Genomic DNA, 57,671 nt, shown 5'->3' on the forward strand with positions numbered 1-57,671 from the left:
ATTTGAAGCAACTCACTCAGGTAAAATGCACCTTTGTGGAAACGAGTCATTTTCCCATCTACTGATCTATGGCTTTCTGGGAAAACCAAAATGGAATACCCATCTGCAACTAATTCTTTTAATTTTTCTAAGCTATTTTCAATGGGAAGAAATGCTGGTATATAATCTGCAAAGCGGATGAACTTGCCGAAAATAGGGGAGTTGTACACCCATGGTCCCACTAAAAATGTGATTTTCGGATGTTGCATGGCTATAAATAAAATGTCCAAAAATGAGCTGTGATTTGCTATGATTACCGATGGTCGGCTGAAGTCCAGCAACTCATAATCGTAGTATCGCTTCTTGAGAAATACCATACATTTCAGCAGAGCCCAAGTGAAAAACTGGATAAGACGATGTACGAATAGCTTTTTGCTCTTCAGCTTCCAAAAAGGCGTAATCATCACGATAACCGTTAAGATGGTACTGATCAAGCAGCCCAGGAAAAAGAATGAGAAAGCGAAAGTGCTTATAGCCAACTCCAGTAAGGTGTAAGGAGGTTTGCCTTGATCTGTGCGCCTAGTGATGAGCATTTTGTACAAAAATGGCTGAACCACAAAACTTAAGACAACGATCGTGCTGATGCCAATCACACTGATGGCTGCTATGGATCGGATCGCAGGATGCTGGCCAAAAAACAAGACCCCTGTCCCGATAATCGTACTGATGGAGGAAAGTAGAATTCCTGCTTTATTGGTCGCTAAGGCGTTCTTTCCATACTTGTATTTGGTCTGCAATCCATCGGTGATGAATATGGAGAAATCATCTCCCAGGCCGAAAATGATCGTAGCGATCATGATATTGATAAAGTTGAACTTGATCCCGAAAAGTGCTGCCAAACCCAAAATCCAGATCCAACTCAGCACCATCGGAAGGAAGGAGATCAGCGTCAATTCAAGTCTGCCATATACAAGCAGCATTGATACAAAAACCAGAACACTCGCTATGATCAGTAGCAAGTTGAAATCAGCCTTCACCGAATTGACAAGAGATTCTGCTACACTTTCTCCATCGACTATAAATGTGCCGGGCACCGCTGAGATAGTTGCTTTCAATTGTTCGTAATCCGCTTTTTCGAAGACTACCGTAGTGAGGATGCTGGTGTTTTGATCCTGGATGATAAGCTTTTGGAGGCTTTCAAATTGATTAGCAAATTCAACAGTATTGACCTGCTCGGGAGCATCCTGAATGTTTCGTATAAAGGGGGAAAACGCTCTGGAACTGTAGCCCAGCGAATCAGCTACTGAGGAAAAGTGAGACAGGAATTTGTCTTCATTTTCTTCCCAATATCCTTCCCAAGCCTGGGACTTTTGTTTGATTTCTTCCGCTGGCAGAACAAAGGATGCTATGGAGTTTACTTGCTGATTGTGGGCAGTCGAGTTTTCTGTTAATGCAGCAAAAAGAGCCCTGTTATTCGCTGCAGCCTCATTTTCAGTTTCTCCATGAGCTACTATAGTAATTCGCTTTTCTAAGTCAGGATTGATGTTTTGGTGCGCGATTTCCTTCTTTTTGAGATAATCCGGGTAATAATTGAGCTTGTTGAGATCATTTTCGAAAGCCACATCATTTGCAAAAAAGGCCAGAAAACCTGTCGTCAAAAGGATGATGAGTAATAACCATTTAGGTTGCTTGATCTTATCAGAGCTAAATTTTGCTATCAGGAAATCCAGTTTGCTACTTCCTTCCTGAACGGTCTTTTTGCCCAAAAGCTGGATCAAATGAGGCAAGAGAAATAGGATAAAGAGTAAGGTGAAAAGCAAACTCAAACCTGTGAACATACCGAAATCACGCAGAGCTTCCGAGTTGGCGAAGGTCAAAGAGAAAAAAGCAATGATAGTCGTGAAACTGCTGACAATAAGTGGAAATGCGATGCTGTTCCGGGTTTTGATGGCATCCTTATCCTGACTCAAGTGAGAGAAGAAATGGAAAGAATAATCGACTACAATTCCCATGATCACTGCACTTGCACTTAGTGCCAAGGCAGAAATCCCCCCTTTAAATAGATAGACTAAAATAATCGAACATGCAATTCCAAAGGTGCCGGGAAGCACAAAAAACAGAATGGTAGAGAGTTTTCGGTAATAGAAATAAAGCAGCCCGACTATGAAAATTAGAGCGAGGTTAACCGTGAGAATGATGTCTTTTTTGATCTGTTTGGCATTAGCAGCTACTATGGCAAATGAGCCAAAGTAATCCAGCTCAGGATTGGAGGAGTTTTGATTCCAATTGTCTTTGAACTCGCTTAACTGCTCATCAAATAGCTGGACAATACTTACTTCCTTTGGATCAAAAAGAACTGTGCCATTGATCATCAAACTAGCTCCATCTGTGGAGATAAATAAACCTTCGGTAGCGAGCATGTTTTGAAGAGAAAGTCCCTTCGAAAGTCTTTTATATGCAAATTGATTGAAATGAAGCGGATCATGAGTGATAGACTCTGCCATTCCAAAACCCTGCGCACTGCTAAGAAGCTTCTTATCCTCTACCAAGGCTTTCACTACATTTTCATTTTCCAGCAGACTATCAATAGCATCGTAATCGCTTTTCTCGAGAAATAAATAAAGATGCTCCTGAACGAATGAATTGAATACATCGGGATCAATGTCTGTGCGATACTGAAGTGTCCCTAGTTGTGAAGAAAACTGGTGATTTAGAGCTGTGATTAGCGCATTCCCGGCGCTGTCTATTTTGTAATTGTCGCCATTGAAATCCTCAATATTCAATGAAAAAAAGACTGCTTTTTCACCTTTTTCGATTACTGGCTTGAGCGTATCCATATCCAGATTGCTCGGAATGGATCTGTTGAGATTTTCGTGTATATCCAAATTTGAAGCGCTGTATGCACCCGCCAAAAGAACCAGGACAAAAAGAATAATAGGAAGTAGCTTGTTCAGTGCGGGCATAAAATTGCAACAACGAAAACCGTGTAGTAACAATGCAATATTAACATTCTACCTGCGGAAAGTCTTTACAACGAATTCAAATATTAGGTTAAAATAGAAGTCTAAGGTTCTCGGTAAGGCTAAAAAGTATAGTTTTGTACTTAACAATTATTGAGTAATATGACAGGGAATCTGCCGGGTGATTATCTGCAGTTGAAGGATATTCAGGGTTATTTAACAGGTGATAAGAAGTATAAATTAGCCGACGCTCAACTGCAAAGGTCTATTCGTTCTTATGAGTTTTTAAAAGAATTCTCCAAAAATAAAGTCATTTACGGGATTAACACGGGCTTTGGTCCTATGGCTCAGTATCGTGTGGGAGATGAGAATCTAAAAGAACTTCAATACAATTTGATCCGAAGTCATGCCAATGGAACTGGGGATTTCCTTTCGCCTGCCGCTACAAAGATCATCATGATATGCAGGTTGAATACGTTGGCACTTGGGTTTTCCGGAACTAGTCTAGGAGTATTGAAGACTTTGGAAAGCTATATCGCTCATGAGATTTATCCTCTGATTCCGCAGCATGGTGGAGTAGGAGCAAGTGGAGATTTGGTGCAATTGGCACATTTAGCCCTGGGCTTGATCGGAGAAGGAAAGGCTTATTTCAGAAATGAAATTGTAGCTACCGAATATGCTCTTCAAGCTGCAAATATAAAACCGGCCGATTTAGAACTCCGGGATGGGCTGTCTCTGATCAATGGGACTTCCTGCATGAGTGGTTTGGCGACGATTAATTTGATTCAGACTTCTACACTTTTGCATTACAGTGTGCTGGCTTCGTCTGTGATGAATGAGTTGACGGCTTCCTATACTGATTCTTTTAGCGAGGAACTGAATGGGACAAAACTTCATCCAGGTCAGCAATTTATCGCCCAGAAGATGCGGGAGAATTTAGCTGATGGGAATGTTCTTAAAAACAGAAAAGACCATTTGTTCAATGAAGAATACATTGACGGTCAGGAGTTTTTCTCAGAAAAAGTGCAGGAATATTATTCCTTGAGATGCGTTCCCCAAATCATCGGTCCGATTTACGATACTTATTTGAATGCAAAAAAGATAGTGGAAGAGGAGATCAATTCGGCAAATGATAATCCTATCGTATGTGCTGATACGGAGAATGTATATCATGGAGGGAATTTTCATGGAGACTATATTTCCTTCGAAATGGATAAACTTAAGATCGGTGTGACGAAGATGAGCATGCTGATGGAACGGCAGATCAATTACCTGATGAATAACCGGTTGAACAATAAATTTCCGGCTTTCTTAAATATGGGCAAGTTGGGCTTCAACTTCGGCTTGCAGGGAATGCAGTTTACCGCAGTGAGTACTACTGCCGAGAATCAGACTTTGAGCAATCCTGTTTATGTGCATTCTATTCCGAACAACGGGGATAATCAGGATATCGTAAGTATGGGTACGAATTCGGCCCTAATGGCGGAGCGTGTGATCAATAATACCTTTGAGGTGCTTTCTGTCCAGTTAGCTGCTATCTCCCAGGCCATAGATATAGACCAGAGTTATGAGAAGCTATCTACAGCTTCGAAGGCATTGTATGATTTTGTGAGAAAATCTATAGATGTTATTAAAGAAGATACGCCTCAGTACGAAGGCTTAGCCTTATTAAAGGCTAACTTATTACAAAGTAAAGAAGGATTATAAAATGAGAGATTGTTGTTTGATCACGGGAGCTTCCAGAGGAATAGGAAAAACGATCGCCATCACCTTGGCTCAGGATTACGGATTCCATATTTTGATTAATTACGCCAGCAATGAAGCTGCGGCTCTGGAGACCGTATCCGAGATCGAAGCGCATGGAGGATCAGCGGAGTTGCTTCAATTCAAAGTTCAGGATTATGAAGAAACTACAGCAGCGATAGATTCCTGGATCAAATCGAACCCGGAGGATCAAATCAAAGTGTTGGTGAATAATGCCGGAGTCACCAAAGACAATCTCTTGGTTTTCATGGAAAAGGACGATTTCAATAATGTGATAGACATCAATCTTCGGGGCACTTATAACGTGACCAAAGCTGTGATCAATCATATGGTGAGGAAGCGATATGGTCGAATCATCAACGTAGCCTCGCTTGCAGGGGTAAAAGGCGTTCCTGGTCAGACGAATTATTCTGCTTCAAAAGGTGGAATGATAGCTTTTACAAAGTCTTTGGCACAGGAAGTTGCGAAGCGAAAAATCACTGTGAATGCTGTTGCTCCTGGCTTTATTAGTACCGATATGACCAAGGATTTGCCAGCCGATGAATTGAAAAAACTGATCCCAATGAATAGATTTGGTACACCGGAAGAAGTTGCTGGGACGGTTTCATTTCTTGTTTCCGAAAAAGCCGCTTACATCACTGGCGAGGTAATCAATATTAACGGAGGGATTTCATGAGTAGGGTAGTCATCACGGGCATGGGGATTTATTCCTGTATCGGGAAAAATCTGGAAGAAGTTTTACACTCATTGCAAAATGGATTGAGTGGAATTTCTATTGACTCCAGCAGGGAAGAAATGGGCTTTCGTTCGAGACTTGCAGGCTTGGTAGAAGAGCCGGATTTGAAGGAAGTACTCAACAGAAAGCAAAGAAACACCCTAAGTGAAGAAGCTAAATATGCAGTGGTTGCAACTGAGGAAGCGTTGAAAGTGGCAGCTTTGGATCTTTCATATTTTGAAGAGAATGAAGTAGGAGTAATTTATGGAAATGATTCCTCCGCCAAAGCTGTAATAGAAGCAGTGGATACCATACGTGAAAAGAAGGATACCACCTTGGTGGGCTCAGGATCTATTTTCCAATCTATGAACAGCACCGTGACCATGAATTTGGCGACGATTTACAAACTACGTGGAATTAATTATACGGTGAGTGCAGCTTGTGCCTCTGGTTCGCATGCGATTGGAATGGGCTATATGATGATCAAATCTGGTATGCAGGATATGATCGTAGTAGGAGGAGCACAGGAAGTGAATCCATTGGCTTTTGGGAGTTTTGATGGCTTGGGTGTGTTTTCTACACGCGAGGACGATCCCAAAGCTTCATGCCGACCATTTGATAGAGATCGTGATGGATTGGTGGCAAGTGGTGGAGCGGCAACTTTGATAATAGAAAGCTATGAGTCTGCGGTGGCCCGTGGAGCTACTATTTTAGCGGAAGTGGTAGGCTATGGCTTTTCTTCCAATGGAGAGCATATTTCCAATCCAAACATGGATGGGCAAGTACGGTCAATCCGAATGGCGCTGAATGGCGCGGGATTGAAAGCAGAAGAAATTGATTATGTAAATGCGCACGCTACATCGACACCAGTTGGGGATAAATTTGAGGCAATGGCGCTCCGTGAGGTCTTTGGGTTCAAAACGCCAATCAGCTCAACTAAGTCTATGACAGGTCACGAATGCTGGATGGCTGGTGCCAGTGAAGTTGTTTATTGCCTACTGATGATGCAGAATAGTTTCATAGCACCGAACATAAATTTCGAAAATCCAGACGAAGTTTCTGCGGAACTTAATATTATTGCAAATTCAAAGAAGGCTGAATTAAGCCATGTTTTGTCGAATTCATTTGGATTTGGCGGTACTAATTCAACTTTAATTATAAAGAAAGTATGACGAAGGATATCGTAATTGAGAAGATAAATGAATTCCTTGTGGAAGAGTTTGAGGTGGATAAAAGCGTCATAGAACCTACCGCCAGCTTGCAGGATACCTTGGAATTGGATAGCCTTGACTATGTGGATTTGGTAGTGGTGATAGAAAATAATTTTGGATTCAAAGTGACAGGAGAAGACTTTAAGTCAATTACTACCTATCAGGATTTTTACGATCTGATTTTTGAAAAAGTGAGTGCGAAGTAATGGCCTCATGGACAGGTAGAAGTAAAGGAGGAGTTCTAGGTTATAAAATAGTAGTTGGATCCCTCCGCATTTTTGGTTTATCAAACACCTACTTTCTACTAAAAATTATATCCTTTTATTATTACTTATTTGCGGGAGAACCAAAGAAGCACATCCTGGATTTTTACCAAAATCGTCTGGGACTTTCACCTCTGGAGGCAAAGAAACTCTGTAAATCCAATTTTTACCTACTGGCCCAAAGTATTCTGGATAAGATTGCATTAGCCATGGGCTTAGGTTCTGACATATTTTACCAACAAAAGGGAGAAGATGAATTGATCCGTATGGCTAAATCCGGCAGGGGTGGATTTGTGTTTTCAGCCCATGTGGGGAATTGGGATATTGCAGGGAATCTTCTCCAAAATCTGGATGTGCCATTGAATGTGCTGATGTATGAAAATGAGGAAGAGAAGCTTAATGAATACCTTGATAGGATAGGTTCTAAGCCTAATTTCAATATTATTCCGATCAAAGAAGATATGTCTCATCTGGTGAAAATATATAAGCACTACAAGCAAAATGAACTGATCTGCATAAATGCTGATCGGTTTTTGCCAGGAGCCAAAACTATTACTGCGGATTTTCTGAACTCAAAAGCACACTTTCCAGAAGGACCATTTTCTATTGTAAATAAGCTAAAGGCTGACTACACCTTTATATTTGCAGTTAAGAGCAGTAGATTTGGGTATGAATTCAGTGCTACCAAGCCTCGAAAAGCAGAAGGGAATATCACTGAAATTTTAGAGAACTATGTGGAATGCTTGGAGGAAAAAGTGAAGCATCATCCGGAACAATGGTTTAATTATTACGATTTCTACCAAGCACCACCTAAATGAATTCATCTGAAGATTTGCAAAATATCCCTGTTACCTCATTGATTCCTCAACGTACGCCAATGGTGATGATCAGTCGGGTTATGGCTTATTCCAAAGAAGGAATTCAGACTGAACTTGACATAACTTCTGAAAATATCTTTGTGAGTAAAGACCAATTCACTGTGTCAGGAATGCTTGAAAACATCGCTCAAACAGCCGCTGCTTTGGTAGGGGTAGAGGCAAGAGAGCAAGGAGAAGAAGTGCCTTTAGGATTTATCGGTGGCATAAATAAAGTAAAAGTATTCGGCTTTGCTGCTGCTACAGAAACGATAGTGACTAAAGTAGAAATTCTACAGGAAGTATTTAATATTACGTTGATCAGAGGCAAATGCTTTAACTTGGATAAGTTACTTCTGGAATGCGAAATGAAAATTGTCATCAATCCGTGAAATTGATAACCTGAAAATAATCATGACTCAAAAGTCACAGAGAGGATGATTATAATTTCGGTGAGTGTCAAAACAGAAATAAATAGATGAAATATATAGAAGATGTAATCCTTGTTAATATTCGATTTTCTGAAGTTGATTCTTTAGGGATTGTGTGGCATGGGAATTACCTTAAGTTTTTTGAAGATGGACGTGAAAATCTGGGATTGAAATACGGCATGTCCTACCATGATCTGTATGACAACAAATTGATCCTCCCTATAGTGGAGACCAATTTGAAGTTTAAATCGGTGCTCAAATTTGGACATGTGGCTAGGTTGGTGACCCAACTGCAATTCAGCCCAGCCGCGAAGGTTATTTACAAATACACGGTGTACAACGAGACTACAGGAAAGTTGGCGGCAGTTGGTGAGACTACTCAGGTCTTTGTGAATGAAGAAATGGAGCTTCAGTTAATTACTCCGCCTGTTTTTGAAGATTGGAAGGCAAAGCAGGTATGGCTGGAGAAATAAATGTTTTTTTGGGTGGGGAGAATGTGATTTCCCCTCTCGGTTGGGGGATTCAAGAGACTTTTTCCAATGCCAAGAATGGCAAAACTGGACTCAAGCAATTGGAGGAGCCATTTCCTGGAATTTCAAATCTATTTGCTGCGAAGTTTGATGATTCTTCTTTTTCTACAGACTCTCCGATCGAAGAATTTGCAGCAGAAAGTTGCAGAGGAAGTTTGGAGGAGTTGCACTTCGAGCATCAGTTGGATGAGCGCTGGTTGTTTGTGTTTAGCACTACAAAGGGCGATATCAATCATCTGAAAAGTGGGGATTCATATCGCTCAAATCCACATTATTTGATGCAGCAACTTCAGAAGGAGTTACCTTTTGAAAGTCAGGGGAAAGTGATTTCATGTGCTTGTATTTCAGGATTAGCAGCGCTGATTTATGCTGCTGATAAAATAGCAGCGGATCAAGTAGATCATGCTTTGATCGTGGGAGCAGATGTACTTAGTGAGTTCACTAGTCAGGGGTTTGAGTCTTTTTTCGCTTTGGATTCTGAGCTATGCAAGCCTTTTGATAAGGACCGAAAAGGCCTGAATCTAGGTGAAGCGGCAGCAAGTTTAGTGCTTTCAAAGGATCAAACTATTTTTAAAACTAGCCCTTTGCGATTTTTAGGCGGAGCGACTAGCAACGATGCAAATCATATTTCGGGCCCTTCCCGGACAGGAGAGGGACTTTATAGAGCGATCCAAAATGCATTGAATTACAGCAGCAAAACTCCTGATCAAATCCAATTTGTATCTTCCCATGGAACAGGGACTTTGTTCAATGATGAAATGGAGGCTAAAGCTTTTGCCAGACATGGTTTACTAAATACTCCACTCAATAGTATGAAAGGGTATTTTGGACATACACTTGGTGCAAGTAGCTTGGTTGAGGTAGCGATGACTATGCAAAGCATGAGGGAGAATTTGCTGCTGAAGACAATGGGATGTACCGCTTCTGGGACGGAAACATTACTGAATGTGCTGACTGAAAATCTCGAAACTGAAGTAGATTTGGTCTTAAAAACAGCTTCTGGTTTTGGTGGATGTAATGCTGCAGTGCTAATTGAAAATCAATAATATATGGCAATCCAAGTGATCTCTTCATGTACTATTGAAAACGATGAAATAATAGTTAATGGGGACCTTTTGTTTTCAATTGAAGATGAGGTTTTGTCGGAATTTCTAAAGTTAGCTTACAGACATTTGAATCTTTCCTACCCGAAGTTTTTCAAGATGGATAAGCTTTGCCAATTGGCATTTCTAGGCACAGAATACCTTTTGAAGGATAATGATATCACTTTCACGGACGATGATGTAGCACTCTGTTTTTTCAATGGGCAGTCCAGTTTAGATACCGATGCTAAGCATCAGCACTTGATCAACGAAGGGACAAAAGTCAGCCCAGCGGTCTTTGTATATACTTTGCCAAACATTATGATGGGGGAAATTGCCATCAAAAATAAATGGTATGGCGAAAATCTACTTATTTTGAGGCCAGACTTCAATTTTGAAGAATGGGCATTAGAAGCCGATTTATTGATTTCTAGCGGAAAAGCAAAGTATTGTCTTGGCGGATGGGTAGATGTCTTTCAGGATAATTATCAGGTTCAGCTTTACTTGGTGGAAGCAGCAGGAATAAAAATGAAATTAACATCAATATAAAATGAGTTTACAGGAAGAAATAAAGAAGCATTTGATAGATCAATTGAATTTGGAAGATTTGACTCCTGAGGATATTGCAGATGACCAGCCACTTTTTGGCGATGCAGGCATAGGATTAGATTCTATAGATGCATTGGAGATCATAGTTATGCTCGATAATAATTTTGGTGTGGTATTGCAGAATCCTGAGCAGGGAAGAGAGGTGTTCAAATCAGTGAATACACTTGCAGATTACATAGTAAAAAGTCGGTCTTGACAAAAGTAAATGTAACCGGACTTGGAGTGGTGTCCGCATTGGGGATCAGTGCAAAGCATCATTTTAATCAGCTCAGGTCTGGGGTGAGTGGCATTGGCCAATTCCAGCGAGATGGACATTTGTTGTATGCCGGGAAAGTACATTTTACCAATCAGCAACTTTCAAAGTTATGTGAAGTTGACTATTCAGATTACACTTCCAGAACAGCATTACTTGGACTTTTGGCTGCAAAGGAGGCCTTTGGAAGAATAAGTTTTGATTCCAGATTTCCAGCTGCTTTTTTAAATGGAACTACAGTAGGAGGGATGGATTTGAGTGAGCAGTATTTTGAGGGAAAAAGTAAAGGAAACCCAGCAGATGCAGCTCTTTTTACGATGCATGATTTGGGAGCAAACACAGACTTTATTGCCAAAAACCTAGGTGAATTCCAGTATATAAATACAATTTCTACCGCATGTTCTTCCTCCGCAAATGCAATTATGCTTGGAGCTCAACTGATCCAATCGGGAGAATACCATCGTGTATTGGTGGGCGGTACAGATGCTTTGTGCAAGTTTACACTCGAGGGATTTAAGTCTCTGATGATCTATGATTCCGAATTGTGTCAGCCTTTTGATGCAAATCGGCGAGGATTGAATCTCGGTGAGGGTGCGGGTTATTTGCTTTTAGAAAGTGAGGATAGCATTAAAGAAAGTGGAAATCAATGTTTGGCGAAAGTCACCGGCTGGGCAAATCGCAACGATGCCTTTCATAATACTGGTACTTCTCCGGAGGGAATAGGTGCTCAGAAAGCGATGCAGGCTGCGCTCGAGATTGCAAACTTAAAACCTTCTGAAATCGACTATATCAATGCTCACGGCACTGGAACACAGAATAACGATTCATCGGAATTGGCTGCGATGGAGGCTGTCTTTGGAAGTGAACTTCCAGATTTCAGCTCTACCAAAGGTGCTACAGGCCATACGCTGGCAGCTTCGGGAGCTATAGAAGCTGTGTTTTCAGTGGAGAGTTTGCTTCAGGGTTGTGCTTACGGAAACTTCAATGTTTCCGAGCCTGCGACAGCTTCAAAGGCACTCTTGAGAAAAGCAGTTTCCAAAGATATTCGGCATGTGATGTCCAATTCATTCGGTTTCGGAGGTAATTCCACCTCTTTGATTTTTTCCAAATCCTCATGAAAAAGCTTTACATAAATCAAGCAATTTCTATTTCTGCTCAAGGCTTTTGGGAAGGTTTCGACCTGCCAGATTTGAAAGAGGATTTTCAGGGTTTCAAGGCAGTTGATCCGGAATACAAAACTGTAATTCCGGTTATGTCTCTGCGGAGAATGTCCAAAATCACGAAAATGGCCTTAATGTGTGGTTTGACGATTTCTAAAAATACAGAAGTTGTTTGGGATGGGATAATCTTAGGTACAGGCTTAGGGAATTTGGCGGATACCGAAAAATTCTTGACACTTATTTCAGCAAATGATGATGGTTTGAATTCGCCGACTGCTTTCACGCAATCTAGCCACAATACCTTGTCAGGACAAATTGCGCTTCAGCTCAAAAATCACGGCTATAACATGACGCATGTGCAGCGGACTTTTTCTTTTGAAAATGCGCTTCTGGATGCTAGCCTTCAGGCATGTTGTGGCATGAAAAATATACTTCTCGGTGCCGCTGATGAGCATATTCCGATATTGAATACGCTGGCCAGGGAGATGAAATTTGAAGAAAAGGTTATTTCCAATTTTGGCGAGGGAGCTTCGTTTTTTCAGTTAAGTGCCGATGTGTCCTCTGGAATTTATGTACAGGATGCTTTGGTCAAAATGAAATCAGAGAATCATCTTCAGGAAATCGATTCCTTTTTGCTGAAAAACCAGGTGGAAAAGAAATCTTATTTGCTAATCGCTACCTCTGATTTGAAAAGTGATAGTGGAATGCACCAACTCTCGGTAGAAAGCCTAGTTGGGAATTACATGACGAATTCAGGGATAGCTATGCATCTGGCCTGTTCGTATGTGAAGAAAAAAGAATACAGCCATGTCTTGATCCTGAATGCTAACTCAGCGACTGGTATGGGGTTAATCTTGCTCGGCCATGACTAAGCCTCAAGTAGTTTTTGGAGTAGCGATTTTAGCTGCCGTAACCATTTTGTTGACTTCGGTTTCAAACTACTACCTGATTGCATTGATGGTGTGCGTTTCCCTCTTTTTGTTTGGGATGTCCATGTTCCTTCGGGCTCAGTTTTTTGTGAAATCCATTTTTCGAAGCAGTGAAAATAATGTCCTACTGAGTTTTGATGATGGTCCTGATCCTTTGAATACACCTATAGTTTTGGATATTTTGAAAAAAAATGGTGCTACTGCAATGTTTTTCCTGATTGGGAAAAAGCTGAAAGGGAATGAAGCACTCATCCGTAGAATTCATGAAGAAGGGCATTTGTTGGGAAGCCATTCCTTTAGTCATGATCCTAAAATGGGTCTTTGGGATAAAGCTAGAACTGCTGCTGATATTGAAAAAGGGCATGAGGAACTTCTCAAGATCGTTCCTGGCGCCGGAGATTGGTATAGACCTCCCTTTGGTCTGACCAATCCGAATATTGCCGCAGCGCTTATGAAATGTGGTTTAAAGTCAATCGGTTGGTCCGTGAGAAGTTTTGATACGGTCAAAAAAGATCCGACGAAACTGCTAGATAAATTAACCCAAGAAATAAAAGGATCAGATATTGTACTCTTGCATGATACCCAAGATATCACGGTTTCATTGCTGGAAACCTTGATTCTTGAGCTGAAAAGTAGAAACCTTACCTTAAAAGCTGAATTGAATTAAATGCCGTTTATAGTCAATCTTATATTATTTACAATATTTTCTCTTCCAGGTTTCATCCAGGATCAGGATGCTGTTTTTGCAAAAAAACTTCAGGATCATTATAAGACGGTGAACTCCATTTCTGCGGACTTCATGCAGCGAAAGCAGAGTTTGCTTTTTGATGAGCCATTAGTGTCAAAAGGGCTTTTTTACTACGAAAATCCGGATAAAATCCGCTGGGAACAGCTGACTCCTTCTGCGAACTATTTTATCCTGAATAAGGAAGAAGTCATCCAATTTGATGGGAAATCAGTGAAGAAATCTGCAGGCTTGAACATGCAGATGAGTATTTTCCGGCAGTTTATCGTGAGTACCGTGGACGGTTCTATATTAAATGATCCATCATTTGAAAAGAGCTTTCAAAGCAAAAATGGGAAGATGCGCATCAGCTTAGTACCTTTGGATAAGCGGATGGCGAAGCGATTGGTGAAAATCGAATTGACCTTTGATGAGCAAACCTTACTACTCGATCAGCTCAAAATGTACGAGAGTCAGGAGGATTTCACTGAAATCAGCTTTACAAATCAGAAAATAAATACATCTATCCCAGAATCAATTTTTCAATAATATGCAGCAGGAAATTCTGGCTCAAACACTTGATATTTCTATACTTGCTCAAGCAGAAACAGAAGTTTTATTCGAAGTCAAAGTGTTGGGTTCAAGTTCGGTTTTCGAAGGGCACTTTCCAGGAAATCCTGTTTTACCTGGAGTAATTATGGTAGAGGCAGTGCGAAGTGCTTTGAGTGAGCTTTTTCAAAAAGAATATCACCTCAAGTCAGCTTTTAATATTAAATTTTTGGCAGTGCTAAATCCGAATGAATATGGCGATGTACAATTGAGAATTACCTATTCTTCGGTAGAAGAGGGGTTGAAAATTGATGCAAGCATATTCAGTGAAGAGAAGATTTTCTTTAAAATGAAAGGCGTTTACAACGCAGTTTGATGGAGAATCGAGTTTGCATTATCATTCCAACTTACAATAATGAAGGAACCCTGCGCAGGGTGATTAGCGAGGTCTTAAGGATTTGTCCTGATCTGCTGGTGATCAATGACGGGTCGACAGATAGTACTGAAACTATATTGGAGAGCTTTTCAGGGCTTGATTATATAAGTTATCCTGAAAATAAAGGGAAAGGTTATGCTCTTCGAAAAGGCTTTGCAAGAGCCTCCGAATTGGGTTTTGAATATGCTGTAACGCTGGATTCGGATGGGCAGCATGAGCCGGAAAATATTAGGGATTTGTTGGAGCAGATTCATCTTCTGGAATCGGATACGGTGCTGATGGGCTCACGCAATATGGCCCAGGATGGCATTCCAAAGAAGAGTAATTTTGGAAACAAATTCAGCAATTTCTGGGTGTGGTTTAATACCGGAATTAAGCTTTCAGATACACAGACAGGATTTAGAGCTTATCCTTTGACACCAATTTCTAAACTGAAATGGTTTTCAAACAAATTTGAATTTGAAGTAGAAGTTCTGGTGCGACTCGCCTGGGAAGGCGTGGAGATCAAGGAAGTGCCCGTGCATGTGAATTACCCAGAGGATCGTGTGAGTCACTTTAGACCATTTCATGATTTTGCCAGAATCAGTGTATTGAATACTGTTTTCTTTTTCCTGACTCTGGGATATTTTGCGCCTAAGAGGCTGTTTTTTGTAAAAGGAGACAGCAATATTTTCACACAGATTAGAAGAGAATTCCAGAGACATCTGGACGATCCTATGCATATGGCAAGTTCGGTGGGTTTAGGGTTGTTTTTCGGTGTGTTTCCAATTTGGGGTTTTCAGATGATAGTAGCGTTTTTTGTTGCCAGTTTGCTAAAACTGAACCGTGTGATAGTCCTTACATTTTCAAATATCAGTTTGCCTCCGCTGATCCCTTTGATCATTGTATCCAGTTACTTTTTCGGAAGTTTTTTCGTGAAAGAGAAGGTGTTGGTTCCAGACTTTTCGGAAATAACAGTCGATACGATATACTTGCAGCTCTATCAATACTTAGTCGGAGCCGTGATTTTATCCTGTGTGCTAGGTGTGCTTGGATTTGGATTTACCTACATTCTGATGAAAATTAAGGAGAAGTAGATCTTATCTAAAATATGAATACTGTGTCGTGTAGAATATTGAAAATCTGATAATTGATTTTTTGAATCAGAAAAATTGGTTGGACTTGGCCACCGATGGATTCGAACCGGTAAAAAGAATCCCGCAGTTTTTGCATTTATATCACTGTTTGCCGCCTTGCCTTCCCCACTTGATTGAGTCCAGAATGCCGCATGCCCAACACCTTTTTTTTGACTTTTCCATAAAACAACCTAATTGAAACCACTTTCAATAAGATTGTTGTAAATAACAGTAAATCAACAGTTTAAATGGAGTCCGCCAACTATTTTTGACCATTAAATCAGAACTAAAGGCAAAAAAAAGAAAAGCCTGTAAATCTACTGATTTACAGGCTTTTGATTTCCCTTGAAACAGGTTTCGTCGGGGTGGCAGGATTGGAGCCTAAGTTCATAGTATATTGAAAAGCAGTTTGTGAGCTTCTTATTTTTTGGATAGGTTCAACAAAAAGCTAGTTTGGCTTTTAGAAAATCAGGTAAATCGTTTCTTGTCCACGCGTATAGAACGCTTATTATTGACGTTGCTTTTTTGATTAGTTCTTAGATCATTTTGTTCCTAGTTTAGGCAACAAAACCAGTCCAGTTATTTAAGCGGTTAGGAACACAAGGAGTGTATCCTGTTGAGGAAATTCTTGAAGAGTTCTGAAAATTTACGATTTGGTAGGAAGTATAAATAATAAGGATCGAATGACATAAATAAGCTTCTTATTACAATGACCGAAGACTCCCGCACTGTGGGGACGGGCTGAAGTGGCCTCAATGTCTTAAGTTTATCATTTCTTACATTGCTTTTGCCAATTTTCTGGTAGAAAAGTGAATACATGTTTTTTATTCAAATATTTGAAGCAATCCGAAAGGATTTGGTTTACAGAAAATTCTATTTCCTAAATATTTAAATGCATTTTTTTTCTCAATTTTCCATACTATGAAGTCTGTACAGTTTTTTTCCTACAACTATTTAATTCAGAATAATTTTGGCTTTTAATTTTTTTTTTCTGAATTTTCCAGTGGAGAGTTCGGACAGAGTGTTCGGAATATTTTTAAGTAGATGGAATTTATTAAACTATCATTTTAGAAAAGTTCATTTTCTCAATAGTGAAGATAAATTTTCGATCCTTGGCATTTATTAGATGTGAATTCACTCAATTTGAGGTTTTTTGTATGATGTACAGTTAAAAAAGAAGGGTTTAATCAATTTAAATTTCCCTCTTATTCGATGTTTATTCATGTGGTTGCAGATAGTATTATCTAACAAAAACAAATTAAGAAGATAAATTTCAACTAAAATTATTTAGAGTAATCCTTTCTTTTCGATTCTAAATTTCAACTTAAAATAAATTATTTTTCATTTAAACTTTTAATTAGTATGGAACCATTTATTGGACAAATTATGATGTTTGGGGGTAATTTTGCCCCAAGAGGTTGGATGTTTTGTGAAGGACAATTATTGTCCATTTCACAGAACACAGCCTTGTTTTCTATTTTAGGAACTACTTATGGAGGAGATGGGCGAACAACCTTTGCCCTACCTGATCTGAGGGGACGAACCCCAATAGGAACAGGCCATGGACCTGGTCTTTCCTTGAGAACTCTTGGTGAAGAAAGTGGATCTGAGACTACCACATTATTAGTTAGTAATTTACCTTCTCATGAGCATTCAGTACCTCCGGCTCCAGTGAAAGCAAGTAGCCAGCCTGCAACTGAGCAGGTGCCAGGAACAAACGGTGCCACTACGCTAGCATCTCCTTCTGCGAATGGGAGATCTTCGGAAGCTTATAATAGCCAACAACCGGATGTGACGCTCAATACTGGGCAGGCTGGAGTGCTAAACTCAGGATTTACAGGCGGTAATATACCTGTGAATAATATGCAGCCCTATATAGCCATGAATTATATCATTGCTATAGTAGGGATTTTCCCTTCCAGAGGTTAAGACATATATTTAAAATTAATTGGCCTTCTATGATTTGTCTACCGAAGTAATCGGAGATAAGCGTAGGAGGCTAGTTATCAAATCAAAAAAAATCGAAATAGCTATTCTTCCATCTTTTTTATCCTTTGAGCTAAACTCCCATGAAAAACCTTTACAACTTCTCCAATTTAAAATGGGTACCTACTTTTTTATTTTTTTTATTTACAGTTCAAGTTGCCTTTAGCCAAACAGTTGTAGAAAATTATGATGATGATTCAGGCTATTCTATTTCCAGTAAAGATTTTACCAATGATGGGATCAGGTATCAAATTTCTGGTTCTAGTTCAACTTATAGCCATGCAACGTCTAATAGTACCTTCTCTTTATCAGAGGGGGGGGCTTCCGATTATGCACTGCAATTTGACATTGGTTCAGACTACGGAATCAATAGTATAACCGTAAGTCTAAGTTCGGGAGAGAGTTTTAACTTAAACTCTTTATCATTTGATATTTTAGCTGATGCGAACATTAATTTTTCTACCAATGCTGGAGGGAATGTATCCATCAGTTCTAACAACTTCTATATAGATCGCCAAAATTACAACTTCTCTTCTCAGGCAGGTTTTAGCAATATTACAAGCTTTACAATTTCAGGAGGAAACATAGTGGTAGATTTAGATGATTTATCCTACACAATAGCTTCAGCAAACACCCCACCCACCGCATCCAGCTTTACACCTTCAAATGGGCCATTTGAAAATCTTACCCATACTTTTTCAACTGCCAATTTTGGATATTCCGACGGTGATGGGAATCCACTCAGCCATATCCTGATCGAATCTGTTCCGGGAGCAGGTACCCTTTATCTAGATGCAAATAATAGTGATTCTTTTAATCCTGGTGAAGCAGTGGGCGTTGGGGCACAGATAAGTAAAGCGAATCTGGATGCAGGAAACCTCCAATACATTCAAAACGGCTCTGTCAACACTTCCTTTCAATTCGAAGTGAATGATGGGACAGTAAACAGTTCTGGAAATTATATAGCGACCTTAAATGTCAGTCCTGTACCTACAGTTACCCTTTCTGTTACACCACTTTCCAAAATTGAATCTGTAGCCACAAATACTGAAATAAGAGCTACTCTTTCCAATACTTATGGAGCACCGGTAGTGGTGAATTTAGGTTTCAGCGGTACCGCGACTGGGTCTGGACTGGATTATTCGGTGACTGGAACTTCGATTACAATTAATCCAGTAAATACTACTGGTACCGTAAATCTTACCAATATTCCAGATGCCTTGTATGAAGGGAATGAAACTGTAGTCATTGATATTACTTCTGTGACAAATGGGGTTGAGAGTGGGACCCAACAGCAGACTTTTACAATTATTGACGATGATTCCGCGCCAACAGTTAGCCTCGAAGTAGTGGGTTTTTGGAATCCAATTACCAATGAAGATGGAGGTCAGGCCTATGTAAGAGCTAAAATGAGTTCTATGGCAGGTGCCACTGTAACTGTTCCTTTAAGCTTTTCAGGGACAGCCAGTGGAGGTGGAACTGACTATAGCGTTACCGGGACTACCATTTCTCTTTCTCCTGGAGAAACGATGGACAGTATCCGTGTCACTTCACTTTCTGATACTTTTGAAGAAGGAGATGAAACAATCATTATCACCATGGGAACCCCTACCAATGGAATTAAAGGTACTCCGGATCAGGTGACTTTGACCATCATCGATGAAGATGCGGAAGCACCTAAGGATTATACTGTAGAAATTAATCAGGACCCGATTCTTCCGTCCAATTCATCCAATGTTAGTTTTACCTTTTCTGGTGCCGAAATAGGCGCGACCTATAATTATCTGTTTACCAGTTCTGCTGGGGGAAGTACTATTTCGGATTCTGGAACAATTTCTTCCACCAATGAAACTATTTCACCTATAAACCTGAGTGGAATGGCCGATGGAACCATTACACTTTCGGTGGATTTGACAGATTCATTCAATAATACCGGTGCCACAGTCCAAGATATAGCAGAAAAATTGGCCAGTATGCCACCTTTCCTGACTGGGGTTCCTACTGACATCACTGTGGTTGAGGAGGTAGCAAGCAATATTGATCTATCAGGCACTACCTTTGGAGATCCGGATGCGGCAGTTGATGATATTTTGGAAATATCTTTCTTGGTCGATGGGGGGACTCTTTCATTTGAATCAGGAATAGGTATCACTGTCAGCCAACCTATTCCAGGGGCTTGGAAAATTTCCGGTACTATTTCAAACTTAAATTCATACCTAAGTGATGCTACCTCGATTAAATATACCAGCAATCCAGGGGTAATTGGAGATAATGCCGGAAGTATTGGTTTAACAGGGTCTGATGGAGCTGTAGGTGCATCATTTGGATCCATCAATCTTGATGTTCGGGAAATTCCTTCGGTTACATCCGTTTCTGTACCTGCCAATGGCACTTATTTTGGGACTCAGAATCTAAATTTTACCGTTAACTATTCCGAAGCGGTAACAGTGAGTGGTGTACCTAGTTTTGAAATAACTATTGGAAGCACGGTTTATGATGCCGAATACGTTTCTGGTTCTGGATCTTCTGCTTTGCTGTTCAGATACACCTTGCAACCTGGGGATTTGGATCCAAATGGAATTTCTGTAGGAGGAATTATTTCATTGAACGGAGGAAGTATCAAGAATTCTTTTGCTTTGGATGCAGAATTGAGTTTGAACAGTGTGGGTTCCACAACTGCTGTTTTAGTAGATGCTGTAGCCCCTCAAGTGACCAGAATAGAAAGACTGAATCCAACTTCCAATCCAACCAACGCAGATGCTCTGATATTTAGAGTAACTTTTTCAGAGGCAGTAGTTGGAGTGAATGCAATAGACTTTAATGTCACAGGCCCTACTGGAGCATCAATTGGGGTTACTGGTTCTGGTTCTACTTATGATGTGACGGTTTCTGGTGGAGATATGACTAGCCTGAATGGAGTAGTTACCTTAAGCTTTGCCGCTGGTCAAAACATTACAGACCTGGCTGGTAATGCTTTGATCAACACAAGCCCTACAGAAACCAATGACAATGAGTATATACTCGATAACGCTGCCCCAACTGTAAGTACTCTTAGTCCGGCTGATAATACTACCGAAGTGAGTTTAAATTCAGACTTTGGCATCACATTCACTGAAGATGTGGTGGCCAATACTGGTAATTTGACTGTACATAGAGTGAGTGATGATGGAGTAGTGAGAACATTTGATGTGACCAATAGTGCCCTCGTTTCTATAGCTGGAGCTGTTGTCACCTTTGATAATACTTCGGATCTGGCTTTAGGCACGGAGTATTATGTCTTGTTGGACAATGGCGCATTTCAGGACGAAGCAGGAAATGCATTTGGAGGAATAATTAGTACTACATCATGGAGTTTTACCACATCAGTTCAAACTCAAATTTCCATTGATGATCCTACTTTGACTGAAGGAAATGCTGGTTCAAGCAACCTTATATTTACCGTTTCACTATCTCAACCAGCACCAGCTGGCGGGGCTACTGTTGACTATGCCACTTCCAATGGAACGGCAACTGCCGGATCTGATTATACCGCAGCAAGTGGAACACTAAGTTTTGCAGTAGGGGAAAGTAGTAAAACAGTTAATATTAGCATTATAGGGGATGAGATCTTAGAGCTAGATGAGACTTTCACCCTGACGCTTTCCAATCCTTCAGGTACTAATGTCGGCTTAGGAGACTTTAATGGTATTGGAACCATCCAAAATGATGATACTGCTGCGGTCACCATTTCCGGTGTGAGCGGAAATGAAGATGATGGCGCGATAACCTTAACTGCTACCTTGGACAATGCTGTCCAAGGTGGATTTACTGTTAATGTCAGCACTTCTGACGGAACGGCCACTGTAGCTGATAATGACTACATTGCTGTAACCGGCCAAACCTTAACTTTTGTAGGAATTGCTGGTGAAACACAAACCTTTACAGTTACACCTACGCTGGATTTGGTGATTGAGTCGGATGAAACTTTATCGGTTAGTCAATCCAATTTAGCTGGTACTAGTCTAGCAGTGGATATTTCAGATGGGGCAATAGTTACGATTTTGAATGATGACTCTGCACCATCAGGATATACTGTAGCTTGGGATGATCTCTTGATCAATGATGTTGAAGCGGCAAATACCTCATTTTCCGTCTCGAATGCCGAAGTAGGTACGACCATTTTCTACTCAATTTCAAGTGAAGGGGATGGTAATATTGCCACGGTTCCCGGCAGTACAGCAGTGGTCAATCCAAATCAAGTTGTCAATGTTGATGTAAGTTCATTGGTTGATGGACGCTTGACGGTAGTGATTTATCTGCAAGATGCAGGTGGAAATAATGGCGGAATTGCAACTGATAATTCAGCTGTTTTGGATCAAACAGCACCTCTTGCACCAAGTGCTCCTGACCTTGCACCTTCCAGTGATACAGGGCTGAGCAATTCGGACAATATAACTGCGGATAATACGCCAACAATTACAGGTACAGCAGAACCTAATTCTATTGTTACACTCTATAGAGATAATATAAGTGTTTTGGGATCTACTACCACAGACGGAGCAGGAAATTGGACCTTTACCTCACCTGTGATCCCAGATGGGGTTTATATTATTTCAACAGATGCTACAGACGAAGCAGGGAATACAAGTCCAAAATCAGCAGGATTATCTATTACTTTTGATACTACTTCTCCAGTCACTCCAAGTAGCCCGGATTTGGAGGCTTCGAGTGACACTGGTGCAAGTGATTCGGATAATATTACCTCCAATACCACGCTAACATTCATTGGTACAGCCGAAGCTGGATCCACTGTGAAATTGTATTCCGGAGCAAACCTTATCGGTTCATCTACAGCAACAGGAGGTAATTGGAGTAGTGTCTCTTCTACTTTGACAGAAGGTACTCACCAAATCACGGCTACCGCCACAGATGTAGCTGGAAACATCAGTGTTCCGTCCTCAGCAATACAAGTCGAGATTGATACACAGGCGCCGCCTACTCCAACTGCTCCGCATTTGGCTCCCAGCTCTGATTCTGGGGTAAGTAATTCAGATAATCTTACTAATGATCGAACTCCTACGGTTCAAGGTACAGCAGAACCAAATTCTACCATTGTTTTATTTAGTTCAGAATGGGGTGATGTGGAAGTACCAGTGGATGCTTCTGGAAATTGGACATACACCTATGGAACAAACTTTCCTTCAGGTCCAACATTCTTTAGGGCAAAAGAAGTGGATCTTGCCGGAAATGAAAGTACCAATTCGGATCAATTGAATATTCTCATAGATTATATAGCTCCTGTTGTGGTAGTTAATAATCCGATCATTCAATTGAATGCCAATGGGCAAGCTTCATTGATTCCTAGTGACATCATTTTGAATTTGTCGGATAATTATTCCTCCGAAGCAAATATTTCTCTAGAATTGACTCAGAACAGTTTTGATTGTTCAGACCTGGGAGCAAGATCAATTTACCTCAATGCGACAGATGAAGCGGGTAATACCAGTAGTTGGTTGTCTACAATCACTGTGCAGGATAAAATCGGACCTGAAGTAAAGGGCAAAGATATTACTCTTGATGTAGATGCCTTTGGTTCGGTCACTGTATTCCCAAATATGGTTGATGATGGTTCCTCAGATGCTTGTGGTATTTCTAGTTCATCTACCTCTCCTGCACTTTTCACTAAGGCCAATGAGGGAGTGAATGATGTGACTTTTAGCGTCACAGATGTAAATGGTAATACGAATTCAGTAATTGTTAAAGTCACTATCGTAGTAGTTCCAAAAGTTCTAAATGTGACTGTTACTGCAGGACAAAGCAAGGTGTATGGGGATGGAGACCCAGTATTTGCCTATCAAGCCAATGGCTTTGAAGGAGGAGATGATATCGGTATTGTGACTGGTTCCTTGTCAAGAACAGCAGGAGAAGATGTAGGAAGCTATGAAATAGGCCAAGGAACTTTGGATGCTGGGCCTAATTACACTATTAATTTTATAGGTTCTGACTTTGAGATTACTCCGGCGACTTTGGAAATCACAGCTGATGCTGGTCAAAGCAAAATTTATGGCAATCTCGATCCGGCCCTTACCTATCAAGCAGCAGGTTTTAAACACGGAGACGATGAAAGCCTCCTTTCCGGAGAATTGTCCCGAGCAACTGGAGAAAATGTGGGAGTTTATGCGATCAATATTGGTACGCTAGATGCAGGGCTTAACTATACGATCAACTTTACTGGAGCTACCTTTGCCATCACTCCTGCCACAATCACTGGAATAACCTTTAATGATGAAAGCTTTGTTTATGATGGCACCGTCCATTCACTGGCAATTGGTGGAACACTTCCAACTGGCACCTCTGTAACCTATTTGAATAACAGCAGAACTGATGTAGGAACTCAGGAAGTGACTGCTACGATCTCAGGATCGAACTTCACTACCTTGGTATTGACCGCTGATCTCACAGTGACTCCAGCTACAGTGACAGGAATAACCTTCGATGATGATAGCTTTGTCTTTGATGGCACGTCCAAGTCACTGGCAATTGGTGGAACGCTTCCAACAGGCACTTCGGTAACCTATACCAATAACGGTAGAACGGATGTGGGAACCCAAGAAGTAACTGCTACGATCACTGGATCGAACTTTACTACCTTAGTTCTGACCGCTGATCTGACAGTTACTCCGGCTACAGTGACCGGAATAACCTTCGATGACGAAAGCTTTGTCTTTGACGGCACAGTCCATTCACTGGCAATTGGTGGAACGCTTCCAACAGGAACATCTGTAACCTATACCAATAACGATAGAACGGATGTTGGTACACAGGAAGTAACTGCTACGATCACTGGATCCAACTTTACTACCTTGGTTCTGACCGCTGATCTGACAGTTACTCCAGCTACAGTGACAGGAATAACCTTCGATGATGATAGCTTTGTCTTTGATGGCACGTCCAAGTCACTGACAATTGGTGGAACGCTTCCAACAGGAACAAGTGTAAGCTATACCAATAACGGTAGAACGGATGTGGGAACTCAGGAAGTGACTGCTACGATCACTGGATCGAACTTTACTGCCTTAGTTCTGACCGCTGATCTGACAGTTACTCCGGCTACAGTGACCGGAATAATCTTCGATGATGAGAGCTTTGTCTTTGACGGCACAGTCCATTCACTGGCAATTGGTGGAACGCTTCCAACAGGCACTTCGGTAACCTATACCAACAACGGTAGAACGGATGTGGGAACCCAGGAAGTGACTGCTACGATCACTGGATCGAACTTTACTACCTTAGTTCTGACCGCTGATCTGACAGTTACTCCGGCTACAGTGACCGGAATAACCTTCGATGATGAGAGCTTTGTCTTTGATGGCACGTCCAAGTCACTGACAATTGGTGGAACGCTTCCAACAGGAACATCTGTAACCTATACCAATAACGATAGAACGGATGTGGGAACCCAGGAAGTAACTGCTACGATCACTGGATCGAACTTTACGACCTTGATATTGACCGCTGATCTGACAGTCACTCCAGCTACAGTGACAGGAATAACCTTCGATGATGAGAGCTTTGTTTATGACGGTACCGCCCATACACTGGCAATTGGTGGAACGCTTCCAACCGGCACTTCGGTAACCTATACCAACAACGGTAGAACGGATGTGGGAACCCAAGAAGTAACTGCTACGATCACTGGATCGAACTTTACTACCTTGGTATTGACCGCAGATCTGACAGTTACTCCGGCTACAGTGACAGGAATAACCTTCGATGATGAAAGCTTTGTTTATGACGGTACAGCCTATTCACTGGCAATTGGTGGAACGATTCCAACAGGCACTTCGGTAACTTATACCAACAACGGTAGAACGGATGTTGGTACCCAGGAAGTGACTGCTACGATCACTGGATCGAACTTTACTACCTTGGTATTGACCGCTGATCTGACAGTCACTCCAGCTACAGTGACCGGAATAACCTTCGATGATGAAAGCTTTGTTTATGACGGTACCGCCAAGTCACTGGCAATTGGTGGAACGCTTCCAACCGGCACTTCGGTAACCTATACCAACAACGGTAGAACGGATGTTGGTACCCAGGAAGTGACTGCCACGATCACTGGATCCAACTTTACTACCTTGGTATTGACCGCTGATCTGACAGTTACTCCGGCAACGCTGGACATCACATCCGATGCAGGTCAGAGCAAGGTGTATGGAGATTTGGATCCTGTATTTACCTATCAGGTCATTGGCTTCGAAGGAGGAGATGATGAAACTATTCTGACAGGAACGCTGACAAGGATAACTGGAGAGGATGTGGGTATTTTTGCAATTAACCAAGGCTCTCTTAGCGCCGGAAGTAACTATACAATCAGCTTCACTGGAGCTGACTTTGAAATAACTCCGGCTACGCTTGATATCACCGCAGATGCAGACCAATCTAAAGTTTATGGAGATGCAGATCCTGTATTTACATATGTTTCTTCCGGCTTTAAGAATGGCGATACCCAAGCTGTGATTTCTGGTTCTTTAGATAGAGCATTAGGAGAAAATGTAGGATTCTACGCGATTCAACAAGGTTCTATTAATGCTGGAGGAAACTATACCATCAACTACACGGCAGCTGACTTTGAAATTACTCCAGCCACTCTGGATATCACAGCTAATGCCGGTCAGGTAAAAATTTATGGTTCTTCTGATCCTGAATTAACCTATCAAGTTACCGGCTATCAAAACGGGGATGATGTGGGAATTCTTTCCGGTGGGTTGGCACGTACAGTTGGAGAGAACGTGGGAATGTATCCGATCAATTTGGGGACACTGAATGCAGGATCGAATTATTTGATCACTTTCAATTCTGCAGATTTTGAAATAACAACAGCAAGCCTAACTGTATCGGCAAACCCTGGATTATCCAAGATTTATGGAAATTCAGATCCTGTCTTTACTTATGTTGCTAGCGGTTTCCAGAACGGGGATACACAGGCGATTCTTACAGGTGGTTTATCCAGAACTGCAGGGGAGAATGTGGGAACCTATGCGATCAACCTAGGCAACTTGAGTGCCGGAGCTAACTATACGATCAGCTTTACCGGAGCTGACTTTGAGATCACAGCGAGAACGCTGAATATCAATGCCAATCCGAACCAGGCGAAAGTGTATGGTTCAGCCGATCCGGTATTTGCCTTTACCGCTTCCAACTTTGGAAACGGGGACAATACCTCCGTATTAACCGGAGCGCTTTCCAGAATTCCGGGTGAAAATGTGGGAATGTATGCAATCACATTGGGTACGCTGGATGCGGGAGCCAATTATATGATCAACTTTACTTCTGCAGAATTTGAGATTGCAACGAAAGTGTTGGATGTGACAGCTGATGCAGGTCAAAGCAAAGTCTTTAGTGCTGCTGATCCAATATTGACCTATCAGGTGACAGGCTTTGAAAATGGAGACGATGGAAGTATCCTCACAGGAACCTTGGCAAGGACAGTCGGAGAGAATGTGGGAAGCTACGCTATCAACTTGGGTACATTGGATGCAGGAAGCAATTATGCGATCAACTATACGGGAGCAAGCTTCGCAATTACCAAAGCAACTATAACAGGAATCACTTTCGCAGATGACAGCTTCGTTTTCGACGGCACTGCCAAGTCTCTGGCCATTTCCGGCACACTACCAACTGGAACAACTGTAGCTTATACCAACAACAGCAGAATAAATGTAGGGTTGCAGGAAGTTACGGCGACGGTTTCCGGGTTGAACTATACTACATTGGTATTGAAGGCAGACTTGACGGTTACTCCAGCTACAGTGACGGGAATTACCTTCGATGATGAAAGCTTTGTTTATGACGGTACAGCCAAGTCATTGGTGATTGCCGGAACTTTGCCTTCAGGCACTTCAGTAGCTTATACCAATAATTCCAGAACAGAAGTTGGAACTCAAGAAGTGACAGCGACAATCTCTGGATTGAATTATAACACGTTAGTATTGAAGGCAGATCTTACTGTACTTCCGTCTGATATTGCAGGACTGGCTTTTGAAGATGGATCTTTTGAATACGATGGCACAGCCAAATCGCTTGCGATTACTGGTGCACTTCCAGCCGGTACTTCAGTCAACTATGCCAATAACAGTAGAACCGAAGTTGGAACTCAGGTGGTAACTGCCACAATCAGCGGATCCAACTTCACTGAAATTACCCTGACTGCTGAACTGAGCATCACGCCGGCCAGCTTGATGATAATGGCAGATGAGGGTCAAGGCAAAGAATTCGGATCTGTTGATCCCGAATTGACCTTTAAGGCCTCAGGATTTAAGGGGGCTGATACCGATGCGATTTTGAGCGGAGCCTTATCCAGAGAACCAGGGGAAGAGGTAGGCAGCTATGACATTACGCTTGGTAGTTTGAGCTCCGGAAGCAATTATACCATTGACTTCATAGGTGCAAAATTCATGATTTTTGAATTGGCAAATGTAGATACCGATGGAGATGGGGTTCCTGATTTAGTAGAGGAAGACCAGGGTACAGATTCTAACGACCCTAGTGACTACCTTGACAGCGATGGAGATGATGTTCCGGACTATGTAGAAGGTGTCCAAGGAACCGATCCAGCTGATGAAGGAGATTATGTGGATACAGATGGAGACGATGTGCCAGACTACGTAGAAGAGCAGCAGGGTACAGATTCGAATGATGAAACAGATTTCCTTGATGAAGATGAAGACGGTATTCCTGATTATGTACAGGCCAGATCAGTTACTGATTTCGTAACGGAAAGCCTGGAAGCACTTTGGGGTACCGAAGCAGAAGATCTGAAAGTACCGATGGAAGTAGTATTGGTTACAGCACAAGGTGAATTTATCAATGTGCCTGTTACATGGGATCTTACAGGTTACGATCCATTAATGTCAGGTGTGACACACTATAGTGGTACGGTAGAACTTCCTGAAGGATTATTCAATCCGGATGAGCTTCAGCCAATGCTGGAAATCACGGTATTGGCCAAGCCGGCACCTCAGGATGTAACTTTAAGTGCAAATAGTTTCATAGGAATTCCTGATCTGTACTTCCAGGAAATTGGAACCTTCACGGTGATTGATCCTACTGATAACATTCATATGTTCAGTCTTCCGGCAGGAGTTCAGGACAATGATTTCTTTGAAGTTCTCGATGGTATACTGTTCTGGAGTAGTGCTGAGCAAGCAGGAGGAAGAACCGAATTCACCATCCTGCTTCAGGTGACTGACAGAGCAGGAAATGTACTTGAGAAGAGCTTCCAGATTACCAGACTAAGAACTCCGCTTAGCGAATTGGATGTGCCAAACACCTTCACGCCGAATGGAGATGGTGTTAACGATACATGGGGTGTACAGGCGTTACGCTACTATACAGGTGTACGAATATCTATTCTGAGTGTGGGAGGAGATCGAGTCTTCTATACAGAGAATCCTGATGTACAGTGGGATGGCATATTCAATGGCAAAGAAATGCCAGTCGGAGCTTACCTATATGTGATCGAAGTAGGTGAAACGGGTGAAATACGAAGAGGTATGCTGAATCTGCTTAGGCAATAGCATTGACTCAAAGTAAGAACCTTGGTTCAAGCACTAGTAATAAAATAAAGATTAGAAATAAAAGGAGGCGTTGGAAGACGCCTCCACCCAAGTAATTTTTAAAAGGAAATACCATGAAGGAATTAAAATACATCGCAGCGGCATTTTTTCTGATGACAGTAGGACTGTCTGAGGTTCAGGCCCAGTCCCGGAAATATGTTTCGAGCTTCAATTTATTCCAGAGTTATTACAATCCGGGATTGACGGGCTATGAAGGCTCGACGGTAAGAGGCTTTGTGAGAAATCAGTGGTCAGGGGTCGAAGGAGCCCCGAAAACTTATTTTTTCAGCACCGAGTTGGACTTTGGGGAATTGGCAGGTGAGGAGGATCCAGCTTTGATGGGGAAAAATGCAGTTTCTGTAAATTTACTTTATGACACCTATGGTGCTTTTAGGGAAACCGAATTAACGCTGGGCTATGCGAGTAGAATAAGACTTTCGGAGACCCACAATTTGAGACTGGGGGCAGGGTTGAATTATCAAAGTGTACGGTTGGATGGAAATGCGCTTACCACAGAGGAGCAGAATGACGCGACACTTGGTCAGTATGTTGGCCAGTTTTCGAATATGAACGTGATTGACTTCAATCTGGGTATTGCATTGACACATGCTAATTATTATCTGTCCTACGGAATTCGACGTGTGAATGGAGGTAAGATTACCTCTGGGGATGAATTTATGGATGCCTATCCGGCAAGTTCAATTTTCCAGGCTGGCTATCGTAGTGCGGTGAGTGATAATCTAGCTGTGATTGTAAACGGAATGTACAGTATCCAGAAGAATCAGGATGACAATATCGAATTTAACTTTAAAGCCCTAATGATGGATAGGCTCTGGTTAGGGCTTGGTCATAGAATAGACTATGCAACAAACGCCCAGTTGGGAGTAGTGACAAACAGACTCCGAATTGGCTATGTATATGAATTTCCAAATGCCAACAGCTATAACCTTCCTGGTAATACCCATGAGTTCACTGCTATTTTCAACCTGTTCAGGGACAATGTTAGGACAGATTCTCAGCAGGTGGTGATGTGGTAAATTCAGAGTAGCATACAATTCATTCCTTTTAAGATGTAAGGGTAGGAGAGCATTGCTTATGAAGCAGAACCAATTGATGAGACTCCCCTTTAAGCATTTATAGCTTTTCAGCAGATAGCAATCATTTGTAAGAAAAACAGTGAAAATTGAATTCTAAGTTGTAGTTATTAATAAGTATTATGGATACCCGCAAAGATGCCAGTCACCTTAGATTCTTTGCATATCTGGTAGGAAGTCCGATGACCGATGAAAGAAGCGGCCTCAATTCTTAAGTTTAAGATATCCTTTTTTTCTTTTGACTCCATACTGGCCCAAAAGCGGATATACATAATAAGTATATTGAGACAGTGTTAGTTGATGGGAAAGATGAAATATCATTCATGAAATCCATGTTTTTTTAATGGTAGTTGTTAAACGGAATGTTTTTCAAAGTTTGCATTAGATTTTTCTTAAAGAATGTCCCTAACTCTCTTTCATCTACCGAAAACCCGTAGCATAATGTCTTGAAGTTTGGTTTCAATCAAAAATGCAAGACCATGAGACATGAGCTAAGCTTTGATAGATTTTGCAACCAAGTATATACGATGTTTCTACGGTGTTCCTATGATGCTCCTACGATGCTTGGCCGATCGGACATCGAAGTTGGATCGGAAATGCAATGGGGAAAGTAGGCAGGAGTACTGTAGAGCCTGAAGTAAATTAGTGATAGAGCTTCCCCTTGGAATTCGCTTATTTCAGACGGATCTAACAATCAGCTTTTACTGAAAACATCAGGTATACTACCAATCTTGACAGCGTGCAGGAATCCATGCTGATCCTACCCAAGCCAATCGAGCCTATTCCTATCAACAAAGCGATGATGCGCCCTTGACGAAATCCGATGAGTTGGGATGAGGGGAAGATATGTGTGGATGAAGCTATTCGCAGCAGACTCAATGGTGATTCCTGTGGATATCAGAGTAGGGTAAGGCGTAGAAAAGTCTATAAGCTAGTGCCAGATAGCAGATGTGGCGTTTTCCATCCAGTCAGAGCGAGTACTTTGAATACACCAAGGGGGCAAAAACTTATTGCACAATTTTCAACTTACTGTTTTAGGATACACGGGAGAATTTTGGGTCACCTGTATGCTATCCTGATTAAATAAGGCAAATGCCTTATTTGACCTAAGACTCGCTCCCTACAAATTTGTGTAACTAATCTTTAAAATCATGAAAAGTTTACTACTCGTATTTCTCCTCCTGTTTGTGGAGTTTGGGCCAAACTCTATCCTGTCAGAAAAAGACATCAAAGTCACCAGTTTTGAAAAAAAGAACCAAGGTTCCAAAGCTCCAAAAAAAGTCTTTATCCGTAGCTTCAACGCACTTTTTGAAGTATTTGAAGAGGCCTCTGCTTCAACTTCGGGTTCCAAAAATGAGCGCGCAAACCGTACTACTTTTACGTCTGGTACATCTACAAGTATGGGCGTTCAGATTTCTGGGGTGGACGTTGATGATTTCCAAAAAATGATCGATGACGCTTACGCTTCATTCGTGGAGCAACTGAAAAGCCAAGGTTATGAAATTATGTCTGCTGATGAAGCAAGCAAAAATGAGTATTTTGAAGGATGGACTAAAGTCAAAGGAGGAGCTTCATCGGATGCCCAAGCTCCAGGCTATGTTATGGTCACCCCAACTGGATTTGATTATTTGGTGAAAACAATAACCAATAGCGGGAAACAGAAATCCGGTGGAAGCTTTTTAGATCCAACACCTAAATTATCCAAATCACTGGGTGAGGTTTTCGTGGCAGAAGTAAATTTCGTTTTTCCTTTTGTCACCTTGGATGCTGATGCTTCTAATTTCACCAACTCCACTTCCGTAAAAGCCAAAATTGATTATAGAATAGATCCGATGGTCGATCCAAGTGAGAACAAAAAGTCACTTGTGGGCAGTGGCCCGAATTTACTTACACAGGTACGATTTGTTTCCGGACTGGATATCGGCAATAACCCACTTTTTCATGCCAAGGTAGAACCGAAAAAAGCCGTTTCTTTTGAAGGTGTCTTCAAGGACAAAAAGATCACAGAAACTACCCAAGCACAATCGGATATGTTTTCAAAAACTGGCTATTCGCAATTGGTAATGACTTCCGGAGACCAAAAAACAGTGGCTTCCCATCATGCAGATTGTGATCACGATGCCTATTTCAATGCTGCATCCGGCGCGATGAATGATCTTATCGATACCGGAATATCCAACTTTGTAGAGATGACAAAGCCGTAAAATCGCTTTCAGAAGCATAAGTTTAATGTTCAGAAGGCCTTGCGAAGCGAGGCCTTTTTTTTCCTGTATAACTTAAATTCTCCACTAGCTTCGACCCATAATTCCGATATCAGGCTTTCTTAAAACCTGATTAGGATAAAAGTAGACTTCAATCTATGAACTCCGGATTTTTGAAGTATAAGTTCTGGTGCGACTTGCCTGGGAAGGAGTGGAGATCAAGGAAGTGCCAGTGCAGGTGTATTATCCTGAAGATCGTGTGAGTCATTTTAGACCGTTTCATGATTTTGCAAGAATTAGTGTTTTGAATACGGTTTTCTTTTTCCTGACGCTAGGATATTTTGCGCCCAAGAGACTGTTTTTTGTGAAGGGTGACATCAATATTTTCACTCAGATAAAAAGAGAGTTTATGCGTCACCAAGACGATCCAATTCACATGGCCGGTTCGGTCGGCTTAGGGTTGTTTTTTGGTGTCTTTCCAATTTGGGAATTTCAGATGATTGTGGCATTTTTCGTTGCCAGTTTATTGAAGCTGAACCGTGTCATTGTTCTTACTTTTTCTAATATTAGTATAGCGCCATTTATTCCAGTAATAATTGTGTCCAGTTATTATGTTGGTAGTTTTTTCGTGAAAGAGAAAGTGCTGATACCAGACTTTTCTGAAATCACATTGGACACGATTTGCTTGCAACTTTATCAATACATGGACAGGGCAGCGATTTTTTCCTGTGTGCTCGGTGTGCTGGGATTTGGCTTTGAATACATGCTGATGAAAATTAAAGAGAAGTAAATCTTATCTAAAATAAGAATACTGTGTCGTGTAGAATATTGAAAAACTGATAATTGATTTTTTGAATCAATAACTTATTGAGATAATATAAATCACGAGATGCTTTTTATTGCTCATTTAAAGTAAATCAAATTGATCTTTGGAATGATGATGATTGTATTCCTGCTAATGTCAATGGGAGTTATTTATCGGGATGCTAATGGTTTTCGGAGTTGTTTGTTGCTACCGCAAAGGAAATCAAGTAAGTCCCTGAATGGGTGTCAGAGCTAACCGCAAATGTTGTTGAAAGGACATGCTAGTTAAAAGAACTAAAGGCTAAAAAATAGAAAAGCCTGTAAATCTACTGATTTACAGGCTTTTGATTTCCCTTGAAACAGGTTTCGTCGGGGTGGCAGGATTCGAACCTACGACCTCCTCGTCCCAAACGAGGCGCGATACCGGGCTACGCTACACCCCGAACTTTCAATTATTGACTCAAGACTTGCTCTTGAATCGGATGCAAATGTAGTAAAATATTCTTCTGACCAATGCTTTTTTTGCAACGAAATCGAAAAAAAGTTAGAATATTTTGATGTTATTTTTCCTGGAATTCGAAGCCCCTTGAAAATGAGCATGATAGGTTTAATCCTCGGTTGCTAATTCCATTTGCAAAGTGGGATTGTCAGGATTTGAATTATCTATGTCGAGTTTGTAGGTGTAATAGCCTTTAGAAAGTGGAGTCTCACCTACGTAATCGAATGGCTGAATTCTTAATTCCTTCCCATTAGCTAGTAAGCTTACGAAACCGTAGCGATAAGCTGATTCAAATTCCTTGAAATCCGATCTGGCTCCAGCCGAAATATTTCCAAATTCTACAGGCGTAGATCCAGAGCTTATCCTGATATCCTTAAAATCTACTGAGGAAGAATTTTCAACGCGAATCAAAATGCCTTCAGGATCTGGATCGTCGGTGCAGGCTGTGATTAAAAATAGTGTCAAAAAGAGAGTAAAGAAATTTTTCATAACAACAGTTTGCTCCAATACGTGTCAATGGCACGCTACGCTACTTTTTATATGCTTGATTTTTATCTAAAACTCCTGCTCACCAAACTCACTCTTGATGAATTTGGAGTTGTTTTTCAGCTTGTTGAACGTGTAGCTGATATTGAGCTGTATTATATCGACCTCATAGACATAATTTGTCGTGGTGTAAAATTCACCCTCTCGCCAGGTAGTGATTCGTTGCTCGTTTGAAGATAGAAGTCCCATGTCTATATTCTGCCACTGCATAGTTGCGCTTAATCTACCATCCAAGAAGGTTTTTTTGATATTCAAGTTTGGTGAAAGAAAGCGTGAATCTTCTCCTTGCGCTGTGTTGGTAGGGGAAAGGTAATTCACCGCCAACTGAGCTTCCCAGTTCTTTCCGAAGCTGAAACTTGTATTTGCATTGATTGAATAAATCCAGCTTTCGGTATTAATAGGTTGGTTGTCAAATTCTCCTTTAATGGAATAGTGATACACATTTGCGCCAGCAAAAATCTGCCACCAATCGGTAGGGTTCAGCTCCAAACCTGCTTCCAAACCGATTGATTTTCCAGTTCCCACATTAGAGTAAATTCTATTTAAGATGGTGTCATTAAATACTGTATTGACGCGGTTTACCAGGTTTTGTACATTCCTGAAATAGGAAGTAGCTGTAAATGAATTGTCTCCAAAGTTTTTAACCACGCCCAATTCCACTAAGTCAACAAACTCAGGCAAAAGCGTAGGATCACCTTGCTCCAACGTTTCGGAGTGCTCTCTCTCCGGGAATGGATTCATCTTGAAAGTAGTCGTTCTTTCTACTCGCTTGGAATAGGATGTTTTGATTTGTAGCTCATCATTTATGGAGTATTGCAAACTTGCCGAAGGATACAATTTGACGAAGTCATACAAGTAAGTTGTATCAACTGTCCCAGCTTTGTCAGTCAAGTCCAGCGTCCTATCCATAATCTCTAGCCTGGCGCCAGCCGAATAGCTCCATTTTCCTTTAGTGCCTGTTAATTGCCCATAAGCGGAATGCAGAATTCTATTCAAATCAACCGTACTCGAAAACTCAGGAACCAGTTCAAATTCACCCGTTTCATTGTTTTTTCGCTCGTAGACAAAGTCTCCGGTGTGATTGAGAAGTCTGTATTGATAGCCGAATTCCATGATTCCAAAAGGTTTTGGAGCGGATTTGTAGTCCACTTGTAATCTCGTACCGTGAAGTGGATTGTCATTGGTGTTGTACTCGTCCTGGTAAATGATGCTGGTATCGGGGTAGCCTAAATTCCTGTTGGTAGTTGGTCCACCTAGCATGGTGTATTCGTATAGAAAAGAACCTGAGATCTGAGATTTATTTTGAAAGCTATGTTTGTAATCCAAACTTCCCAACACGAAATCCCCGCGACGAATCCTCAGGTTTTCATTGTAATACTGCATCGTATAAAGTCGCTCTCCATTTACTTCTGCATGATTGTCGTAATAAAGTATGTCAGCAGTTCGGTCAGCGGTCTTTTTGCCTGCATAAAATCCCAGACTAAAATCATTCAATTCATTAGGTGTAAATCCCAGCGTGAATCTTCCAGAGTAGGTTTTGGCATCGGTGCTTCTTTCTCCATCTGAAGGGAAATAGGTAGTAGTATCTCCACTGATGGTATAGACATTACCTTCACGTCTTCCATTGATGTCATTTCTCAGGTAACTTCCTCCAAGAGAAAGATCCCATTTCCCTTTTTTGTGGTTGACGGTGAAGTCAGCGCCATAACGCTGTGGCTTGTCTTTGTTATCGTAAGGTTCTATGCTCGGCATTCCGATTTTCGCATTCACTTGCACAAATGTGCCATCAGTCACGCCTTTCTTTGTGATGATGTTGATAATGCCAGCCTTTCCTTCAGGATCGTATTTGGCAGAAGGTGAAGTGACCAATTCTATGCTTTCTACGGCATTTGCCGATAGCTGAGAAAGTAAGGCTTCAGGACTAGATTGGGTCGGCTTGCCATTTACCATGACCACAAAGCCTGTTGTTCCTCTGACAGATAATTCACCCTGGGCATTGATGCTTACTGAAGGAAGATTACGAAGCACATCGGTGGCTGTTCCTCCTTGGCTTGTCAGGAAATTTTCAGAAGTATAAACCTGGCGATCTACCTGATTCATGGTGGTGAATTTCTTCCCCGAGACTTCCACTTCTGCGAGTAACTTCTGATCGGGACTTAGGAAGATTGTGCCTAAATTCTGTACTTGATTTTTCATAACAGTGATTTCTGGAATGACCTTCGTCTCATATCCTAGAAATTGAGCAAGTAGATAGTAATCTCCTGATTTTAAGTTGTCTAAAGAGAAAACACCGTCCTGCTCAGTTACCACCCCGGCAACTAGGGAGCTATCTTTGGTTTGGTAAATAGCAACACTTGCGTATTCCAGTGGATTGTTTTCGGATTGGTCGATTAGCTTTCCTTTTACTCCAGTTTGAGAAAAAGCAGTTCCGGTAAAAAAAGTAAGTAAAAACAGAGGTATTAATCTATTCATTTGAGGTTTATTAATTAACCACAAATAACTAGTGCTTCTGTACTATTTTACGGTAGAAAAATACTGATAATGGTATAATTAAACTTTTATTTTGGATCTGTATTCTAATGGAGTGAGATTAGTCTGCTGTTTGAAGAATTTGACAAAGTTTGAAGAATCTGTAAAATTCAGCGCATAAGCGATCTCAGAGACTTGATTATTGGTATGTGTAAGGGAATTTTTTGCCTCCATCAGCATCCGCTCTTTGATTACTTCCCGTGCATTCGTGTTCAGTGTAGTCTTGCAAATAGTATTTAGTTTTCTAACCGATATCTTCATTAGATCTGCATATTCCTGCACATTTTGTATTTCGGCAAAATGCTTATTGATCAGCCTTTTGTAGTTGGCCAATTGATCAATCACAGTTGTGTCAAGCTGGGTGGAGGAAGATTGAAGTGTTAGCGTAGTCAATATCAGAAGGTTAAGGTGTGCAGCAATTAGGTCCAATGAACTACCATTTTTGTATTCCCTGTGAAAAGTTTCTAAAAGTGGAAAGATCTGTGTCTCATTCTTTCCTATTTCAAAAGTCTTGGTCAGTTGGAAAAGGCTGTTGAATGCATTCGGGTACTGGGAAAGCACCTCTTCTTTAAAAAGAATAACATAGCCGTCTGGGATTTTGCTGAAATCCCAACAATGGACTTCACTCAGTCCTAGGTAATACCCAGTATTTGGAACTACATCAAACTTTTCAGCTCCAATAGTATGAGTACCTGCGCCTTTTGATAGATAAATCAACTCGTGATAGCCCGCGTGTCTGTGAGGAACAGTAGGTTTGATTACCGGTTTCATTCGTGAGACTTTCAATAGAATATCACTTTCTAATTTTGACTTCAATCCGATAGTGTCGTGTTTCTGCATTTCAGGGTTGTTTTTCAATTACCAAACATTGCCAAAAAGTTAAGGATTTGAGTAGCCGTTTACATAATTGGTTAACTGATTTGGTTCCCTGTTCCTTTTTCTAGTTTTTTTATAAAATGAATAAACTTTACAAAAAATAATAAGGAAGTTTTTTTTTGTCTATCCGTTTAGAGGAGTTCGTGTTTATGCGGTATATAGCAAGTAGGTGCGGTTAAATAGCCATGTTAGTCGGAAAATTCCAATGACTGAAAGACGTTGAAATCATTTTTGGATTCAATCTGAATAGGGAGATCAGCAGGTTTGGGAAGAAATAATTTTGTTATTTTAGAATCGGAAGTAGAAAGCTGATTGATTGATGGCTTCAACTTCTTTTTTTAAAATTGAAATACATCAAAAAAGTAAATTCTATCTAATGAGTTTTCAAATCAAAAATTCCGGTGAAGCCTACGACGTCATTATTGTGGGTTCTGGAGCTGGAGGTGGAATGGCCTCCAAAATTCTATCTGAAGCAGGTCTATCAGTAGCAGTAGTAGAGGCAGGTGGTGATTTTGATCCAGCTAAAGAGGAAGATCGTACTCAACTAAGGCCACCATGGGAATCGCCCAGACGAGGCGCAGGAACTAGAATTCGTCCTTTTGGCGATTTTGATGCAGCTATCGGTGGTTGGGATATCGATGGAGAGCCTTACACTAAAAAGAATGGAACTGAATTCGATTGGTTTAGATCCAGAATGGTGGGTGGTAGAACAAACCACTGGGGTAGAATTTCACTTCGTTTTGGTCCGAATGATTTTAAGCGTGCAAGTATTGATGGACTAGGTCACAACTGGCCAATTGGCTACGATGATTTGAAACCATATTATGACAAGGTTGATAAACTAATCGGTGTATTTGGTACCAAAGAGGGGATTTATAATGAGCCAGATGGCTTTTTCCTTCCTCCTCCCAAACCAAGACTTCATGAGCTTTATATGAAAAAGGGAGCAGACAAAGTTGGGATTCCTATGATCCCTTCCCGTCTATCCATGCTTACGCGCCCTATCAGTAAGGAAAGGGGAGTTTGCTTTTTCTGTAGCCAATGTAACAGAGCTTGCCAGGTTCATGCAGATTTCTCTGCTGGAACAGTTCTAGTGCACCCTGCTATGAAAAAGGGCAAAGTGGATCTTTACACTCACTCGATGGTTAGAAAAGTAACTACAGACGAAAGCGGAAAAGCTACTGGAGTTTCTTTTGTAAGTAAAGAGGACATGAAGGAATATAAGCTGAAATCACGCGTAGTAGTACTTGGAGCTTCTGCTTGCGAGTCAGCGAGAATTATGATGAATTCCAAGTCCAAATCGCATCCTGATGGGATCGGAAATAGCTCTGGAATGGTAGGTAGATACCTGCATGATTCCACTGGAACTGACCGAATGGCGATTGTACCGAGTTTGATGGATCGTCAGAGATATAATGAAGACGGTGTAGGTGGATTACATATGTACACACCTTGGTGGGGTGATAATAAGAAACTGAACTTTGCCAGAGGATACCATATCGAATATTGGGGTGGAATGGGCCAGCCAGCCTACGGAACCGGTGGAAGTATGGATTCGATGAGAAAATACATCAAGGACGAATTTGGTGAACCAAGTCCGAACGGTGGTTACGGTGTAGGATTGAAAAAAGACATCAGAAAAATCTACGGTTCTACGATGGGAATGTCAGGTAGAGGGGAAAGTGTCCCTATGTATGATAACTACTGTGAGATAGATCCAAACACAGTAGATAAGTACGGGATTCCTGTACTAAGATTTAATTACAATTGGACAGATCAGGAAGTCAATCAGGCGAAACATATGCATGATACCTTCGAGGAAATCTTGACTGAAGCAGGCGGGATTTTATTGGGATCTAAACCAGGTCCTGAGTCAAAATATGGTTTGCTAGCACCAGGAAGGATTATTCACGAAGTGGGAACTACACGTATGGGAGATGATGCTGCTACTTCCGTATTGAATTCCAATTGCCAAGCGCATGATTGTGACAACTTATTCGTAGTAGATGCAGGACCATTTGTGTCTCAGGCGGATAAAAACCCAACATGGACTATATTGGCCCTTGCTTGGAGAACTTCCGATTACATTGTTTCTGAATTGAAAAAGAAAAACATCTAAACCATGAATAGAAGAGAAAATCTCAAATTGCTCTTTACTGGCTCTGTCGGTACAGGTTTATTATTGACAGGTTGTTCACCTGAGGAGCAAGCGATTCCAGATAAGGCATTATTAGCTGGAGGGACTATAGGAGGAAGAACTGCTGAAGAAAAGCAACGCGATCAAGAGTTACTATCTGAAACTTTTTTCACGGAAGATGAACGCAAGAAACTCAGTACTCTTGTAGATATCATTATGCCAAAGGATGATGAATCACCTGCTGCTACAGAAGTAGGAGTAGTTGATTTCATGGAGTTTATGATGAAAGATCAGCCAGGTAATCAGACTCGTATGCGAGGTGGATTGATGTGGCTGGACTTTGAAGCTGATGAGAAATTTGGTAAGTCATTCAATGAGCTAAGCGAGTCAGAAGTAATCACAATTGTCGATGAAGTAGCTTGGCCAGACAAAGCTGCGCCGGAATACGATGGAGCTGTACGCTGGTTCAATATGCTTCGAAATCTTACTTGTTCTGGATATTTCTCTACCCCTGAGGGTTGGAAATACATGGGTTATGTAGGAAATACTCCGAATGCGTGGGACGGCGTTCCTCAGGAAGTAATGGATAAGCATGGCGTGAAACTGGAAGAAAAATACATCCCGCAATACCTCAAAATGGAAGATCGCGGAACTGTGATCGAGTGGGATGATGAGGCGAATATTATAGGGTAGCCTAACTGTCTTTAAGACTAATTATATGGAAAACCAATGGATGAAAATTCATTGGTTTTTTCTTTTCCAGTTGAGGTAAATAGGAAGCTTTTTTAACGCATCGATTTTGAGAGAATTTATAGAATCTCTGTTTTTTTAATATTTTTTAGAATATTATGGGGTCATTTGGGGTAAATACTTCCTCTTAATTTCAGGAAGGATAAGGAATACCAATTTTAAATGAGCAATAACCCAAAAATTAAGCCTGATTCCATTTTTATTCCCATTAAGCATCTAGAGACCATACGGATTTTTGAGAGAAAAACCGATGGTGAGATCTGGAATGCATTTAATAGAGGTGATGAAATGGCTTTTAATTTTATTTATAGAACCTACATACAGGATCTTTACCAGTATGGAGGCCAGTTTACCAGCGATTCTGATGTAGTCAAGGACTGTATTCAAAATCTTTTTATCTACCTCAGAAAGAAGAGAGGGGAGCTAAACGAGGTGACTAATATAAAAGGATATCTATTCCGTTCTATACAGCGGGAGATACTCAGAAAGTTAAAAAATGACTTGAGACCTAAAGGATTTGACGAGGAGTATTTGGAGAATAGTTTCCAGATAGAAGTATCTGTAGAAACAAGCATGATCAGAAATGAAGCTGCGCAAGAGCAAAAGGAAAAGCTTCAGAAAGGCCTCAACAAATTGACTTCAAAGCAAAGAAAGGCGCTTTTACTGTTTTATGAGGATGAGCTCAGCTATAAAGAAATCGCATCAATCATGAATTTCAGCGAAGTCAAATCAGCCAGAAAGCTCATCTACAGAGCATTGGCGTCATTGAAAGAAATAATCAAACCAACGAGTTTTTAAAAGAATGTCTAGAAGCAACATATATAAGAAGTTTGTTGACTACGGGTTCCAGGATTTTGTGGCGGACGAATATTTCGTGGAGTGGGTGAAATCACCTGATGAAAATACGATTCATTTTTGGGACAAGTGGTTAGATGCCAATCCTCAAAAAAGAGAAATGGTCAAAGAAGCAGCGGAATTCATTCGTTCGGTTCATTATCAAAAGCAAATGGACTTTACCAATGAAGATTATATAGAAATATATGAGAGTATTATCAAGATGGAATTAGGTGCAAAAGACCAGGAGTTACCTAATCCTAAACAGGGGAAGTGGTACTCTTTTTTTTCAGTACGCCGGGTGGCGGCCATTTTCTTAGTTTGTTTTTTTTCATGGGTTATTTATGAAGCTTCAGATTATTCTCAGCATTCAGCTCTGCAGACAGAATGGATCACTAAGAAAGTAGCAAGTGGTAAAAAAACGCTTGTCGGGCTTTCAGACGGAACAAAAATTTACTTGAACTCAAATTCAGAAATCAAGTACCCTGCTTCATTTTCTGATACGTTACGAACAATTTATTTGACAGGTGAGGCATTTTTTGAAGTGGAAAAGGAGGATCGTCCTTTCATTGTCGAGCTTGGTAACGCCAAAGTTGAGGTACTTGGAACAAGTTTTAATGTCAACCATTCTCAAGAAGATCATCTCTCAGTGGCACTGGTCAGTGGCAAAGTAAAGGTCAATGATACTGTAGGGAACCAAGTAATGCTTGCACCCTCCGAAATGCTAGTAATGGACGAAAAAGGTGAGTTTTTCAAATCTCCATTTGATTCATTGGAGATTACCGGCTGGAAGGATAATAACTTAATTTTTAGAAGCAGTGATTTTCCTACGGTGAAAAGAAAGCTGGAAAGCTGGTATGGAATAGAGATCTCCGTTCATGGTGAATTCAGAAACGGCTGGTCGTATACCGGTGAATATCATGACGAAAACTTGCATAATGTGCTAAAAGGAATTCAACTGACTTCTAATATAAAGTTCAAAATAGAAGGAAAGAAAGTCGATATATATAACTAACCCAAAACCAAAAAAGTACATGGCACATTCAAATGGACCCTAAAAAAAAGGCAGTAGAGACTCTGGGGAGAATTTCTAACTGCCTTCATTCAGATTGCCTGTAGTAGCGCTAACCATTTCAGGCAAAAGCTCAAGCGATTAATAACTTAAACCAATAACAATAATATGGAAAATAATATACGGGGACAACTCATTATGATTTCTAAAAGGATACTTTATGGATTCCTTTTTCAATTGATTTTTTGTACGGTCTTGCTCGCTAATACCGGAAATGCCCAGCGAAAGAATATTGAAAAAGTGCAAGTGGAGGTAGGTGTACAGAATACATCCTTGGAAACTCTCTTCAAAAAAATTGAAAAACAGTCAGGTTTTGTATTTACATACAATTCTTCCATGATTGATATTGACCAGAAGGTATCAATAGCTGATTCTCGTCGAAGTGTCTATAAAATTCTGGAGGAATTGGCAAGGCAGACTGATTTAAGTTTTGTTCAGGTCAATGACAATATTCATGTACGGAAAAACTCTAATGGGAACAGGAAAAATGTCTCAATTAGGGATGCTGAGAGGATGGTGATCACAGGAACAGTGCGTGATGCTTCGGCAATACCGCTACCTGGAGTTACGGTTTTGGTGGAAGGAACTACCAACGGGACAGTCACTGACATAGATGGGAAGTACGAAATCAATACTGAGGAAGGTAATACACTGGTTTTTTCATTTATTGGATATGAGACTGTAAGAATTCTTGTCAGTGCACAGACCATCGTAGATATCACCATGGATGAGGATGCACAGGCTCTCGAAGAAGTAGTTGTGGTAGGTTTTGGTGAGAAAAAGAAGAAGGATATAACTGGATCCATTGGTATAGTAGAATCCAAAGCTATAGAACGAGTACCATTTACCTCACCACAGTTTGCCCTGCAAGGAAATACCCCTGGAGTAAGGGTGGTAAATACTAGCGGTAATCCTTCCGATGCTCCGCTGGTATTTATAAGAGGAATTGGTACTTGGAATGGTGCTTCTCAGCCACTCTATGTTGTCGATGGCCAGATCTTATCCACTCCTACAGCGGGAAATATGGATTTAATTGGTTCAATCAATCCTTTTTCCATGATCAATCCCCAGGACATAGAAAGCATTTCAGTATTGAAAGATGCTTCAGCATCGGCTATCTATGGAAGTAGAGCAGCAAATGGAGTAGTGTTGATTACCACAAAAAAGGGTAGAAAAGGGAAGAGTGTGGTCGAGTTTGATGCGGTGACTACAGTGCAGAATGTCCCGGAATTTGATGTTTTGAGTTCAGAGCAATTGATTCCATTTTATAGAAGGATGTTCAATGCAAACTCCAATCCTGATCTGACCCTCGAAAATAACCTCTATGGCAGAAATGAATCCAATCCTAACAATCAGCGGAATGGTTTTCATCCGCAGTTGGATCCGATGAGTCAATTTTATATTGGGGAATCACCTGGGGATTACAATTGGCAGCGTCAGATTCGGCGGAAAAATGCCTTAAATCAACTTTACAATATGAGAATCTCAGGAGCCAACGAGGACACCGATTACATGGTAGGTATTGGCTACAATAGCCAGCAAAGTGTACTGAAAGGAAATGATTTTGATCGATTTAACCTGACATTTAATATTAATTCCAAGATAGGGAATTATATAAATGTTGGTCTGACCTATCGAGGATCATATCAAACTTCACAAGCAAACAGTGGTGGGAGTGACCTCACTGATGCGGCAAATTTTTTACCGTGGCAGCCCATTTACGACGCAAATGATGAATATGGTTATGCAAGACCTGTAGATCCATATCCAGATGGAGGCGATACTTGGAGTCCGGTGAGACTTTTTGGTGCTGGTACTGGAAACAACTTTCCAGCATTGATTGAAATTGAGCAAAAGGAATTTGAATTATTAAGAAATCTTGCACAAGGATATGTAGAGATTCTTCCTTTTGAAGGATTGGTGTTGCGTGGTGGGCTAAGTCTTGATTTGACAGATCAGAATAGAACGGCCTTTGTTCCAGTTGATGCGGAGTATTATCAAATTAATGGATCGGATCCTAGCGAAATTGGAAATGGTGCGTCATATGCCACTTTAGGCTATAGAATGAACCGTTTCTTTAATTTCCAGGGCGATTTTACTGCTACTTACCGAAAGGCATTTGGGAAGCATAATATTGATTTGCTGGCAGGGATACAAGAGCAGTTTATCAAGCAATTCAACAAAGATCTAAGTACCACTAACGTTGGTACAGATGATTTTTACCGTGCTGGTATTGCTAATGAGCAACAGTATGTAACAGGGTTTGCCGGTAGAAATAATGAACGGTTTTGGTACGGCTATGTGGGTAGAGCAGGGTACAATTATGACAGTAAGTATTACTTAGATTTATCTTTTAGAAGAGATGGAAGTTCTGGCTTTCCAGATGACGATGATTTGAGATGGGGTAATTTTTATGCGGTGTCTGGGGCATGGAGAATCAGCTCAGAGGATTTCATGAATAATGTGACCTGGATAAATGATCTGAAGTTTAAAGCAGGATGGGGACAGGCAGGTAATGATGAAGCTGTAGTGGGACAATTTGCTTATCTCTCGACAGTGGCCAATCAAGGATCCTATACGTTGGGTAAAGACCCTTCCAATATTTACGGGAATTACAATACAGGAAGAACTGTACCGGGATTCCCAAACAGAAACTTCACCTGGGAAGTTGTTACTACGACCAATATAGGTTTTGAAGGCTTGTTTTTGAATAATAAAGTCAATGCTACGGTAGAATACTTTAACAGGGAAACCGATGGAATTCTTCAATATGTAAATCTTCCTCCTTCCGTAGGTACCAATTCCCCAGCCTTCAATGTAGGTTCCTTGAGAAATAGAGGGCTGGAAATAGACTTAGGCTACACACACCAGTTCAATCAGCATTTTTCTGTGAATTTGAGTGGGAACATCACCTTCCTGAATAATGAAGTACTGAGTCTTTATGAAGGACAGCCATTGGACACCCGTTTTGGTAGGGTAGAAGAAGGTAGGCCTGTAGGTCATATATGGGGGTATCAGGTAGGAGGATTGTTTATGAATGAAGCGGAAATACAGGAATACTACAGTAATCTGGAAGACAGAAATATCCCAGATGCTGATTATGTTGCTCCTGGCGACCTGTATTTCAAAGATATAGGCGGACAAGGAACCGAAGAAGAGCCATATTACAGCACTACTCCTGACGGATTCATTGATGAGTATGATCGCACCGAGATAGGGAACACTATTCCTGGTCACGTTTATGGAATCAACCTTTCAGCTACGTTCTGGGATTTTGATCTCTCCGCCAACTTTTATGGTGAAGGAGATGTGGATAAATATAATGGTGTACGAGCAAGCTTCACCGGAGCTAGCGGTGCGGGGTCAAACTATTGGCCTTCTGTATTAGATGCCTGGACTCCAGAAAATCCTAATTCCGATATCCCGAGAGCAGTAGCAGGTGATCCAGCCAGAAACAACCGTTATTCTGATCGATTTGTGGATCAGGCTGGCTTTCTGAGGCTGAATACATGGCAACTTGGCTATTCTTTACCAGCTAAGTTTCTGGATAAATCAAATGTGATCAAAAGGTGTAGGATATACATAGGAGGTCAAAACAATATCCTGATTACAAACTGGCAGGGTATAGATCCATTGAACGATACCTACCCATTACCTCGAGGTTATACTTTTGGTCTTAATGCACGCTTTTAATTCTACGAAAATGAATACATCACTAAAATATTATCTAACAATTGGAGTACTGGCATTCTCAATATCATCCTGCGATAAGGACAGGATTGATGCTCAGCCGCTTACTGTAACGGAAAACGACTTCTTTACCAATAATGTGGAGTTTGATTTGACAGTTTTCAGTGCCTATGCTACACTGACAGATTATTACTTTTTCAGGGGTAATAATTTCCTTCATGAGATCTATCACATGCGTGGAGATGATATTACAGAGGATAGAGGGAACAGAGCAGCTTTTGAGCTCTTTGCAGGACTTACGTCATCTAATAACAAGGTCACTTATTATTATGAACGTACCTATCGAATGATCCAACGATGCAATGTCATTATAGAAAAGTCTGAAACTATAGATACCAGTGGATTTGAGGATCCTGCTAGGGTGCAGGTGAATCGAGGGGAGGCTCTCTTTCTCCGCGGATTGGCTTATTTCAATTTGTATAACTTATATGGTAAGGCACCTTTGGTCACTGAGCGGATTTCAGAACGGGATAAGGTAAATACTCCGCCTTCTGAAGGAACCCAATTGCTTGATCAGGCAATCTTTGATTTCGAAGAGGCTGCTTCCTTGCTTCCGGAAAGCTGGAGTTCAGAAAATAATGGAAGAGCCACAAGAAATGCCGCGAATGGTTTTCTTCTGAAAAGCTTGGTTTTCCGCGGAGATTATACTGGCAACACCTCAGATTATACTAGGGCTGTCCAGTTGTTTCCTTCAATTTCCCGAAACCTTACCGATGCTTATACTGACAACTTCTCAGCTTTTGAGATAAACAATGAAGAATCTTTATTTGAGTTTCAGTCAGGAAGACCTCCTGGAGGATTGAGTAATGCTTACCTCCAAAATGACGGTGCTTGGAGAGGGGTAGAATCCATGGCTGCATACTGGGGATTCTTCGATACGGGAAATAATGTCAGCAATAATAACATAGGTGGTCAGACATGGAAGGTGACAGAGAAGTTATATAACAAATATGGAGACGATCCACGAATTTCCTTCTTCGTGGATGGAGATCGTTATTTCACCAAGTATGGAAAAGCACCTTTTGATGAACCAGCTACTTCTTATATGCCTACTTCGCTTAACAACCCTAGGATTTTGAGGTATGCAGATTTGATCCTGCTGACTGCTGAAGCGATAGTGAAATCTGGAGGATCAAATGCTGAGGCAATCGCATTAGTTAATAAAGTAAGAACACGTGCAAGAAACTGGGCCGAGTCTATTGAGTTTTCGACAGGGCTTCCCGCAGATTATTCTACCTCAGAATCTGATTCTCAAAAGGTCCTAAACTGGATCATGGACGAGCGTTTTGTGGAGCTTTGTGGTGAAGAAAATATGAGATTCAATGATCTTAGAAGATGGGATGCCAGAGGTGACATTAGTCTCCAAAACTGGGGAGGTGGAATAGAACACTTCAGTACGGACCTATCTGCGACAATGCAGTTTGAGTATCCAAAGCACATGTTGCTACCTATCCCGCAGACTGAAATGGACCGGAATTCGTCTTTTACTAACAACAATCCTGGATACTAAGTAAATAGAGGTTTATTATTTCTTTAAAGCTGTCTTGTAATACGGGACAGCTTTTTCCTTACTATATGGATTTTAACCTTGGAAAAAAGTGACTTGTTAAACTTTCAAAAGACTTCTCTGTTTGACTTTGTCAATTAATATCTACCTAGCCGAATTCACCTGCGGACAAGAACCTGACGTATGGTTTCCGCTGGTTAGTTCTGAGAATTAGCACGATATTCCCTTCGTAATCGGAATGGCTGATTAGTTGGATAACCCTGTTGGAAAGCATGGATTTCTGTAAATGACAGACTCCGGTTTTGTATATGAAGATGGAAACATCGATAGGTGTAAGTCTCTTTAAACTATTAAATTATCTGCTTTATGAATACTAATAAAATCTTCACCCTATTAACTTTAGTTTTATTACTGAGCACACACTTTTCTGTAAGCGCTCAAGAATTTGAAACGTTGACCTATTACGAGGACGATTCCATCAAATTGGAGCTCGATTTATTCTTGCCAGAGGCTGTTTCGAGTTCTAAAATACCGTTGGTCATCTACGTTCACGGTGGAGGTTTTTCTACTGGAGACCGTACTGGAGGACATAATTTGGCCAAGTTTTTAGCCAAAAAAAATGTCGCTGTAGCATCTATTTCTTATACGCTTTTCATGAAGGATAAAAGTTTTAGCTGTGATGGGAAGCTTCCAGAAAAAATCAAAGCTATACAGTTGGCTGCAAATCAAGTTTGGCTGAGCACGGAATTCTTTCTTGCTAACCAAGAGGAATACACTATTGATCCTGCTCAAATATTTGCAGCAGGAAGCAGTGCTGGCGCTGAGGCTGTATTACATGCGGCCTTTTGGGATAGGAGTTTGATGAACTTATATGAAAATAACTTACCTGACACATTTAAATATGCGGGAATTATATCTGGGGCGGGAGCTATTATGGATTTAAACCTAATCACGGATCAATCCTTAGTCCCTGTGATGATGTTCCATGGAGATTCAGATCCAACCGTTCCGTATGCGACAGCTGCACATCACTATTGTCCGACAAATGCTAGTGGTTGGTTGATGTTATTTGGTTCCAAATCCATCTTTGATCATATAGTCAGTATGCATGGTGCCGCCACACTCATAACCTATGTTGGAGGTACTCACGGTTCAGCAGGAGCACACTTTTATCAAGATCAGCAACCTGTTTACGATTTTATCCATCAAGTTTTGGAAGGTAAGGAAGTGTTTCAAAATCAAGTATATAGGAAGTGATTAGGATTGTAGGGAGGATTGCTAAGATAGCTTGAGAGGCTTATTCTATTTATAGTCAATATGCCACTTATCCTTTTTTTATTGGTTTTTAGGGCGAATTGCCCAAATTTACTTTTAAACCACCTCTTAATCTATGAAACGCAGATCTGCTGTCAAGGCAATGGCCTTAACTTCTTTATCCACGCCATTTTTCTTTTCCCAAGGATTTACAAGCATCAAAAAACTACTTTCCACCGAAACTATAGGTTTCAAAAGCAATTGGGAAAACTGGCCTGATATGAAGTGGATTGGCCCGGAGTTTTGGGGAAATCGATTGCAGGATTGGGAGATTTCCGGTGGAAAAGCGCTATGTAATATTTCCAGTAGCAACAGAGCTTTACACATTCTTACCCATCAGTTGGGATCAAATACGAAGGATTTTCAGCAGTCTGTACTTATAGATTGGAAAAATCAAGGGTTAGTAGGAAATGCCGGAGCCTACGCTGGTTTCAGATTGGGAGCAAAAGGCATTTTCGAAGACTATCGCTCTGCTGCTGTTTTTGGAAAAGGACTGGATGCTGGTGTCACAGGAACAGGTCAGTTGATGATAGGAGAAAAGCTAAGTCAGGAGAAATTGGATTTATCCAAACCAATTTTCTTAACCTTGAAAAGTGCTTTCTCCAGTGGGAAATATTCTTTGACTCTTTCAGGTTCTACGGCTAGAAATGATAAAAACTCAGTTGAATTAACAGCCGACGGAATCGCCCCAGGTGATTTACAAGGAAACTTGGCTTTAATAGCAAATTGCCCAAAAAAGGAAGAGGATAAAAACAGCTTAGCTGCATTTGCAGACTGGGTTTTTCAGGGAGATAAAATCGTAGAATCAGCCGATCAGGTCTATGGGCCAATATTTTTTGCTCAATACACGCTTCATAAAAACACGCTTAAGTTAACAGCTCAGTTGGCTCCACTTGAGCAAATCTCAAATCTGAAAGTTGAGCTTCAGCTTAAAAAAGGATCTAAATGGGAAACGGTTCAAACTTCTACACTTGACCCAAATGGAAGGATTGCTAAGTTTAGGATAGATGATTGGAATCAGGAGGAAATGATTCCCTATCGGGTGAAAATAGATGTCCCTTTAAAGGATAAAAACCAGGAGTTTAGTTACTATGGTGAGATAGCAGCACAACCTAAATCTTCTGAAAATCTGAAGGTAGCGGTTTTTAGCTGCAATGCAGATCATGGATTTCCGGATCAGGAAGTAGCTATTCATGTGGCAAAACACAAGCCTGATATGGCCTTATTCCTTGGAGATCAGTTTTATGAAGGCACTGGGGGTTTTGGTATTCAAACAAGTCCGTTGGAAAAGTCATACCTGGATTACCTGCATAAGTGGTATATGTTTGGCTGGTCATATCGAGATATTTTCAGGACAGTTCCGGCAGCAATTATTCCGGATGATCATGATGTATATCATGGGAATGTTTGGGGAGAAGGTGGAAAGCATGCACCCTCTGATGAAGGTTGGGGCTATATAGCCCAAGATCAAGGTGGCTACAAAATGCCACCTGAATGGGTTAATATGATTCAGGATTGCCAGACAAGTCATTTACCGGATGCTTTTGACCCAACTCCGGTGAAACAGGGAATCAATGTCTATTATACGGATTGGAAATATGGAGGAGTGAGTTTTGCGATTTTGGAAGACAGAAAATTCAAATCAGCTCCGAAAAATGCCTTGCCAAAGGAAGCAATGGTTCAGAATGGTTTTATTCAAAACCGTGATTTTGACATTAAAAAGCATTATGATATTGATGCAGAATTGCTTGGAGAAAGACAGCTTAGTTTCTTGGAAAACTGGACAGAGAAATGGGATCCGGGTGTTCAGATGAAAGCTGTGTTGTCTCAGACAAACTTCTGTACCGTGGCTACCTTACCAGAAGGAAGTATAATCGACAGTATTGTGCCTAGCTTACCAACTCCTGAAAAAGGAGAATATGTAGATGGGGATGCGCCTACTACGGATATGGATTCCAATGGCTGGCCGCAAAAAGGAAGGGATGAAGCGGTACGAATCATCCGAAAGTCTTTTGCGCTGCACATTGCTGGGGATCAGCACCTGGCAAGTACAGTGCAATATGGGGTTGATGAATTCCGTGATTCTGGATTTGCCTTTGCGGGCCCTGCACTGAATAATCTATGGCCGAGAAGATGGTGGCCAAAGGTACCTGAAGGGCACAGTCCTTGGCCAGGCGGAACCAAGAATACAGGGGATTTCGAAGATGGTTTTGGGAATAAAATGACGGTGATGGCCGTGGCTAATCCTTATAAAACCGGCTTCGAACCTGCCAGAATCTACGATCGGGGCACTGGGTACGGGATCATTACTTTTGATAAAAATGAGCGCACCATGAAGATCGAATGCTGGCCTAGAAACGTGGATCCTATTACCAATCCAGACGGTCAATATGAGGGATGGCCGTTAACGGTTTCTCAAAAAGACAACTACGGTAGAAAGGCTCTTGGTTATCTGAACACCTTGAATTTAGAGGAGGTTGAAAATCCACTGGTTTCTGTCTATAACGAGTCAACTGGAGAATTGGAATACGCTCTCCCGGTTAATACGATTAACTTTCAACCGAAGGTGTTTTCTGACGATAAGTTCAAAGTGGAAGTAAAGGATCAGAATAAAGGTATAATGAAGACATTTGCAGGTCTTGTGATTCAAACTGATATTCAAGAAACGATTCAGGTTAATCTGGCTGAATAAACTAGCGATCAGGGACCCTTTGAGTCATACTTCATTATTCAGGATTATGAAAATATTGAATATCGAATGATGAATTGGGAATGTCGAAGTTTTAAGAATTTTAAGGATACATAAATAATATACCATGAGTTTTAAGCGTAGTCTATTACTTGGATTAACGGGTGTTTCACTTTATTGGAGCTGTAGTGCTCCCAAGGAAGAGGCAAATGAAGCAGAAGTGAAAAAGCCAAATATCGTCATCATCTATATGGATGATTTGGGTTATGGTGATTTGAGTTCTTATGGAGCAACACAGCTTTCTACGCCTAATATAGACAAGCTGGCAAATGGAGGAGTTCGCTTTACCAATGGATATGCATCCTCCGCTACCTGTACTCCAAGTAGATATGCACTACTGACCGGTGTTTATCCGTGGAGAAATAAGGATGCAAAAATCCTTCCTGGCACAGCTCCTTTGTTGATCAGCACATCGCAAATGACTATTCCGAAAATGCTCATAGGTCAGGGCTATGAAACTGCTGTAGTAGGAAAATGGCATTTGGGTCTAGGTAATGGAGATGTTGATTGGAATCAGCACATTAGCCCAAGTCCGAATGAGGTTGGCTTTGATTACAGCTATATTATGGCTGCCACGCAGGACCGTGTACCTACAGTTTATATAGAAAATGGGAACGTAGTAAATTTGGATCCAAATGATCCTATCGAAGTGAGTTATGATACAAACTTCGAAGGTGAGCCTACCGGAAAGGATAATCCGGAATTAACCACCATGAAATGGCATCACGGGCATAACAACAGCATTGTGAACGGTATTCCTAGAATTGGATTTATGAAAGGTGGAGAAGCTGCCAAGTGGTCTGATGTAGATATGGCAGATCACTTTTTAGAGAAAGCCCAAAGCTATGTGAAGTCTCATAAAGACGGTCCATTCTTCCTTTACTATGCATTTCAGCAGCCACACGTGCCTAGAACTCCTAACCCTAGATTTGTAGGTAAATCAGGTATGGGTCCAAGAGGCGATGTGATTTTGGAAGCAGATTGGATGGTTGGGGAGTTTATGAAAACTTTGGAAGAAGAAGGTTTACTTGAGAACACCATAATTATTTTCAGCTCTGATAACGGTCCTGTACTAAACGATGGTTACTACGATGATGCGGTAGAAAAACTAGGTGATCATACACCTGCTGGACCTTTAAGAGGAGGGAAATACAGCCTATTTGAAGCAGGAACACGTGTTCCGTTTATGGTATATTGGAAAGATAAAATCCAGCCTCAGGTATCCGATGCCTTGGTTTGTCAGTTGGATTTATTGAGCTCATTAGCTGCTTTGACAGGAAGTTCTGAAACTACAGATGACAGTCAAAACCTATTGCCGGCTTTTATGGGAGAAAATAAAGTTGGAAGAACTGAATTGATGATAGAGGCCACTGGCAGAACAGCTTTGCGTAAAGGTGACTGGATCATGATTCCTCCCTATCCAGGTGGGGCAGTGATCAAATCTGTGAATATTGAAATCGGTAATGATAAAAACTACCAGCTTTACGATCTCTCAACTGACATAAGTCAAGCGAACAATGTGGCGGAATCAAATCCTGAGAAATTGGAAGAAATGATAAGTGATTATGAAACTATCCGCGGGGAAATGAATGTCAAAGTAGAAGATGTAGTGTTGAAATAAGTCATTTTCTGTAATTTACTATGGAAGACCTTTGTACAATTAGTTGTGCAGAGTCTTCCATTTTTAATTTAATATTACTATGCAAAGACCCTTAATTTACCTCCAGCTAGTTCTTTTTCTCTCCATTACCTCTTTTTCATATGGGCAAAAATCAAAGGAAACTAAACCCAATTTCATCATCATTTTTACAGATGATCAGGGCTATGGAGATCTGGGGACATTTGGACACCCTACCATCAAGACTCCCAATATTGATCAAATGGCCACAGAAGGTCAGAAATGGACAAGTTTCTATGTAGCTGCGAATGTCTGTACGCCAAGTAGATCTGCGATTTTGACGGGTAGATTGCCAGTGCGAACAGGAATGTATTCCAATAAACGTCGGGTGTTATTTCCTGATTCTAATGGCGGTTTGCCTGCTTATGAAAACACCATTGCCAAGTTGCTCAAAGGCGCTGGCTATTCCACAGCAGCAATTGGAAAATGGCATTTGGGACACCTACCACAATTTTTACCTACCAGTCATGGGTTTGATTCTTACTTTGGAATTCCTTACAGCAATGATATGGATCGGGTTAATGACATCACTGCGAAGGAAGCTTTTGCAGATTCGAAAATCGAGTATTTCAATGTGCCTCTGATGAGAAATACCGAAATCATCGAGCGACCTGCTGATCAAAATACAATCACTAAGAGAAATGCGGAAGAGGCTGTGAAGTTTATTTCTGAAAACAAAGACAAGCCATTCTTTTTGTATTTGGCACACAATCTCCCTCATGTGCCGCTATTTGCCTCAGGTGATTTTCTGGGTAAAAGTGAACGTGGACTATACGGTGATGTGATTGAAGAAATCGACTGGTCTGTGGGAGAAATACTTGCTACTTTGAAGGAAAACGGACTCGACAAAAACACCTATGTGATCTTAACTTCAGACAATGGACCCTGGTTGGTTTACAATGAGCAGGGTGGAAGTTCAGGATCACTTTATGGTGGTAAAGGCACCAGTTATGAAGGAGGAGTTCGTGTGCCAACGGTAATCTGGGGACCAGGAAATGTACAGCCAGGAGTGATTTCCAAGATGGGAAGTACGCTGGATTTGTTACCGACTATTACTAGCCTTGCTGGTGCAAAAATGCCTCAGGATCGTGTATACGATGGTTTCGATTTGAGTCCTGTATTCAAAGGGGAAGATGCTACTCCAAGAGATGAGATGTTTTACTACCACGGAGATCGGCTTTTTGCGGTTCGCAAAGGTGAATTCAAACTCTATTTCTACAGTAACAATCCGGCAGGATATCCTGAGAAATTGGAGAAGCTTGAAAAACTGACTCTGTATAATTTAGGGCATGATCCTTCAGAGCGTTTTGACTTGGCGGATAATAATCCTGAGAAAATAGAAGAGATCAACGAAATCGCGAAGCAACATTTAGCTAAAATGGTGATCGGAGAAACTCAATTAGAGAAGGTAATTGGGAAGTGATTTCAGACTTTTCCCCTGCTGGCTTAAGCGATTAAACTAGCAGGGAAAAAAGTATAAGTATAGAACCCATAACCTCAGACCTCAAATGCTTTTTGATCTGTACTAAGTGGTTTTTTACTGTATTCGTTGAGATACTGAGTAGATCACCGATCTCTTCGTATGATTTGTTTTCGTCAAATTTCAGACTAACGATTTTACGTTTATGCTGCGATAAACCAGCAATGGCTGTTTCGAGCTTTTCGAAATTGTGACGTTCAAAATCGGCTTGTCCAGCATCCTCATTTTCTTGATTCAAAGTCTGCCAAAGCTCGGTTGTTTCTTGTGTGCTTTTCTTGATTTCCCGTAGGTGATCAAAGGCCTTATTTCGCAGACAGACAAAAAGAAAATTCTTAATGTCCTCGATGTTCTGAAGCTTTTCTCTCTTTTCCCAAATCTGGATAAAGACATCCTGACTGATGTTTTCAGCCTCGTCTATGTCCTTTACTAGCTTCAAAACAAAATCTACCGATGAGCTCCAAAATAGGTCGTAGATCCGCGAAAAGGACTTTTCATCGATGATTTCTAGTTTGTTACTACCTCCAAAAAGTATAGAGTTCATGGCTTTGGGTTAAGCTTGAAATTATAAATTTCATCAGCCAAAGTATTTACGCCTGTATTAACATTAGGTGAAGTAAAACACATGTTAGTTGTATCAATCGACGATATTAACTGTTGTTTTGACACCAATCCAGAAAGCGGGCAGATCGGTCTGAACAGTATTGGCTCCATGCTCTACCAGGTCAAAAGCGAGCTCAGGTTTTGGATTCTTGCTGAGTTCCTTGTCAAGATCTCCGAGTGAATTGATCCAAGTTCTCAAGCCATATTTTTGAGCAATTTTGATCGTTTTCTCGGTGTTGAAACTCGGGTCAATATGGACTAGTACAGGATCCAGCTTTTTATAGGCTTTTTTGATCTGCTTGGCTTTGTAAGTTCTCGGCATGAGGTAAGCTGTTGGCATTTTTGATTTGATTTCAGCTAGAATTTTCCAATCTGAATCAAAGAAGATGACCTCATCCAATACATCCAGCTCACTGACAACCGCCATCACTTCATCGATTTTATCGGTCTTCAAATCCAGGTCAACCATAATTTTTCCCTTTGCAAGTGCCAAGGCTTCCTTCAAAGTTGGAATAGAAATTCCAGAATCTTTACCCTCAAAAAGTAATGTGAACTCCTTCAGATCAGCGCTGCTCATTTTTTCTATATCGCCCGAGCCCGTCGTGGTTCGATCTATGGTCTGATCGTGAATCAGGTATACAATTCCATCTGTGGTCACGCGTGTGTCGATTTCTATAATGTCAACTCCCAGATCAATCGCCTCTTGAATAGCTTGAAGGCTGTTTTCTGGATGCTTTTGGTGAGCTGCTCTATGTGCTGCGACGAGAAGTTCATTGGTATGGAGTAGCTTTTCTCTGATTTGATCGACTTGTGCAAAAGATGAGAGATGAAGGAAAAATGCGATAGAAAATAGTGATGCACATTTCAAAATGTAACGAAGAGAGAGGTATTGATTTTTCATTTGTCTTGAAGTCTTTCTGGGGTATTTGGAATTTGATTGATCAGTTTGTTTTCGCCCTTGGCATCTTTGTGAATTTCAAAAGCATCATAGAGTTCTCCTAAGGCGGTGTAAGTTTTGAAGTTTAGCACATCTTCTTTGACTTTGATCCACTGGTATGTCTGCGTGCCATAGGCTTTTCGATCCATCCAATCAGCGGATTTTACATCATACATTTTTGGGCCAGCAACAGAAACCACATAGACAGTTCCTTTTTCATAATCCATTTGGCCATTTTCCTCAAAACCTCTGCCTCGAGCATAGGCGTGATCGTGTCCTTGTATCGCCAGATCAACCTTGAATTCCTGCAAAATTGGACGGATATAATCAATCATCTTGTCATGATATCGGTCTGGAGCAGTTGCGTAAACAGGATAGTGGAAGGTGATCACGGTCCATTTTCGAGGGTTATTCGTCAAAATATCTCTCAACCAATCCATCTGGGCTTTTCTGTAAATAGGGGATTCATCGATTTGCTCACCATCCAAAGAGATGACCTTCAGCTCTGGATAATTCACTTCATAGGTAGTCTCCTCAAGACCGCTTGGGCCATTCGTTGGGAGATTGAACTGTGCATTCCAGTGTGGTGTAAGTGTAGGAGGGTTTTTGGAAAACTCATGATTTCCCGGTGTCATCATAGAGGGAATGGTGGCGTGAATCCATTGGCCAGATTCAAACCAACCACCCCATTCGAAGTCAGCGCTTTCATGATTGATCAGATCTCCTGCATAGACCGTGAAATCCATCTTGGGTAAGTTGATGATCGCTTCGCGAAAAACTCTGCTAAACATAGCTACTACTTCGTTTTGAGCATCACCGAAATAGAGGAAGTTCACTTCCTTGTCATCTTCAGGAATGGCAAACTGAAACCATTCACTCCAATTTTCACCTTCTCCTACTCGATAGACATATTGTCCTCCGGGCTTCAATCCAGAGAGATTCACCTGATGGTAATTCGCATGAATTGTCGGCTCATCATCCTGCTGGGATACGAGCGTTTCAGTTTTGGCTTGTAAAAGTTGTGTGTATTCTCTGTATTCTGGTCCTGCGGTTGCGATTGCAAATTCTAGTTTGGAAATATGCTGAGAAGTATCCGTTCTCCAGTTTACTCCAATCGATTCAAACGGATTCTCTGAAAGATTGAGTATAATTCGATCAGGTTTT

38 protein-coding genes and 1 tRNA gene (2 of these 39 running past the window's edge) are annotated in these 57,671 nt (G+C 41.1%); 31 read left to right on the forward strand and 8 right to left on the reverse strand.

Features of this window, described 5'->3' with window-relative positions; genetic code table 11:
* Positions 1–2,942, reverse strand: partial view of a 1-acyl-sn-glycerol-3-phosphate acyltransferase gene (locus AACZ87_RS02205; protein WP_339864414.1) — the 5' portion only. It extends 862 nt beyond the left edge of the window; only the first 2,942 of its 3,804 coding nucleotides appear in the window; the start codon lies at positions 2,940–2,942; the stop codon falls past the left edge of the window.
* 159 nt (positions 2,943–3,101) lie between these two features.
* Here AACZ87_RS02205 and AACZ87_RS02210 point away from each other — a divergent pair, with 159 nt between their 5' ends.
* The 21 genes from AACZ87_RS02210 (at position 3,102) to AACZ87_RS02310 (ending at position 33,235) form a co-directional block, all read left to right on the forward strand.
* Positions 3,102–4,646 (forward strand): aromatic amino acid ammonia-lyase, encoded by a 1,545-nt coding sequence (locus AACZ87_RS02210; protein ID WP_339864416.1) that lies wholly within the window; start codon positions 3,102–3,104, stop codon positions 4,644–4,646.
* 1 nt (position 4,647) lies between these two features.
* Entirely contained in the window at positions 4,648–5,379 is a 732-nt protein-coding gene (gene fabG / locus AACZ87_RS02215) for a 3-oxoacyl-ACP reductase FabG (protein WP_339864418.1), read from the forward strand.
* Complete coding sequence (locus AACZ87_RS02220; protein ID WP_339864419.1) at positions 5,376–6,590, forward strand: beta-ketoacyl-[acyl-carrier-protein] synthase family protein; 1,215 nt, start codon at positions 5,376–5,378, stop codon at positions 6,588–6,590. The genes fabG and AACZ87_RS02220 overlap by 4 nt, the downstream gene beginning before the upstream one ends.
* Positions 6,587–6,835 (forward strand): phosphopantetheine-binding protein, encoded by a 249-nt coding sequence (locus AACZ87_RS02225; RefSeq protein WP_339864421.1) that lies wholly within the window; start codon positions 6,587–6,589, stop codon positions 6,833–6,835. The genes AACZ87_RS02220 and AACZ87_RS02225 overlap by 4 nt, the downstream gene beginning before the upstream one ends.
* Positions 6,835–7,710, forward strand: coding sequence for a lysophospholipid acyltransferase family protein (locus AACZ87_RS02230; protein WP_339864423.1), 876 nt, complete (start codon positions 6,835–6,837; stop codon positions 7,708–7,710). Before AACZ87_RS02225 ends, AACZ87_RS02230 begins: the two co-directional genes overlap by 1 nt.
* Positions 7,707–8,138 carry a 3-hydroxyacyl-ACP dehydratase gene (locus AACZ87_RS02235; protein WP_339864425.1) on the forward strand — a complete coding sequence of 144 codons (432 nt, stop codon included), beginning with the start codon at positions 7,707–7,709 and terminating at the stop codon, positions 8,136–8,138. The genes AACZ87_RS02230 and AACZ87_RS02235 overlap by 4 nt, the downstream gene beginning before the upstream one ends.
* Positions 8,139–8,224: 86 nt before the next feature.
* Positions 8,225–8,650, forward strand: a complete 426-nt coding sequence (locus tag AACZ87_RS02240; protein ID WP_339864427.1) for a thioesterase family protein — start codon at positions 8,225–8,227, stop codon at positions 8,648–8,650.
* A complete protein-coding gene (locus AACZ87_RS02245; RefSeq protein ID WP_339864429.1) occupies positions 8,635–9,753 on the forward strand; it encodes a beta-ketoacyl synthase N-terminal-like domain-containing protein in 1,119 nt (372 codons plus the stop codon). Before AACZ87_RS02240 ends, AACZ87_RS02245 begins: the two co-directional genes overlap by 16 nt.
* A gap of 3 nt (positions 9,754–9,756) precedes the next feature.
* Positions 9,757–10,338, forward strand: a complete 582-nt coding sequence (locus AACZ87_RS02250) for a 3-oxoacyl-ACP synthase (protein ID WP_339864431.1) — start codon at positions 9,757–9,759, stop codon at positions 10,336–10,338.
* Between the two features lies 1 nt (position 10,339).
* On the forward strand, positions 10,340–10,594 hold the full coding sequence (locus AACZ87_RS02255; RefSeq protein ID WP_339864433.1) for a phosphopantetheine-binding protein: 255 nt from the start codon (positions 10,340–10,342) through the stop codon (positions 10,592–10,594).
* A complete protein-coding gene (locus tag AACZ87_RS02260; protein ID WP_339864435.1) occupies positions 10,591–11,769 on the forward strand; it encodes a beta-ketoacyl-[acyl-carrier-protein] synthase family protein in 1,179 nt (392 codons plus the stop codon). The genes AACZ87_RS02255 and AACZ87_RS02260 overlap by 4 nt, the downstream gene beginning before the upstream one ends.
* On the forward strand, positions 11,766–12,683 hold the full coding sequence (locus tag AACZ87_RS02265) for a beta-ketoacyl synthase chain length factor (RefSeq protein ID WP_339864437.1): 918 nt from the start codon (positions 11,766–11,768) through the stop codon (positions 12,681–12,683). Before AACZ87_RS02260 ends, AACZ87_RS02265 begins: the two co-directional genes overlap by 4 nt.
* The gene (locus AACZ87_RS02270; protein ID WP_339864439.1) at positions 12,676–13,407 is read left to right on the forward strand and encodes a polysaccharide deacetylase family protein; all 732 of its coding nucleotides are present in this window, start codon (positions 12,676–12,678) and stop codon (positions 13,405–13,407) included. Before AACZ87_RS02265 ends, AACZ87_RS02270 begins: the two co-directional genes overlap by 8 nt.
* Positions 13,408–14,013, forward strand: coding sequence for an outer membrane lipoprotein carrier protein LolA (locus AACZ87_RS02275; RefSeq protein ID WP_339864441.1), 606 nt, complete (start codon positions 13,408–13,410; stop codon positions 14,011–14,013).
* A gap of 1 nt (position 14,014) precedes the next feature.
* Positions 14,015–14,389, forward strand: a complete 375-nt coding sequence (locus AACZ87_RS02280; RefSeq protein WP_339864442.1) for a hypothetical protein — start codon at positions 14,015–14,017, stop codon at positions 14,387–14,389.
* On the forward strand, positions 14,389–15,525 hold the full coding sequence (locus tag AACZ87_RS02285) for a DUF2062 domain-containing protein (RefSeq protein ID WP_339864444.1): 1,137 nt from the start codon (positions 14,389–14,391) through the stop codon (positions 15,523–15,525). Before AACZ87_RS02280 ends, AACZ87_RS02285 begins: the two co-directional genes overlap by 1 nt.
* 1,401 nt (positions 15,526–16,926) lie before the next feature.
* Complete coding sequence (locus AACZ87_RS02290) at positions 16,927–17,493, forward strand: tail fiber protein (protein WP_339864446.1); 567 nt, start codon at positions 16,927–16,929, stop codon at positions 17,491–17,493.
* 140 nt (positions 17,494–17,633) lie between these two features.
* Positions 17,634–29,111 (forward strand): MBG domain-containing protein, encoded by an 11,478-nt coding sequence (locus AACZ87_RS02295; protein ID WP_339864448.1) that lies wholly within the window; start codon positions 17,634–17,636, stop codon positions 29,109–29,111.
* Between the two features lie 113 nt (positions 29,112–29,224).
* On the forward strand, positions 29,225–30,187 hold the full coding sequence (locus tag AACZ87_RS02300; protein ID WP_339864449.1) for a type IX secretion system membrane protein PorP/SprF: 963 nt from the start codon (positions 29,225–29,227) through the stop codon (positions 30,185–30,187).
* A gap of 1,208 nt (positions 30,188–31,395) precedes the next feature.
* Complete coding sequence (locus AACZ87_RS02305; protein ID WP_339864451.1) at positions 31,396–32,448, forward strand: hypothetical protein; 1,053 nt, start codon at positions 31,396–31,398, stop codon at positions 32,446–32,448.
* Positions 32,449–32,635: 187 nt separating this feature from the next.
* Positions 32,636–33,235, forward strand: a complete 600-nt coding sequence (locus AACZ87_RS02310) for a DUF2062 domain-containing protein (protein WP_339864453.1) — start codon at positions 32,636–32,638, stop codon at positions 33,233–33,235.
* 383 nt (positions 33,236–33,618) lie between these two features.
* On the opposite strand, the gene AACZ87_RS02315 is transcribed toward AACZ87_RS02310, so the two are convergent.
* The 4 genes from AACZ87_RS02315 to AACZ87_RS02330 all read right to left on the reverse strand — a co-directional run bounded on the left by AACZ87_RS02315 (position 33,619) and on the right by AACZ87_RS02330 (position 37,663).
* A tRNA-Pro gene (locus AACZ87_RS02315) sits at positions 33,619–33,692 on the reverse strand.
* A 164-nt stretch (positions 33,693–33,856) separates the two neighbouring features.
* A complete protein-coding gene (locus AACZ87_RS02320) occupies positions 33,857–34,237 on the reverse strand; it encodes a hypothetical protein (protein WP_339864455.1) in 381 nt (126 codons plus the stop codon).
* Positions 34,238–34,303: 66 nt separating this feature from the next.
* On the reverse strand, positions 34,304–36,766 hold the full coding sequence (locus AACZ87_RS02325) for a TonB-dependent receptor (RefSeq protein WP_339864457.1): 2,463 nt from the start codon (positions 36,764–36,766) through the stop codon (positions 34,304–34,306).
* A gap of 78 nt (positions 36,767–36,844) precedes the next feature.
* Positions 36,845–37,663 (reverse strand): helix-turn-helix transcriptional regulator, encoded by an 819-nt coding sequence (locus AACZ87_RS02330; protein WP_339864458.1) that lies wholly within the window; start codon positions 37,661–37,663, stop codon positions 36,845–36,847.
* A gap of 412 nt (positions 37,664–38,075) precedes the next feature.
* On the opposite strand from AACZ87_RS02330, the gene AACZ87_RS02335 reads away from it, so the two are divergent.
* The 10 genes from AACZ87_RS02335 to AACZ87_RS02380 all read left to right on the forward strand — a co-directional run bounded on the left by AACZ87_RS02335 (position 38,076) and on the right by AACZ87_RS02380 (position 54,913).
* The gene (locus AACZ87_RS02335; RefSeq protein ID WP_339864459.1) at positions 38,076–39,818 is read left to right on the forward strand and encodes a GMC family oxidoreductase; all 1,743 of its coding nucleotides are present in this window, start codon (positions 38,076–38,078) and stop codon (positions 39,816–39,818) included.
* 3 nt (positions 39,819–39,821) lie between these two features.
* Positions 39,822–40,529 (forward strand): gluconate 2-dehydrogenase subunit 3 family protein, encoded by a 708-nt coding sequence (locus AACZ87_RS02340; protein ID WP_339864460.1) that lies wholly within the window; start codon positions 39,822–39,824, stop codon positions 40,527–40,529.
* A gap of 219 nt (positions 40,530–40,748) precedes the next feature.
* The gene (locus AACZ87_RS02345) at positions 40,749–41,384 is read left to right on the forward strand and encodes a sigma-70 family RNA polymerase sigma factor (protein WP_339864462.1); all 636 of its coding nucleotides are present in this window, start codon (positions 40,749–40,751) and stop codon (positions 41,382–41,384) included.
* Positions 41,385–41,388: 4 nt separating this feature from the next.
* Positions 41,389–42,435: a FecR family protein gene (locus AACZ87_RS02350; protein ID WP_339864464.1), complete on the forward strand. Its 1,047-nt coding sequence runs from the start codon at positions 41,389–41,391 to the stop codon at positions 42,433–42,435.
* 165 nt (positions 42,436–42,600) lie between these two features.
* Positions 42,601–46,185, forward strand: a complete 3,585-nt coding sequence (locus AACZ87_RS02355) for a TonB-dependent receptor (protein ID WP_339864466.1) — start codon at positions 42,601–42,603, stop codon at positions 46,183–46,185.
* 10 nt (positions 46,186–46,195) lie between these two features.
* Positions 46,196–47,752, forward strand: a complete 1,557-nt coding sequence (locus AACZ87_RS02360; RefSeq protein ID WP_339864468.1) for a RagB/SusD family nutrient uptake outer membrane protein — start codon at positions 46,196–46,198, stop codon at positions 47,750–47,752.
* A gap of 363 nt (positions 47,753–48,115) precedes the next feature.
* On the forward strand, positions 48,116–49,006 hold the full coding sequence (locus AACZ87_RS02365) for an alpha/beta hydrolase (protein ID WP_339864470.1): 891 nt from the start codon (positions 48,116–48,118) through the stop codon (positions 49,004–49,006).
* A 133-nt stretch (positions 49,007–49,139) separates the two neighbouring features.
* The gene (locus tag AACZ87_RS02370; RefSeq protein ID WP_339864471.1) at positions 49,140–51,755 is read left to right on the forward strand and encodes an alkaline phosphatase D family protein; all 2,616 of its coding nucleotides are present in this window, start codon (positions 49,140–49,142) and stop codon (positions 51,753–51,755) included.
* Between the two features lie 124 nt (positions 51,756–51,879).
* A complete protein-coding gene (locus AACZ87_RS02375) occupies positions 51,880–53,433 on the forward strand; it encodes an arylsulfatase (RefSeq protein ID WP_339864472.1) in 1,554 nt (517 codons plus the stop codon).
* A 79-nt stretch (positions 53,434–53,512) separates the two neighbouring features.
* A complete protein-coding gene (locus AACZ87_RS02380; RefSeq protein ID WP_339864473.1) occupies positions 53,513–54,913 on the forward strand; it encodes a sulfatase in 1,401 nt (466 codons plus the stop codon).
* A gap of 31 nt (positions 54,914–54,944) precedes the next feature.
* Here the strand turns inward: AACZ87_RS02380 and AACZ87_RS02385 are convergent, their stop codons facing one another.
* The 3 genes from AACZ87_RS02385 to AACZ87_RS02395 form a co-directional block, all read right to left on the reverse strand.
* Positions 54,945–55,511: a sigma-70 family RNA polymerase sigma factor gene (locus AACZ87_RS02385; protein WP_339864475.1), complete on the reverse strand. Its 567-nt coding sequence runs from the start codon at positions 55,509–55,511 to the stop codon at positions 54,945–54,947.
* Between the two features lie 93 nt (positions 55,512–55,604).
* Positions 55,605–56,471 (reverse strand): glycerophosphodiester phosphodiesterase family protein, encoded by an 867-nt coding sequence (locus AACZ87_RS02390; protein WP_339864477.1) that lies wholly within the window; start codon positions 56,469–56,471, stop codon positions 55,605–55,607.
* On the reverse strand, positions 56,468–57,671 hold the 3' portion of the coding sequence (locus AACZ87_RS02395) for a metallophosphoesterase family protein (RefSeq protein ID WP_339864479.1). It continues 119 nt past the right edge of the window; the window shows 1,204 of its 1,323 coding nt (coding positions 120–1,323); its start codon lies off the right edge, out of view; its stop codon occupies positions 56,468–56,470. The genes AACZ87_RS02390 and AACZ87_RS02395 overlap by 4 nt, the downstream gene beginning before the upstream one ends.

It is taken from the genome of uncultured Algoriphagus sp. (genome assembly GCF_963974365.1).
Taxonomy (GTDB): Bacteria; Bacteroidota; Bacteroidia; order Cytophagales; family Cyclobacteriaceae; genus Algoriphagus.

What these genes read in the sequence shown, in the direction of transcription:
- AACZ87_RS02225 (WP_339864421.1), top strand. Translation starts at nt 6,587, where the DNA reads ATGACGAAGGATATCGTAATTGAGAAGATAAATGAATTCCTTGTGGAA.
- AACZ87_RS02245 (WP_339864429.1), top strand. Translation starts at nt 8,635, where the DNA reads ATGGCTGGAGAAATAAATGTTTTTTTGGGTGGGGAGAATGTGATTTCC.
- AACZ87_RS02335 (WP_339864459.1), top strand. Translation starts at nt 38,076, where the DNA reads ATGAGTTTTCAAATCAAAAATTCCGGTGAAGCCTACGACGTCATTATT.
- AACZ87_RS02345 (WP_339864462.1), top strand. Translation starts at nt 40,749, where the DNA reads ATGAGCAATAACCCAAAAATTAAGCCTGATTCCATTTTTATTCCCATT.
- AACZ87_RS02255 (WP_339864433.1), top strand. Translation starts at nt 10,340, where the DNA reads ATGAGTTTACAGGAAGAAATAAAGAAGCATTTGATAGATCAATTGAAT.
- AACZ87_RS02375 (WP_339864472.1), top strand. Translation starts at nt 51,880, where the DNA reads ATGAGTTTTAAGCGTAGTCTATTACTTGGATTAACGGGTGTTTCACTT.
- AACZ87_RS02295 (WP_339864448.1), top strand. Translation starts at nt 17,634, where the DNA reads ATGAAAAACCTTTACAACTTCTCCAATTTAAAATGGGTACCTACTTTT.
- AACZ87_RS02250 (WP_339864431.1), top strand. Translation starts at nt 9,757, where the DNA reads ATGGCAATCCAAGTGATCTCTTCATGTACTATTGAAAACGATGAAATA.
- AACZ87_RS02300 (WP_339864449.1), top strand. Translation starts at nt 29,225, where the DNA reads ATGAAGGAATTAAAATACATCGCAGCGGCATTTTTTCTGATGACAGTA.
- AACZ87_RS02265 (WP_339864437.1), top strand. Translation starts at nt 11,766, where the DNA reads ATGAAAAAGCTTTACATAAATCAAGCAATTTCTATTTCTGCTCAAGGC.
- AACZ87_RS02210 (WP_339864416.1), top strand. Translation starts at nt 3,102, where the DNA reads ATGACAGGGAATCTGCCGGGTGATTATCTGCAGTTGAAGGATATTCAG.
- AACZ87_RS02305 (WP_339864451.1), top strand. Translation starts at nt 31,396, where the DNA reads ATGAAAAGTTTACTACTCGTATTTCTCCTCCTGTTTGTGGAGTTTGGG.
- AACZ87_RS02330 (WP_339864458.1), bottom strand. Translation starts at nt 37,663, where the DNA reads ATGCAGAAACACGACACTATCGGATTGAAGTCAAAATTAGAAAGTGAT.
- AACZ87_RS02355 (WP_339864466.1), top strand. Translation starts at nt 42,601, where the DNA reads ATGGAAAATAATATACGGGGACAACTCATTATGATTTCTAAAAGGATA.
- AACZ87_RS02320 (WP_339864455.1), bottom strand. Translation starts at nt 34,237, where the DNA reads ATGAAAAATTTCTTTACTCTCTTTTTGACACTATTTTTAATCACAGCC.
- AACZ87_RS02240 (WP_339864427.1), top strand. Translation starts at nt 8,225, where the DNA reads ATGAAATATATAGAAGATGTAATCCTTGTTAATATTCGATTTTCTGAA.
- AACZ87_RS02350 (WP_339864464.1), top strand. Translation starts at nt 41,389, where the DNA reads ATGTCTAGAAGCAACATATATAAGAAGTTTGTTGACTACGGGTTCCAG.
- fabG (WP_339864418.1), top strand. Translation starts at nt 4,648, where the DNA reads ATGAGAGATTGTTGTTTGATCACGGGAGCTTCCAGAGGAATAGGAAAA.
- AACZ87_RS02390 (WP_339864477.1), bottom strand. Translation starts at nt 56,471, where the DNA reads ATGAAAAATCAATACCTCTCTCTTCGTTACATTTTGAAATGTGCATCA.
- AACZ87_RS02235 (WP_339864425.1), top strand. Translation starts at nt 7,707, where the DNA reads ATGAATTCATCTGAAGATTTGCAAAATATCCCTGTTACCTCATTGATT.
- AACZ87_RS02280 (WP_339864442.1), top strand. Translation starts at nt 14,015, where the DNA reads ATGCAGCAGGAAATTCTGGCTCAAACACTTGATATTTCTATACTTGCT.
- AACZ87_RS02285 (WP_339864444.1), top strand. Translation starts at nt 14,389, where the DNA reads ATGGAGAATCGAGTTTGCATTATCATTCCAACTTACAATAATGAAGGA.
- AACZ87_RS02365 (WP_339864470.1), top strand. Translation starts at nt 48,116, where the DNA reads ATGAATACTAATAAAATCTTCACCCTATTAACTTTAGTTTTATTACTG.
- AACZ87_RS02270 (WP_339864439.1), top strand. Translation starts at nt 12,676, where the DNA reads ATGACTAAGCCTCAAGTAGTTTTTGGAGTAGCGATTTTAGCTGCCGTA.
- AACZ87_RS02230 (WP_339864423.1), top strand. Translation starts at nt 6,835, where the DNA reads ATGGCCTCATGGACAGGTAGAAGTAAAGGAGGAGTTCTAGGTTATAAA.
- AACZ87_RS02290 (WP_339864446.1), top strand. Translation starts at nt 16,927, where the DNA reads ATGGAACCATTTATTGGACAAATTATGATGTTTGGGGGTAATTTTGCC.
- AACZ87_RS02370 (WP_339864471.1), top strand. Translation starts at nt 49,140, where the DNA reads ATGAAACGCAGATCTGCTGTCAAGGCAATGGCCTTAACTTCTTTATCC.
- AACZ87_RS02380 (WP_339864473.1), top strand. Translation starts at nt 53,513, where the DNA reads ATGCAAAGACCCTTAATTTACCTCCAGCTAGTTCTTTTTCTCTCCATT.
- AACZ87_RS02325 (WP_339864457.1), bottom strand. Translation starts at nt 36,766, where the DNA reads ATGAATAGATTAATACCTCTGTTTTTACTTACTTTTTTTACCGGAACT.
- AACZ87_RS02385 (WP_339864475.1), bottom strand. Translation starts at nt 55,511, where the DNA reads ATGAACTCTATACTTTTTGGAGGTAGTAACAAACTAGAAATCATCGAT.
- AACZ87_RS02360 (WP_339864468.1), top strand. Translation starts at nt 46,196, where the DNA reads ATGAATACATCACTAAAATATTATCTAACAATTGGAGTACTGGCATTC.
- AACZ87_RS02220 (WP_339864419.1), top strand. Translation starts at nt 5,376, where the DNA reads ATGAGTAGGGTAGTCATCACGGGCATGGGGATTTATTCCTGTATCGGG.
- AACZ87_RS02275 (WP_339864441.1), top strand. Translation starts at nt 13,408, where the DNA reads ATGCCGTTTATAGTCAATCTTATATTATTTACAATATTTTCTCTTCCA.
- AACZ87_RS02340 (WP_339864460.1), top strand. Translation starts at nt 39,822, where the DNA reads ATGAATAGAAGAGAAAATCTCAAATTGCTCTTTACTGGCTCTGTCGGT.